At 51.9% G+C, this 43,218-nt stretch carries 30 protein-coding genes and 2 tRNA genes; 15 read left to right on the forward strand and 17 right to left on the reverse strand.

Going from position 1 to position 43,218, the window contains the following annotated elements; all coding sequences use genetic code 11:
- The 4 genes from E1963_RS17395 to E1963_RS17410 form a co-directional block, all read right to left on the reverse strand.
- Positions 1-1,948: hypothetical protein (locus tag E1963_RS17395; RefSeq protein ID WP_132280782.1), on the reverse strand; the 1,948-nt coding region annotated here is incomplete at its 3' end.
- Between the two features lie 62 nt (positions 1,949-2,010).
- A complete protein-coding gene (locus tag E1963_RS17400; RefSeq protein ID WP_132280785.1) occupies positions 2,011-6,612 on the reverse strand; it encodes a methyl-accepting chemotaxis protein in 4,602 nt (1,533 codons plus the stop codon).
- 2 nt (positions 6,613-6,614) lie between these two features.
- A complete protein-coding gene (locus tag E1963_RS17405; RefSeq protein WP_132280788.1) occupies positions 6,615-7,715 on the reverse strand; it encodes a phage tail domain-containing protein in 1,101 nt (366 codons plus the stop codon).
- A 66-nt stretch (positions 7,716-7,781) separates the two neighbouring features.
- Positions 7,782-13,505, reverse strand: a complete 5,724-nt coding sequence (locus E1963_RS17410) for an Ig-like domain-containing protein (protein WP_167482242.1) — start codon at positions 13,503-13,505, stop codon at positions 7,782-7,784.
- Between the two features lie 207 nt (positions 13,506-13,712).
- Here E1963_RS17410 and E1963_RS17415 point away from each other — a divergent pair, with 207 nt between their 5' ends.
- Positions 13,713-14,342: a hypothetical protein gene (locus E1963_RS17415; protein WP_243117790.1), complete on the forward strand. Its 630-nt coding sequence runs from the start codon at positions 13,713-13,715 to the stop codon at positions 14,340-14,342.
- A 179-nt stretch (positions 14,343-14,521) separates the two neighbouring features.
- On the forward strand, positions 14,522-14,851 hold the full coding sequence (locus E1963_RS17420) for an NIPSNAP family protein (protein WP_243117791.1): 330 nt from the start codon (positions 14,522-14,524) through the stop codon (positions 14,849-14,851).
- 619 nt (positions 14,852-15,470) lie between these two features.
- Here E1963_RS17420 and E1963_RS17425 read toward each other — a convergent pair.
- The 10 genes from E1963_RS17425 to E1963_RS19830 all read right to left on the reverse strand — a co-directional run bounded on the left by E1963_RS17425 (position 15,471) and on the right by E1963_RS19830 (position 23,009).
- Positions 15,471-15,758 (reverse strand): hypothetical protein, encoded by a 288-nt coding sequence (locus tag E1963_RS17425; RefSeq protein WP_243117792.1) that lies wholly within the window; start codon positions 15,756-15,758, stop codon positions 15,471-15,473.
- Positions 15,751-15,972, reverse strand: coding sequence for a hypothetical protein (locus E1963_RS17430; protein ID WP_049727663.1), 222 nt, complete (start codon positions 15,970-15,972; stop codon positions 15,751-15,753). Before E1963_RS17430 ends, E1963_RS17425 begins: the two co-directional genes overlap by 8 nt.
- A gap of 28 nt (positions 15,973-16,000) precedes the next feature.
- Entirely contained in the window at positions 16,001-16,573 is a 573-nt protein-coding gene (locus E1963_RS17435) for a hypothetical protein (RefSeq protein WP_132280797.1), read from the reverse strand.
- Positions 16,570-16,872 (reverse strand): hypothetical protein, encoded by a 303-nt coding sequence (locus E1963_RS19480; RefSeq protein WP_145964200.1) that lies wholly within the window; start codon positions 16,870-16,872, stop codon positions 16,570-16,572. The genes E1963_RS17435 and E1963_RS19480 overlap by 4 nt, the downstream gene beginning before the upstream one ends.
- Before the next feature lie 305 nt (positions 16,873-17,177).
- Positions 17,178-17,909 carry a hypothetical protein gene (locus E1963_RS17445; RefSeq protein ID WP_049728309.1) on the reverse strand — a complete coding sequence of 244 codons (732 nt, stop codon included), beginning with the start codon at positions 17,907-17,909 and terminating at the stop codon, positions 17,178-17,180.
- A 45-nt stretch (positions 17,910-17,954) separates the two neighbouring features.
- Positions 17,955-18,746 (reverse strand): hypothetical protein, encoded by a 792-nt coding sequence (locus tag E1963_RS17450; RefSeq protein ID WP_132280800.1) that lies wholly within the window; start codon positions 18,744-18,746, stop codon positions 17,955-17,957.
- Positions 18,743-19,297 (reverse strand): hypothetical protein, encoded by a 555-nt coding sequence (locus tag E1963_RS17455; RefSeq protein ID WP_132280803.1) that lies wholly within the window; start codon positions 19,295-19,297, stop codon positions 18,743-18,745. Before E1963_RS17455 ends, E1963_RS17450 begins: the two co-directional genes overlap by 4 nt.
- A gap of 30 nt (positions 19,298-19,327) precedes the next feature.
- Complete coding sequence (locus E1963_RS17460; RefSeq protein ID WP_132280806.1) at positions 19,328-19,591, reverse strand: phage holin; 264 nt, start codon at positions 19,589-19,591, stop codon at positions 19,328-19,330.
- Positions 19,592-19,846: 255 nt separating this feature from the next.
- The gene (locus E1963_RS17465; RefSeq protein WP_167482243.1) at positions 19,847-22,585 is read right to left on the reverse strand and encodes a zinc ribbon domain-containing protein; all 2,739 of its coding nucleotides are present in this window, start codon (positions 22,583-22,585) and stop codon (positions 19,847-19,849) included.
- Between the two features lie 19 nt (positions 22,586-22,604).
- Positions 22,605-23,009: a hypothetical protein gene (locus tag E1963_RS19830; protein ID WP_167482244.1), complete on the reverse strand. Its 405-nt coding sequence runs from the start codon at positions 23,007-23,009 to the stop codon at positions 22,605-22,607.
- Positions 23,010-23,250: 241 nt separating this feature from the next.
- Here E1963_RS19830 and E1963_RS17470 point away from each other — a divergent pair, with 241 nt between their 5' ends.
- The 3 genes from E1963_RS17470 to E1963_RS17480 are packed head-to-tail and all read left to right on the forward strand — an operon-like array spanning position 23,251 to position 27,755.
- On the forward strand, positions 23,251-24,573 hold the full coding sequence (locus E1963_RS17470; protein WP_132280812.1) for a putative DNA modification/repair radical SAM protein: 1,323 nt from the start codon (positions 23,251-23,253) through the stop codon (positions 24,571-24,573).
- Positions 24,574-24,607: 34 nt separating this feature from the next.
- Positions 24,608-25,375: a TIGR03915 family putative DNA repair protein gene (locus E1963_RS17475; RefSeq protein ID WP_132280815.1), complete on the forward strand. Its 768-nt coding sequence runs from the start codon at positions 24,608-24,610 to the stop codon at positions 25,373-25,375.
- Positions 25,376-25,400: 25 nt separating this feature from the next.
- On the forward strand, positions 25,401-27,755 hold the full coding sequence (locus E1963_RS17480; protein WP_132280818.1) for an ATP-dependent DNA helicase: 2,355 nt from the start codon (positions 25,401-25,403) through the stop codon (positions 27,753-27,755).
- Between the two features lie 7 nt (positions 27,756-27,762).
- Here the strand turns inward: E1963_RS17480 and E1963_RS17485 are convergent, their stop codons facing one another.
- The gene (locus E1963_RS17485) at positions 27,763-28,659 is read right to left on the reverse strand and encodes a LysR family transcriptional regulator (protein WP_132280822.1); all 897 of its coding nucleotides are present in this window, start codon (positions 28,657-28,659) and stop codon (positions 27,763-27,765) included.
- Between the two features lie 97 nt (positions 28,660-28,756).
- Here E1963_RS17485 and E1963_RS17490 point away from each other — a divergent pair, with 97 nt between their 5' ends.
- The 4 genes from E1963_RS17490 to gdhA all read left to right on the forward strand — a co-directional run bounded on the left by E1963_RS17490 (position 28,757) and on the right by gdhA (position 36,683).
- On the forward strand, positions 28,757-29,476 hold the full coding sequence (locus tag E1963_RS17490) for a TIGR01906 family membrane protein (protein ID WP_132280825.1): 720 nt from the start codon (positions 28,757-28,759) through the stop codon (positions 29,474-29,476).
- A 99-nt stretch (positions 29,477-29,575) separates the two neighbouring features.
- The gene (locus tag E1963_RS17495; RefSeq protein WP_132280828.1) at positions 29,576-33,373 is read left to right on the forward strand and encodes a phosphoribosylformylglycinamidine synthase; all 3,798 of its coding nucleotides are present in this window, start codon (positions 29,576-29,578) and stop codon (positions 33,371-33,373) included.
- A 329-nt stretch (positions 33,374-33,702) separates the two neighbouring features.
- Positions 33,703-35,040, forward strand: a complete 1,338-nt coding sequence (locus tag E1963_RS17500; RefSeq protein ID WP_132280831.1) for a hypothetical protein — start codon at positions 33,703-33,705, stop codon at positions 35,038-35,040.
- A 308-nt stretch (positions 35,041-35,348) separates the two neighbouring features.
- Positions 35,349-36,683, forward strand: a complete 1,335-nt coding sequence (gene gdhA / locus E1963_RS17505) for an NADP-specific glutamate dehydrogenase (RefSeq protein ID WP_132280834.1) — start codon at positions 35,349-35,351, stop codon at positions 36,681-36,683.
- Positions 36,684-36,806: 123 nt separating this feature from the next.
- Here the strand turns inward: gdhA and E1963_RS17510 are convergent.
- Both E1963_RS17510 and E1963_RS17515 read right to left on the reverse strand, forming a co-directional pair.
- Positions 36,807-36,880, reverse strand: a tRNA-Met gene (locus E1963_RS17510).
- Between the two features lie 44 nt (positions 36,881-36,924).
- A tRNA-Val gene (locus tag E1963_RS17515) sits at positions 36,925-36,997 on the reverse strand.
- 206 nt (positions 36,998-37,203) lie between these two features.
- Here E1963_RS17515 and E1963_RS17520 point away from each other — a divergent pair.
- The 6 genes from E1963_RS17520 (at position 37,204) to E1963_RS17545 (ending at position 42,914) form a co-directional block, all read left to right on the forward strand.
- Positions 37,204-37,554, forward strand: coding sequence for a hypothetical protein (locus E1963_RS17520; protein WP_132280837.1), 351 nt, complete (start codon positions 37,204-37,206; stop codon positions 37,552-37,554).
- Positions 37,555-37,558: 4 nt separating this feature from the next.
- Positions 37,559-38,107: a 2-C-methyl-D-erythritol 2,4-cyclodiphosphate synthase gene (gene ispF, locus E1963_RS17525; RefSeq protein ID WP_132280839.1), complete on the forward strand. Its 549-nt coding sequence runs from the start codon at positions 37,559-37,561 to the stop codon at positions 38,105-38,107.
- A gap of 133 nt (positions 38,108-38,240) precedes the next feature.
- Entirely contained in the window at positions 38,241-39,239 is a 999-nt protein-coding gene (locus E1963_RS17530) for a GNAT family N-acetyltransferase (RefSeq protein WP_132280842.1), read from the forward strand.
- Between the two features lie 18 nt (positions 39,240-39,257).
- The gene (aroD, locus tag E1963_RS17535) at positions 39,258-40,013 is read left to right on the forward strand and encodes a type I 3-dehydroquinate dehydratase (protein ID WP_132280845.1); all 756 of its coding nucleotides are present in this window, start codon (positions 39,258-39,260) and stop codon (positions 40,011-40,013) included.
- A gap of 164 nt (positions 40,014-40,177) precedes the next feature.
- On the forward strand, positions 40,178-40,885 hold the full coding sequence (locus E1963_RS17540) for a response regulator transcription factor (RefSeq protein WP_132280848.1): 708 nt from the start codon (positions 40,178-40,180) through the stop codon (positions 40,883-40,885).
- Positions 40,857-42,914: a sensor histidine kinase gene (locus E1963_RS17545; protein ID WP_132280851.1), complete on the forward strand. Its 2,058-nt coding sequence runs from the start codon at positions 40,857-40,859 to the stop codon at positions 42,912-42,914. The genes E1963_RS17540 and E1963_RS17545 overlap by 29 nt, the downstream gene beginning before the upstream one ends.
- Positions 42,915-43,218 lie beyond the last annotated feature (304 nt).

Raw genomic sequence — 43,218 nt, forward strand, 5'->3', positions numbered from 1 at the left:
AAAGACCATTGTTATATTTTTTATAATACCCGTTAGAATTGCTGCCATATACAAAACCCAGGTTACGATTTAGCTCATCCAACATATAACTAATATTTGTGTTTGTAACTGACAAATCCGCATTTGTCTTATCTATCTCATCCAATATCAGCCTCTGCGTACCTTTTGAATCTGTAGCCATTATGTCTGTCCCCACCTGAAAATCTGCATTGCTGTCGAAGTCGGGGAGCATCCCGACGGTTACCTTGCCGTTATCGCACGGCATAAATATCGGAATGCCTTTGTCGACCATCGTGGTCTCTGTCGTTGTCGTGATTCGGTCGGAGATTACAAATTCAAAGTTATATGACTTTTCAATGTCTAATGTAATAAATGGGTCGCTGCTCGAGTCTTTTAGCAGGGTGGCTTTAAAGTCTGTGGAGGAGCCGGGAGCATCCAAGCTTTTTATGCCAGTGACTGTGGTGTATGTATTACCATAGGTGGTCCCGACTTCCGCGTATCGGTACTTGACGTTAAACTGGTTGTTTTTGCTTGCAGTGCCAATTTTCAGCTTGGAGTATATCGAGGAAAGGTCGATGGTCACTTCTTTTTCAAATTCGTTGATTCGTCCCAAAGTGATTTTTGTGGCAGGCCGGCTGTAGGGCAGGACATGATAGGTCTTGGTGATGGTGGCGGAAGTATTGCCCCTTGAGTCGAGGGCATGAATATTGATGTTATAGGTGCCATGTTCTGCCATCGTTCCAATGTCTATGAGCACTTCACCGGCAGAATATGGCGTATGCAGCTGCTTTTTGATTTCATTTTTTGCATCTGTAACGGTCGTTATGTACTTGTCGATTATGGCATGATTTTTGGCAGACGCCCGGTTGGCGGTGCTGATCTGTGCCTGCATATTGCCGTAGTTCTGGATGATGTAAGCCGCATTTTGCAGCACCGATGATGTTGCGGTATCCGTGTTCCTGTAAGTATAGGCGGAGAATACAGGATTACTTCCTATAACGCGGGCTGTTCCGTATGAGATGTTTTCATAGAACTTGCCGTTTATTGTAGTGCCGCATGACAGCTTGAACTTCATCTCATTTTTCGTCGTGCAGCAGCTATACAGTGTATCGGCAATGTCCGAGAGCGGAAGAGTGACGCTCTGTACGTTCTTTTCCGAGCTGGCAGTGAGAAGGCCGTCCGTCCAGGTGCCGTCGTCGCGTTCTACATGGAAGCTGAAGGCTGATGCGTTCAAATCATAGTTGATGAGCGTCAGCGGCAGATTCTCGCCTATGTCGAACGCAAGGGCTGTGCTGGAGACAGATGCGATCGGCTTTGTCTTGACCGTGACAGCGCCGGATGTCGTCTCCAGGCCGGAGTCGGAGCGCCTTACTTTCAGCTTGACGGAGTAGGTAGTGTCGGGCGCCAGGCTGGATATGGTAAATGTAGTGTCGGACGTGGCAACCCATGAGCCATTTCCTATCATATAATAGACGGCGCTGCAGGATGCATCTGCACCCCACTGGAACGTGGCGCTCGTCTGCGTCACGGCTGTGTTTTTCCATGTCGTTATGTTAGCGTAGCGGGGGATCTTATCAAGGGCTACGCTATTGGAGGTGCTGGAGCTTCCGAAGGAAGTGCCGCTGATGCCGCCGCTTGCGGCGATGGCAGTAGACTTGCTTCCGTCGTTATTGTGGCCTACGGTTACTGTCCGGGCGCCTACGTTGACCCAGCTGTTATTCGCGCTGAGGGTGATGTATTTGGACACTGCCCCGGAAGAGCCATTTATGCTGATAGCCCCGTTGAATGTACCGTATGTCGCCGCAGTTGAGCTGGATGATTTCATATAGTCCAGATACGCGGTAACCGTCGAGGTATTTGCGTTAGAGCCATTTGATTTGGAGGACCAGCGTATGCGTCCTGTGATATATTGATTGCTTGTACCGAAGTTCCATGAACCACTTGCCATATTTTGTTCTCCTTTCTATGTAAAAAAGGAGGTGCCCGGAGACACCTCCTGCATATATGTGTTTAGCTCGTCCCCCCGGATTTGACGAAGGGAAGGGCATTAAAGGTCACACCGTCTATCGTGTAAGTTTTCGGAACCATCTTGATAGCGGTCGTGTCGATACCGTTACGCACCTCGATGCGCTCAGTTTTCGTGAGGTCCTTTTCCAAACGGAACATTTCGTCGTTGTTATAGTAACCGGCAAATTCTTCCGTCGTCATCACGGTCTTCATGCCGGTGGCAGGATTGGAGACTTCCAGGCCGTTCACTGACATGAGCACGTTCGTGACGATGTCAGGGTAATCATACATGCCTATCTGTGCGAACAGGGCTTTCCAGCCATTGGCGGTAAGCTCCGTCTCCGCGGTCTTCCCCTCTACGGAAGTGACCCTGTTTAGAATGCCTTCCAATGCTACCTGAATCTCGGACTTATTCTTTTGCACGTCATCTGAGAGTGACTCCATGTTCTGGGACAGGTTGTCGAGGGAATCTCCTGTGCCCTCTACGGCGAGGCTGATTTCGTCTATGTTCTGTGTAATGCTGGAAAGCTTAGTGTCTATGGTGCTGTCTGAAATGTAGTAGACGCGCCCTTCTTCCTTCTCGGCATAACCGCCGGAGAAGCGGCTGTCGTACAGCGCGTACCAGTCCTGTCCGTCTGCCGAGACTTCCAGCTTGTGGTTGTAGATCCTTTCATCAAGATAGTAGTGCCATACGGTAATTTTATCTATGTCAGGATAGGCTTCTCCCAGATCCAGCTGCATGCATTTTTGGCCGGAGCCTGTCGTGATAAAGGTGCTGCTTATCGGCACATTGTTATCGTCAAGCGCGATGAGGACGTCATCGGTGTAAGCCTTTAGATTATTGATTTCAATATTATTGCCATTCTGGTCATATGCTTCAGGGGTCAGGCTGAAGGCGATGTTAGAGCCGCCTGCCATTACCCGGCATTCGACCCAGTGGCTTAGGGCATCCACCGAACTCCCGTTCAGCCAGTCCCGGATGTAACGGATCGAAGTGGGAGGAGCGTCCTGCTTCCGGGTAACGGTGGAAGAGAGCTCTTTGGCGGTCTGCACCACTTCTGAGACTTTCCCGTCTACCGTCTCGACGGAGGCGGTGATGCCGTCAACCTTTTCCTTCAAGGTGGCCTTATCTCCTTTGGCATTTCGTATCTCGGTTTCGACACCGTCCGCCTTCGTCTGGACGGAGGTGATGTTGTGTTCCGCGTCCTGCACCCGATGGGTGATTCCGGACATGTCCGCAGTGAGAGTGCTTATATTTCCACTCAGGTCTGTGACGGAAGCCTCTATGGCCCCGGCCCGCTGTGTCAGCTCGGACTTCGTGGTTTCCACCTGGTCTTTCGTGGCATAGGTCTCCGTGACCGTCTGCCGGAAGGAGGAGGCATCCTGCTCGGCCTCGGTGATGCGCTCCGCCAGCGTCCCGGTATCGGTCTGCACTTCTTTCACCGTGTCGGTGATACCGCTTAAGCTGATGTTGTGCTGTACCAGGAGGTCTACGATAGACTTGCTGACCGTATTGCCTGCCTCATCGGTAATCTCCACCAGATCCGTCCGCCACACCTTGTCGGTGATAGTCTTTTCAACAGCATCGATTGCGGCCGATACCCCTTCCATCGTCGAGCCGAGACGGGAGAGGTCATCGATGATGGAAGCAAAGCGGATGTCCAGCCCTTCGCCGTTAACGGTGATCTGTGCGGAATTCCAGACCGGGTTGCCGTTCTGGTCGAGGGAGGCGCCGGCTTCTTTCCAGTTGATCTTATCACTGCCGATCGTGGAAGGCGCTATCATGTCATTCTTTATGAGGCCGTCAGATATGGCGGATGCCCGGATGCCGTCCTGGTCCATGATGACTCCCGACCCGGCTGCGTCGTAGACGATGAAGCTGAAATTGCCGTCGGCATCTTCGCCGAGCTGGAGCCGCACGCGGCCGTCCCTGTCACGGAACGTCTCGGTATTGCCGATGACCGACAGGGAACCGTCTTCCGAGAGGATGTTGATCCGGTTCGTGTTGATGCTGCCGGCCTTCAGGTCATTGACGGAGATATATTGTGCGACGACGTCTTTCAGGAAGGCTTCTTCTATAGAGGCATTATCCGCAGTGAGGTTAATGATGATACCGGTCTCTGTGGAAGAACTTCCGATAAGGGCATTCTTGATGGTGGATACGAGCGTGTCGAGCTGCTTGATGACGGCGCTGTCGGATACGATTTTGTCGGCAGCGATGAGCCGGGACTGCAGATACTGGAAAAATCCGTCTTCCGCATGGATATCGGAAGTCCGTATCAACTCGGCCTGCAGGTTCTTCGCGACAATCATCTGTCCGGTAAGCGCCTGAAAATGCTGGTTGATTGCGTTTGCCACTTTATTGTTAAATAGAGTGGAAGAGAGAATCTTCTGTATGAGCCCTGTCGTGAGCGTAACCCCTTCGTTGGCAGAGGAGCTACCGGCAGAGCCGGAGATCCGGTTCTTGGATGTATTCCCTCCAAGTCCGAGAAGATAGGTCGTGTCGTAACGCTTGGAGCCTGTCTTTACCATATTGGAAAATTCAATCCGCAGGTCGTTGTCCATGGACAGCGGGTTAAAGCTGCAGGAGATGAGGCGGAGCTTCACGACATAATCGTCCTGGGTGCCGAGGTAGAGGAAGTCGCCGAGCTCCAGGTTGTCTGTGTACTGCCTGTACTTGTACATGGACAGGAAGTTCTCAAGGTCTGTGGCGTAGACATACTGCGGCTGGCTGGAGATCTCCAGGTCCTTAACCGCGGCATCGTAGAGCTTGAGCTGTTCGTCTATAGCCGTCACCTGGTCATCGGAGCTTGTAAGGAACATGTTATTGTTCGTGTAATCCGTGTCCCGGTATAGGCGGGACAGCGTGCGCAGCTCCTTTCTCGTAAATGGCTCGGTGCCTTCCATCTTCCAGCTCCTCTTGTCCACGGAGTATGCAAGCTGCGTCCGCTGCTCCTGAAGCGCCTCTGCCAGTGCCTCCGCAGCTTCGTACGCTGCGGTGCGTTCGGCGAGGGCGTTGGCACAGGAGCCTGAGATAGTCTCGTCAAGCTGCATCACGACATCCAGATACTGCGAATGCATCTCCTCGTGCATATCTCTCGTATGGGGTGGATAGGAATCTTCGTCTGCCTCTGTGTTCCGGGCATAATCTTCGTAAGGAATGTCATAATGGGCATCTTCCAGGGACTTCTTCTGTGACCGGTAGAAGTCGATGTTGGTCAGAAGCTCGCTGATGCCGTACAGTTTCCAGTCTGTCTTGTAAGAATCGATATAGGGCAGTTCCCCTTCTGAGGTGGGGAGCTTCCGGTTCTCTGCCTCGATAGCGATGCTCGGGAGGATGACGTCGCGTATCTGATAGTAGTCGTTGGCATCGGGAGAGCCCTTAAGCTTCTCCTCGTCAAAGTCGCCGTTATCGTCTACGTAGTAAGATTCATAGCCTTTGAGCTGCGCTTCGTAATTGTCTCTGGCTTTCAGAAGGTTATCGTCGCTGAACTTGTTCCATTCGGTGGAACAGTCGTCCAGAGGCAGCCGGTCCATCAGCTCCGACATGACATTAAGCTGGCTGTTGTAGCTGCGGCTCAGTTCCATATATTCATACCTTTTGGATTCCGTATCTGAACGCCAGGCGTTGTATTTGGCTATGAGTGGCTCGCCCATGTAGTTTTCATTGAGGAAGCTTGACAGGTTTTCAATCATATTGCTGCCGAAGTTCACATATTCGATGCCGAGCTTGTCGTCCCCCTCCACCCGGTACCGGGTATAGATGCTGTTCTTATCCACGGAGATGTCATTGGCATTCTGAAGATTGCGGAAGCCGACAGTCACGTTCGTATCTTTCCCGAGATTCTCCGGGCGGAAGGCGTTGATTGTCATGGCTTCGATATCAAAGAGGATGAGGCATTCAAAGAACTGTTCCACGTCCTGTGTCAGGAAAGAATAGACGCTTTTGGAGTCCACGTCGAAGGTGCCGATCTCGTCCTTTAGCTGGACGACCTCTTCCACAAGTTCGCCGTCCTTATAGGAACGGTACACTTTCGAAATCTCGTCGATGTGGCCGATGCTCCAGCCTTCGATGCCGGCAAAGGAGAGGACCATGTGCAGCAGGCTCAGCTCTGGATGCTCTTTATCGCAGAATGTCACCTGCTTCTTGGCAAATGGGACGTCCCCGATGTATTCTACATTGTCGGGGACGAGCATTTCGATGGAGTCAGTCGTTCCGCAGTTGACCTTGAAGCCTAGGAGGTCGTTGTTCGTCAGACCGATCTCCGCCGACTGGGCGGAGACTTTCTTATATTCTTCGTCTCCGTCATTAGAGATCTGCGGGGTGGACATGATGAACCATCCGATACGTTCCACATAGATGCACATGAAGTCGTTCAGAAGGTCGTATCCAGACGACATGACCCGTCCCCGGCTGCTTTGGCCCGGGGCAAGAATGTATCTGTCATAGGAAAATGACAGCTCTGCCGTGTCGTTCAGGCTGAGCGTAAGGTTCACCGAGTCGGGGCGTATGCCATTGAGAGGGCAGAGCAGCTCGTGGTCCGGCGTTCCAAGATAGAAATGGGGCGGGTCCGGCTGCTTATTGTTATTAAACAGTATCTTCATGTCTAAGCACCTGCCTTCCGGGTCTCTCTGTAAGTGAGGGTGAAGGTGCAGCCATCCGCCCAGAACAGGAAAGCGTTCTCCCCGCTTATGAGCCTCGGCCAGTACATGTAGTCCGTGTCCGCCACGCCCAGATCTGACAGCTTCACCATGCGGCCGATGTCATCGTAGATGAACAGGCTGTCCGCATCGATGGTAACGGGCAGGTCCCGGTTGACGTCAAAGCAGAGGAAACCTCCCCGGACGATGTAGTATTCATAGGTCGATGATACATAGCACGCAATGCATTTATGTTCCTGCCCATAGGAATCCCGGTAGAGAAAGCAGAGCGCAGTATCGTCTCCGACTGTCAAGATACGCTGCCCATCCTCCGAGAGCTGGAATTCTGCCGCGTATCCGTGGGCGAGTGCGTAATCGGATACTTTTTCTTTCAACTGCACCATGAGCAGGGCGTTGGACTGGGCCGGAGCAAGCGTCCCCTCGTCATAGATGCAGCAGTCGGACAGGTTCAGGAAATAAGCCTGCCCGGTGGCGTCCGGGGCCATGCGTATGACGGGATAGCAATATTCGTCCAGCCGGTCATCCTGGCTCGTGAGGGTATAGCTGGCCGTCTCTTTGGCGCAGGCGACCGTGTGGACGATGTCGTCCGTATACCCATACGGAGAGGAGCAGTCGAACATGAGCCGCAGCCCGTATACATCACCGGCTACGTGGAACGACTGGATATCCGAGAACTGCCCGTAGTAGTAACGGGGCATGCCGTCTCCGTCGCCGTCATACTCAAAGGAGAGCAGTTCGGAAGAGACGGTAGAGGTAAGCCAGCGTGCCAGCTCCCGGATGTCTGCAGGAGTGATGACACGCCCGGACTGGCTTGCACATACGTCCGGGTCCTTGATGATATGGAGCTCGAACTTCAGCTTGTCCCCGGGCTTCGACCGCACGGAGCCGGGCTCGCTGCGGTAACGGTTCGTGTCCCCGTATTCGATATCTCTTGCAAAAGCAAAGTACGAATCCGGGTCCTGGTCGAAATCGACCGCAATATAATGACTGTCCAGGTCGGACAGCCTTTTGTCTAAAAATATAAAGTCTTTAAAAGATTTGGACATACAATTCCTCCTGTTTTCATAGGGGTCAGACCCCGGCTGCGCCAGGGGTCTGACCCCTTTCGAAATTTACTTCAATTTACGGTAATCGTCTGATAATTCTGATGACACGATTTGTGTCAGTTCTTTTCCAAGGGCCGGCAGCGCGGACTTCAGTTCGTCTACGATGTCTTTGTCTGCGTTCCCTTCTATATTGAGCAGCGTACCGAAGCTGAACTGTGCTTGCAGCCCACGCTCCCCGGAAGCCTGGTGTGCCCTGCCAGGGGCCGGAAGGCATAAGCCGGCGCCGGAGAGGAGCTGTGGCGCCCGTTCCGCCAGGTCCCATAGGTTCTCGGTGAGCCCGGAAGGGATGACGCCGTCGCCCCGCTGAAGTGGAACGAGGATGCCCCCGTCGGACTTGCGGATGACGATTTCTCCGGCGTGTACGAAGTCAGGGCCGCTTATCGGTACGGAGCGGCTGCCCTTGCGGTAGCCGGCGGAGCGCATCTTGTTGAGCAGCCAGACGTTCTGGGAGTAGGTGCCGGAGTAATAGCCGCCTCCGCCCCAGTAGTTGTAAAGCTCCCGGCAGGCGGACATGGAAGAATCGAAGTCGTGGGATTTGAGGCGGTCCACGATGGAGCTGTTGACGTTCAGCTTGTTCTTCGGATAGTAGTCCTTCTTATAACGGAACGGAATGCCGCCGTAAGCCGGGCTGTTCTGGGAGGGCGCCGGTTTGGCCGGAGCCCTGGCAACGGAGACAGACACGGTGGCGGAGATGCCGCTTCCGTCGGTGGTTGTACAGGTGATGACGGCGCTTCCTGCCTTGACGCCCTTGATGGTGCCTCCGGACACGGTGGCTGTCTTCGTGTTGGACGAGGTCCAGCGCAGCGTCTTGTTCGCCGCGTCCGTCGGACGGATTCTGGCAGATACGACAGCGGATTTCCCTTCGGTGAGCGAAAGTGAGGTGGTGCTCAGGGTAAGTTCAGCGACAGGACGGTTGTTGAGGTCGGACTCTTTGCTGATGTCCTCGATGATGGCATCGTGGGACGGGTTCTTGTTGATGGCCCCGGTATCCACGCCTGTGGTTGTGCCGGAAGCCTGGACGCTGCCCTGTGACGCGCTACCTGCCTCCATCTGCCCGGCAGCGCCGGACTGGGTGCCGAGGTCCGTGATGTTCTGATGGAACCCGGAGCTTCCCGCGAATCCCGTATTGGCGATTATCTCATTGATCTTGCCGTATGCCTGGCCGTACATGGATACGACCTTGTTCAGCATATCCGCCACGACCTGTTCCTGCTTGCCGGCATTGTATGTCAGCTCGTCCATGGTAGAGTTGAGACTGTCTTTCAGCCCTGTGGAGAGCTTGTCGTAGCCCCGGTCGATCATGTCGTCCGCATGGTCCTTCTTCAGCTCGGCGAGGTCTTCTTCCTTCTCGGCAAGCTCCTGCTGAAGCCGTCTCAGCTCCGCCTGGGCAGAGGCGTTGTTGACGCCCTGGAGCGCAGCTATCTGTGCTTTGAGCTGGTTGACAGACTTGGACCGGTCGTTCAGCTTCTTGGAGAAGTCATAATACTTCTTGTCCAGATCCAGCGCTTTCTGCCGTTTGTCATAGTAGTCATCCATGTAGTCTATCTCGGCCTTCATCTGGTCTTTGTACAGGTCGATAATCTTATCTTTATAGTCCTGCACGTCACCGGCGGCGTCCTGGATGTCCTTGAGCATGTTCTTCTGGCTCTTCTCATAGTCTTCCTGGCTGAGTATCCCGTTCTGGCAGGCTTCATCCAGCTTCTTCAGCGCAGCCGTATATTCGGCTACCTTCTGCTTGGACGCGGCCATCTCCTGGCCGAGCAGCGCCAGGTTGGCGAGGCCGTTGTCGGTGAGGGCGCCGCTCTCATCAAAGAAGGAATCCTTATCGAGCAGAGAGCGGAGATTCTTGGAACTGGAGATCGTTGCATCGAGACCGTCTATGACTTCTTCAAACGGATTGGTAAACCGGGTCTCCCAGATGGACTTCTTCAGCTTTTCGTTATTCTCCATCAGGTCATAGATGTCGGAATCTAATCCGGCAATCTCTTTGGCAAGGCTGTCGTACAGCTTGGAGCCCACATCATAGACGGCCTGCTTCTTTACGAGCTGCTGCCTCAAGTCGTAGCTCTTCTGTATGGAATCGTTGTTCAGGTCAATCTGCTTCTGGTAGTCGGCCTCGGTCAGAGGCTCGCCTTTGGCTTCCTTGAGGCTCAGGAAATCCTTCAGGTTATCGCTTACCCTGTCCATATGGTCGAGGGTGTCCTCGAACTTCTTCCACGTCGCATCGAGTATCTTCTGCGTATAATCGGCAATCTTCTTCTGGGCATCGTACCACTCGTCGGAATACTGCTTGATCGTACCGGAGGATACCTGCTTCGCCAGCTCGTTCTGATACTGGGAAAGGGCGGCATTCAGTTCGGATATCTGGTTGGCATAGCCGAAATCGTCATTGTAGTCGAACCGGTTGCTGAAGTAGGAGTCGATGTTGCTAAGCTTCTTCATGGCAAGGTCGACAAGGTCTTTCTGCAGGTCGGCGATGTCTTTTTGAAGACCGAGCGCCTTCTCATAATATTTCTTGTAGTCGTCTATCTTGTCTTTTAAGCTTTCGTCCGTGATGGTGCTGACATCGTAGCTTCCGTTCTGCACCGCGTTCACCCAGGAACCGGATAAGCCGACGGCATTGGCCTTGCTCATGTAAGTGTCATATGCTTTCTGATAGGAGGAGAGGTTGCTTTTCGCCTTGGCGATGGCGCTGTCCACCTGCTTGTTCTGGGCGGTGAGGTTGTAGGAGAGCGTCTCTATCGAATCGGAGATCCTCTTGAACACAGCTTCCATGCGGTCGATAAGTATCTCGATCTGGTCGAATTCCTGCTTGAATTCCGTACCGCTTGCATACGCCCGCCCGGATAGATGCCCAAGGCTGCCTTCGGCGAAAGAGCTGCCCACGAGGCGCGCATGGGAGCCGGTCACATAGCCGCGGCTCAGCAGAGCCTCCGACTGCTTATGGTTGAAGACGATATCTCCGGCCTTTAAGCTGGCCATAGCAGGGTAGCCGTTGTTCAGCGTAAACCATCTGCCATTGCGGACGATGATTTCGCGGCCAAGCTCGTTGATGAGGGCGCGTTCGCTGTGGGGGAGGCCCCAGCTTCCGCCGCTGTAGGAACGGGAACCAAAATGGCGGTACTGCCAGAGGGCAGTGCCGGCGGAGTGGGCAGTGCCTTGTGCATGTGCTGTTCCATCTGCCCCGCTGCCTCCGGTAAAGAAATCTTTAATACTTTTACCAATTTTCGAGACAGCTACAGTAACCTTTTTAACGGCTGGTATAGACATAATCGAGGTTTTGATAGATGAAAGAATACCTGTAGCGTTGTCTGTAGCTGTTACATCTGTCTTATGAGATGACGATATACCGTCAACCGCTAAATTAACAAGATTGGCAATTCCACTTGCATTATCCTGGGCTAACAATTCTGATATCTTTGACGGAGGAATCCCATATAGCTCGGAAAGTACCTGAGCTATAACGCCAGTTGCCCCATCGTTGGCCTGCATTTCTGTCAGAGTATCTGTAGGAATTCCACTGAGATTTGAGAGTACATTTATGGCCTCAGGGCTGATTTCATCATTAGCGATAAATTCCGCCATGGTTTCTTCTGGTATTCCTGTTATCTGAGAGAGAATAGTTTCCAGGCTGGCATTTGCATCAACTGTATCTAAGTTAAAGGGAATAGTGACGTCTTCTGGATCCATATCTGTCAACTCTGCAAGCTTTTCTTTTGCAGATTCGATAGACAGGTCCATATTATCCAATATGCCTTGCCCTTCACTTTCTTCCAGAAAAGAATTAAGAGCATTCTGCCATTCCTCTGCAGTGCTGTCTGCATCCAGGTTCATTGAAAACTCGGATTCAGCAAATGCGTCTAAAAGCTGATTCTGTACATCAGTTAAATTATCTATCTCAGCTTGAATCTTAATCTTTTCTTCTTCACTGGATCCTGCCATCTGTTTCTGAAGTAGCGATATTGCATTTCCGGCCATGTCATACTGTAAGGGAGCGACAAACCCTTCTTTGTTAAATCCAAGTCCTTCTTCAGCAGTAGCACGATAGGTTTGCTTTTGGGCCAATAATTCCGCCCAATCGCTTGAATCACCCCCGTTTTCTGCAATTGCCTGTGCCTCATCAATGCTCTGCTGTAAAGATGCCAAATCATAGGCAAATTCAATCTTGGCTATTATAGTAGGATCTAACTCTGTAAGATCCGTGTTGGCAAGGGCCTCTTCCCAGTTTGCCAACTTATCCTCCATCCCTTCAGGAGGTTCTTGATCCTTATAGATATCTTTCAGACCGGCAAGAGCCATTTTTGCTGACTCTAACCGTTCTGAGGATTTTACCATATCGCCGAAATCGAAATCGTGATCTTGTGCTCGTCCCATCAGAATCTCAAACTCTTCGGCGGTCATATTCATAGCTTTAGCAGCTTCAGCAGATGTCTTGAACGAACCGTTAACACCTTCTAATTTTGCTTCATATTCATCCATAAAAGTCAATACGCCATCTTCGGTCATATTGCCATTTTCATCGAAAGTGAAGTATTTCATTGCCTGTTGATATTTTTCGGCAAATGTACCCTTAATATTTTCGGTGTCGGCACCTATCATTTTAGCTACAGATTTGACATCATCTGTATTGACTAGACCTTTATCAAATAATTCTTTTGCTTTTTGAAGATAATTACCTGTTTCTTCATAGGCATCGCCTGCGTTTTCTGTTTGAAAGGCCTCGGAGATTCCGGAAAAGGAACCGTCTACGTTATCTACAGAATTTGACGCTTCGTTTGCTGCGTTTGCTATATTTTTAAAATGCTTGGCAACATCATCTAAGGTAGCAGTACCAAAATCTTTAGAGGTTAACCCAAGCCCTTTGATAGCCGCTTTGATATCTTCTGTAGACTTTCCAGCCTTTGCAAGTTCTGTCAAATAATTATTTATACCTGAAGTATTGGAACCAGAAAAAAAGCTTTCAATATCACCTTTAGGAGTACCGCTTTCAAAGTTGAGACGCTCTGTATAGTTCATAGCTTCTTCAAGCTCATGAACCTGCTGCTCAAAACCTGGAAGAGGATTTCCGGTAACATCATTAATCATGGAATTATGCCATTCCGATACATTTGCGTATCTTTTGTTTAAATCTTCAGAGTATTTACTTAGCTTTTCTTGATAATCGTCAATAGTCTTTTGCTTTTTTTTGAAGCTGTCGTCATCCTTATTTAGTCCTTTTTGCTCCTTTTTAAGCTTATTTATCTCGGCTTCGTATTCTTTGATTGCATCGACATCTTCCTTGATGGCCTCTGCATCTGTACGCTTATGCATCTCACGGTCATCATTCCGTCCACCGGCGTAAGATGCCATTAAGGCATCATTTTCATCACTTGTTTCATATAGAATATTGTCATCTTTCTTCTGCATTGCGTTGGCGGCATCTTTGGCTGCAGTATATTTTTGAGCATCGCTGAGCTTGGTCAGAAGAGCCGAGCGTTGTTCTAGAGCTGCATTTTGCTCTTGGAGATTGGCTAATTCACTCTGTTCAGTAAATGATAACTTTCCTTTGGATTGCAATTCTTCTATCCGTGACTGCACGGACGATAGTTCTGTGTTGACTGCTTGTAATTCACCTTTTGTCTGGGCATATTGAGAGGCAGTGTCCTGTGCTTTAGAAACTGCTTCACCATAACTTTCCGTCAGGCTATTTACAAGTGCAAGCCCTCCGATTGTGGCAGTTATAATTCCCAATAATGGGGCGGCTTGCGAGACTACTGAAAATATTTTGGGGAAAGTGGTTGCTAGAGCCTGGGACATAACATCCATTTTTGAGAGATTTTCAGCCCCATTGGCAAAGCCTGACTTGATATTTTTAATTAGTGGCAAGTGTAATTTGAAAAATGATTGTCGTTTCATTTTTTAAAATGTTATAATTGGATAAAAGGATGGTGTAATAATATGAAAGATATCATATGCCCAGGGTGTAAAAGAAAAATCCCTTCATACGAAGTGGAGTGTCTATTTTGCGGTTTTCCGCTCCAGAAATACCTACAAGACAACAGCATAGACGACTTGGATAAAAAAATCTTATGTACAAGATGCGGAACCTCAGGAAACGGCCTAATGGGCCCGGTGACAGTTAAATGTGAATACTGCAATATAGCTATGGTTCAGACCAGGTATGGTATACGTGAGTTTGCAGTCAAGTATAATGAATCACTGGAGGGGGTCCAGGAAAAAATCATGGAAAGCATGGGAATCAATGAGCGGGAGTATAAGAATATGACTCTACAACGAGACCCAAGAATATTAGCGGAAGTGGAAAGAATAAAAGGTGGAAACCCGTATGCCCTGTTCCTGAAGGAACAATTTCCTGATGATTTTGACATGGCCGCATTTGAAGGAAGAGAACTGCAGGCTAAACAAGAGGCTGAGCAAAAGCAAAAAGAAGCCGAGGCCCGGCTGCCACGTTGCCCAAGGTGTGGTAGTACAGATATAAGGAAATGGTATGCTCCTATAAATGTTAATAATGGTGTATATGTAAAGCGACTTAGCTGTAATAAATGTGGAAAGACTTGGATGAGTTGAAATCGATGAATTGCTTCATGCTGATTAGTGTAGGAATTATGAGACGTTACTATTTACTAATAGGAGATATTGCTACATCTTAACATATTTTAATTTAAGTACCATACTTAGGATTTATGTATAACTATATGTACTGGGGGTCATATGAAGGGGACAGAACAAATATTACTGTAAAATAGATGGAAAGGCATATAATCTTTAAAAATCCAGAGCATCCTGATATTGCGAGGATTTATGTTACAGCAGTGGAAGAATATCATTTGCCATCTGATATAATGGTTGATTCTGTTATTACATTTAACAATAATGAAATACCGGCAGATTATAACGAAACATTAAGGAAAATGCAGGAGCATAATATAGCGAAACTGAAGAAGTTGCCGCCGAAACCCCGCTGCCCAAGGTGCGGTAGTACAGATATAGGAAAGTGGACTGCTTCAGTGGGTAGTGTGAATACTTTATATGTACCTTGGAAAAAGTGTAGAAATTGTGGTAACATGTGGATGTAATAATTCAGGAGTTATTTACTGTTTCAACTAGTTTGCTTATTATGTCAGAAGCAAACTCTATAAAGGTACGATGTATTATGATTGGATTTGTGTAAAGTTTAATTTATGATACGTTTAAAATTATTTATTTTAAACTTTGGGACCCTCTTGTGACAAACGTAAACAACAGTGAGAGAGTAGCACCGTTGCTGACGGGTAATGTTTATATGCCTAGCAAGTAGGCATCACACTTAGACTATACTTTAATAGCTGGCAATATAAGGTCATGCCAGCTACAAGGATGGGTAGTCGTTGAATATCCTCACTGTTAAGAATCTTTATCCTGTTTTACCAGATTATATGATTCAACTGACGCCAGATGAGTGTACTGCTGATTGGGACATTTATGTATTGTACATAGTTTGCCATATGAATTTTCAAACCATACCGTATGCTGTCACCAGCTCCGTTTCGGTTTCATATCACTTTCCGTTCCAGCAAAGAGGAATTACCAGGCCTCCAATACTCCTTTGGGTATATTTTACAAGCCCCCATTAACATAACTTGTCAATGACACCATGTTTGTCATTTTCTGTTTATGAAGTGGACTCACTTATAAGTGTAACTCTATGGTTTTGAGTTAATCCAGGCTTGAATGTATAGACTTGCCTATATTTTTTATATACTCAGAGCTTGCTCCAATAGTATTAAATAATATAAGCCCTTCTTCCAGCCCGCTCGTATCCATCTCCACCGGCACCTTCGCGGGCGCCTCGCTCGTGACGCTGTTCACCGCGGACTGAAGCTGTCCGCTTAAGGCGGCGCTGTCAATCTCTACATTTATTTTATATTTCTGTTGATTGAGTTGTTCGTACAGTGCGTCTGTATTCAGTACAGGCTGTACGTTTATGTTATATTGTTCACTCAATGGAATCCTCCCTTCTTTCATTTGGTTTGGAAAAGATTCTACAGATATCGCATCTGCACGGGACGCTTATCCAGATGGCAGTACCGTCGTCATGTTCTGCCGCATACCGCCCAGCGGCTTCTAAATCCTTTACATTGCTGTCGGCGACGACGGTCAGACCTTCCAGCGCGTCGAATCTGACGCCGAGGACTTTTACGTAATCATTGTTGTCCATATATCACACCTCCGTGCATGACGCTGTATCAATCTGTTTCCTTGTTACGGGCTTCCCGCACATGGGCGGCCTGTGCCGGGTTGTACGTTTCTTTTACATATTCCAGAGCTTCCCTGAGGTTCAGCAGCTTCGGGTCCACGGCCTCTATTTTTTTCGTGGCGGCAAGAAGAAGGGCGGTGAGCGCGTCTTCTTTTTCGTGGATGAGCTGCTGCTTTCTGAACTCTACCATCTTTTCCGTGTCCGAGAGGATGCCGTACATCTGGATGACGGCCTCTTTGTACGGGCAGGACGGGATAGTGTCCTTATCCTGTTCAAAGAACTCGTCGTAGAGCTTCATAAGCTCCGCGTCTTTCGTGACGGCTTCGTAGATGTTCTCTGCGATTTCATTCTTTCCGCCCTCGGTCTCTTTGACCTCGAAGGCGATGCCGTCCACGCAGTGCAGGAAGAATACGTTGATGAGCATCATGTCGGCGTAGTAAGGGGTATAGCTTACGCGTCCCTCGCCGTCTGCCGTGAAGTATCCTTCTGCCAGCTCCTGGGGCATGAGTATCCTGTCCTCCATGGACAGGGTTGTCTTGATTGCCGGGTTTTCCTTTTTCATTGATTCTTTTCCTCCTTTTTCGGTTTGCTTTCTTTCCATTTCCTGTATGCGTACTGTGTCTCGGATTTCAAGTACCAGCATACGATCTTCCCTTTCTTGTCGGGCCGCTCGGACTCACAGATGTGGACTGGCTGGCAGCCGGACTTCGCATACATGAGTATCTGAGGCAGCGTGTCGATGGGCACGAGGCTGCCCTCTCCGTAGCATGCAAAGGCTTCTTTTAACGTGTCAAATCTTAATCTGCCTATGATGTTTCCCTTCTTTCTTTTGTTGGTTTCCCTTATTATGAGGACAAACAATGCGTTTCAACATAAAGTGGACAAGTCCACTTCAGCGCCCTAAATACCTCGTTCATGAGGGACTTGTACACTTTGTGCGCCAATGTGCGGCTGCGTAGCAGCCTTCCACTGCACATTGTGTACATCCCCCGGAGGGTTTTTCTTACATAGGAAATAACTTTCCCATGTAAAAAAAAGGGCAGAAAATACCCGTATTGTATTTTCTGCCCTTATAAGGATGCCGCAGGAGACCCTTCGCCCCCTGCGGACGGTCTCACGCTGCGCTGCGGCGGTGAGGCCTAACTACAATACTGATAAAACTGGAATTATGCTTCTTCCTCTACGATCAGGTCGAGGATGTTGTTGTCCTTGTCTGCCAGAAGGTCGCAGGTGATTGTGACAGCGCCCGGATCTCCGTTGTTGGCAAATGCAAGTGACATCGTAGACTGAGGCACGCATTTGTAGGCGATCATCCTTGCCGGAAGGATGTCGTCGTCCTCTGTCTTCATGTATGTCTCGCCTTCCACGATAAATGCTTTCGGGAAGCTGGTAGACTTGATGTTGATTCTTTCTACCTTATCTGTGACTTCTTTCACATAGTAGGCAACTACAGATGTGATACCGTCTGCATCTGCCAGAGTGGCAATCGCACCGGCCATCGTAGCGCTGAGCTCTTTGCCGCAGTCGTCGTCTTCTGCATAGAAGTCAGGAGCGAAGCCTTCAGCCGGAGCCTCAGGAAGCGTCACCTTGCCTTCTGCTACCGGAAGGACAACCCGCTTCGTGTATTTTGCTGATTTGGATACGTCGCCGCCGGTGATGAGCTCCCACAGCTTGACAGACTGCATCTGTGTCTCGATGGTGAGCGTGCCGCCCTTTTCTCCTGCGAAGGACACTCTCTTAGGATGTCCCTGTCCGCCGTAAGCGAACATCGTCTCGCCTGTAAGCTCTGTTGTAGATGTGTTTGCGAAGTCGAGGTTCAGGAAAGGCTTCTTTGTCGTGTAATCCTTGAAAATCAGTTTCTGAACTTCTCTGTTCGCCATTTTTGAATTTAATCCCATAATATAATCCTCCTGTTTTTTCTGCCGGTCCGTCAAGGGGCCGGGTCAGTTTGTAGTTGTAATGTTCTTGAACCATAAGTTGTAGTCGAACTTATTCTCCTTGTCTCCCCATACGGAGACAGAAGTTCTGCCGGATGCGTAGATCTCATTGTTGCGCAGCCGGGCAAATGTATCCCAGAGTTGGTAGACGGTCATATCCCACACGTTTGTATAATTAATGCTGCTGTGCATGGCACAGACGGCAGAGATGATGTTGGCAAGCTCAAGGTCGGCATTGGCCTTGGGCCTGATACGGTTCTTTTTCTTGCGCTTCTGCATTTCCTGATACCGGGCCAGACCCTTTTTGTTTTTTACCCTGGCAGGGTCTACGGTATCTTTCGTATCTATGTGTCCGAACTGCAGGATGATATCACAGACCTCCAGGTAGTTGCCCTTGTGGATGGTTCCTGTGATATGGATGCTGTCTCTGCCTTCCTCATCTTTGACGGGGCGGAAGACGACGAAGGCATCCTTTGACGTGTCATAAAGGACACGCTCCTCGAAGAAGAAGTCGAAGATGGCGGAAAAGGACTGCTGCAGAGCAGTGCTGCTGGCGGCGATATCGTACATGGTCAGACACGACAGCTGTTCCTCGTTCAGGTGGTCGTACCAGGGTTTCAGGCTTTCATTCACTTCTGTACAGTATTTTTCCGGGGATATGTTAAGAAGTGCGAGATAAGTGGAGTAGACCCGCCCGGTCACTTTGGAGACGTCTCTGAGCTTAAGCGGCCGGATGCTGCCCACGCCTTGTATGGCAAATGGCGCGGGGCTGATCAGGTCATAATAATCGAGCTTCATCGCGCCACCTGCCCCTTCGGACTGATTGGCATCTGGCAGATGGTGTAGCTCAGAGACTTTCCATAGAAGCGCTCGTCCTGCCACAGCGAAGTGACCGGCTTCTCTTCCGCGAGCTGCATCATACCGGTGCCGAACGTGCGAAGAAGTGTCTCATCTGCAGTGACGGCGCGGTGGATGGCTGCCAGAGCCATGTCGATCCGGTTGCCGGACAGTCCGTAGGCCGATGCGTATTCCTGCTTCATGGCCTCTGTCATGCGAAGCATGCTGCCGCGGGCGTATGCATGTATGGTGATACGCACCTGCAGGGCAGCGCCGGCAGTGAGCGGGGCCTCTGTCTCAAGGCAGAGGAATGCCTGGTCTTCCTTAACAGAAGCAGGCGGCACTGCGGTGTCGAAGCAGTGGCAGGACGTCCAGTTCTCTTTTGGCGAGAGCTGGCTGTCGTCAGGTACAGGCATGATCAGCTTCTGTACGAGTTCGTCTTCAAAGAACAGGTCCGAAAGGGTGTCCTTTATCTTTCCGAGCGTTTCCAGCGGGTTCTTGCTTCTTTCCATTCTTTCACCTCCTTATAGTGTGTGCAGGTTTCATGGCTGTTCTTTCTGCTTTGGCTGATCATAAGTCAGGGCTTTCTGGCTGTCCGAGACGCCTTCTGTCGTCGGGTCCGTGACGATGCCGAGCAATACGAGCAGATTGATTACCATTCCTGCGGTCTCTACCAACTGGGATTCAGAGACGGGGGGAACGATACTGGCCATACCGAGAAGCTGGTAGACGAGTGAGAGGAGCGCCATGATGATGGCAGTCAGCGTCACCTTGTTGCCAAGACGCAGTTTCCAGTTGATGTGCATAGACATCCACCTCCTTTTATAATTGTCCAGATGCATCTGTATTCTTGACAGAAGGAAAGAGAGCCGGCTTCTGATAAGCCGGCCCTCCTTCCGGAGAAAAGAATATGAAAAGAAGTGTGTGGGTATGTTCCCTTGTAGGCGAATTGGGAAAATATGGTTCCAGCCCTCGCTGCTTCGGTGGTTCCGGCACGTCCGAACAAGAACATGTGTTCTGATAGAGCTGGAGAAAGCTAGATTTTACAAGGGGTCTGGGCATTATGAAACGGAAATTGCTGCCTGCTGATTCTGCCGGCGCCTCTCATAAGCCCGCCGGTTCTGCTCCTGCCGGAGCTTCTTCTGGTGCTCCTGCCGGTGGAGGGGGCAGCGGCACGTCTTCGTATCTTTCGCGTCCACTTCCACCGGGCAGCCGCAGTCGATGCACACTATCGTCTTCGTCCCTGCCGGGCGGTACGTGCCGCAGCCGGTACAGTACTTCTGGTTCGGCGACGTGGGGACGAAGCGGGTGCCGCAACGCTCGCACTGGATGCTGCCCTCCGGCAGATTGCGTTGCAGGTTGCTGACGATGACAGAGCCGAAGCACTGCCAGAGCAGCTCCTTGTGGGGCGTCTTCTTCCGGTACAGGTGCTTGACGAGCATGTCGCAGATCTCTGCCTCGCTGTAGCTGAAGCCGAGCAGCTCCTTGCGGACCGCCGCAATGACGTAATCTACGTTGTCTGCGCTGCCCGGGTTCAGCCGGAAGTGGTACTTCCGGTTCAGCCGGTCATACGCCTCGATAACCTGGTCGTCAATCTCGATGCGGGGTCGGGACATCAGCTTCGTATAAGAGAATTTACCAAAGTTCTTACCTCCGAGCCGGATAGGGCGGTAGCGGATCTGTTCTTCCAGCCGGTCTACAAAGCCTGTGCCGGCCGGCTCTACCTGGCCTTCCGTCTTGTCCTTCGCATACAGGAAGAAGTGGGGCAGCCTGCCCTTCGTATAGGTGCGGATTAGGGCATCGGTCTCCTTCGGGCGGTACGGCATGTACTGGGTCTTGGCCATATCGATGCAGAAGTTGTTCTCCATGCAGAGCAGCTTGATGACGCGGAGCGCCTCCTCCTTCTCCTCCTCCGTCACATGGGCCCAGTCCACGCTGTTGAATATCTTGGAGATGCTGTTGCTGTAGCGTCCGATATTGCCCCCTCTGTAGGCGGCGCTGATGCCTTCGTACAGGACTTCCCGGGACAGGGGCACAGGCCGGGCCTTCTTCATCTCATAATAGAGGGGGACGATGTCGTCCATAGCCATATTGCGCTCCGCAATCTCCACGAATACGGGGTCGCCTACCACGAGGGAACGGTCGCCGTCCACGTCGAACTGCAGGATCTTCGATATCGGGTCATGGGTGCTCGTGTAGAGGGCGTTTGTCGTAAACCAGCGGGCGGTGGCTTCATCTTTTATATTCCTGCGGACCGCGTGCTCCCGGTACAGGTGGGGGCTTCGCAGGCAGTCCACCTTTTTGCCGGCGTAATACAGGCGGCAGCTCACTTCCCCGTCCGCCAGCAGCCCTTCCGGTTCGGGGATGCCGAGGAACAGGCGCTCGCAGAAGGCGTACAGGTCCGGTACGATAAACGTATACTTGCCCGAGATCTCCAGCTTGCCGGAACGGTATTCTTTTACAAGGCTTTTCTTAATCTCCCTGAGCCTTGCCCGGATATACTCGTCGGCAATCATCTCCGGATAGAGGAGGAGCGCCTGCTGGAGCCATGTCTTGTCCGGGTTGCCGGGGACCGCTCCGAAGACGCGCAGTATCGTCCTCTTGTCGGAAGAGAGCTTCTCCAGCGTGTAAAGAGAAGGCCGGATGAGATAGGCGGCCTCTTCTTCCGTAATGTCGGTGAGCGTCTGCAGCATCTGGTAATTGAGGGTGGCATCGGGAACATAATCTTCTTCCATGTTGCAGATGCCGGCCTGGCATCCATAGTCCTCGAAGTACGTCTGGTACTGTTCCCATGAGGTGTAGAAGCGGCTCATCTTGAACTGGCTCTCGGTGAAGATGATCTGGATGCGGTCGGCGAGGATATCCCACCGTTTCCCGTAGATATCCGTGACGACAGGGGAAGCGCCGTGTTCGCGGATGAACCTGACGAAGTTGAAGGAGGCGAGCAGCCCCTTCACCCAGGGGAGGCGGACCATGAAGTTCTTCCGGGACAGCCGGGGAAGTATCATGCCGCAGCCGTCCGTGTGGGGGATGGGGACATCCGTCTCTTTCCGCTCGATCGTATAAGTGTCGTCATGGATGAAGTCCACCCTGCAGCGCACGGAAGTCTCGAAGTCGGGCACGACGATGCATCTTCTGATGTCGAAGCCGGTCCACGGCTCTGTGGCAGAGTTGGACAGGGCGAGATAGGCAAGGAACTTGTTGGCGTTCATACCTCCCCGCTCGTTGATTGCCGGAACGGTGAGTCCGCACATAAGCGGCTTTTCTATCTTCTTCCAGAGGCTCTCCTTTATGAAGACGGTCTTCTTCGTCCGGATCTGCCCGGCCGATGAGGTAAAGTAGATATATTTTTCCCGCTTATAATAGAAGCCGTTGACGATAAGCTGACGGATGACGTCGTAGAAATAAGTCTGGACGACGATGATACCGGTCGTGAGCTCGCCGGCTTTCATTCCGGCCGTGCGTGTGAGGGCAGATTCAAAGACAGAGATGATCCTCGTATCTGTCAGCTTTTCTTCCGGGAGCGTGCGTACGATACCGGGGTCGGAGACGAGCTCCTCTGCCAGAAGTGCTTTATAGCTCTTGATCTTACTGTTTACATGGGTGCGCAGTGCCTCATACTTCTGCATCGTATCATCATCATAGCCGTCTGTGGAGGCAGACTTAAGCGCAGCCTTATGCTTCATGTAACGCGCCATTGCGCGATGCAGCCGTTCTTCCTTCTCTGTATAGAAGCAGCCGGTCTCTAACGAATAGATATGTATCTGTCCAGACAGCGCGCGGTTTCGTTTCTTTTTCATCACTATTCCTCCCTTACCTTTATGATTGACGGGGTCTGTCCTCCAGCCAGAGGACCCACATACGGTCCTGGGGACAGTAGCGGGAGCAGAGCCTGTCGTGCTCGTACGACAGCAGGTCCCGGATCTGGTACGTGAACCAGGCGTAAGCCGTCTCCTTGGCCCGAAGCTGCGAAAGCGTGTCATTGATATACAGGGCGTATGTCTGCCAGTTCGTGGCGCCATCGTACGTGCCATACCGGCTGCCGCCGTAAGCCGGCCCGGATGTATAGCTGCCGGACATGCGCTTCTGTCCGGAAGGGCGCACCGTCTGCTTCATGAGCCGGAACTTCTGCTGCCACTGTGCGTCTGTCATATGGACGGACGGGGCGGCAGAGCCGGGGCTTGTGTATACGTACATCGTGTCTTTCAGTTCCTGGATTGTCACAGGTATCACCTCCTTCGTAGAAAAAAGTATGTATAGTGCGAAATTCCAATCATACAGTCGATTCTGTTTGGACTAATATAACATCGAACATAAGTTCGTGTCAAGCGGTAAAAACATGATGGAAAATGAAAGCAGTTAAATGCAAAAAAGTATTGACAAAGAGAACGTATGTTTGTAAAATGAAAACAAACACATGTTCTCTATGCTTTTGGGGAAGATAAGGATGATACGGAGGCGCATTATGAGAATTCAGGAAACGATGTCCATGTATGACAAGCTGAATATCCTGTCCGACGCGGCCAAATATGACGTGGCCTGCACGTCAAGCGGAACTTCGAGAAGCGGCGACGGGACCGGAATGGGGAGCTGCGAGCAGACGGGCATCTGCCACAGCTTTGGTGCGGACGGCAGATGCATCTCGCTGCTCAAGATACTTTTTACGAATGAATGCATCTATGACTGCAAATACTGCATCAACCGGAGGAACAACGATGTGCCGCGGACCTCCTTCACCCCGGAGGAGATCTGTACGCTGACGATGGAATTCTACAGGCGCAATTACATCGAAGGGCTGTTCTTGAGCTCGGGCATCCTGAAGAGCCCGGACTATACGATGGAGCTGATCTATGCCACGCTGTTCAAGCTCCGGAAGGAATGCAACTTCCAGGGCTACATCCATGTCAAGGCGATTCCGGGAGCGAGCCAGGAGCTTGTAAGGAGGGTTGGCTTTCTGGCGGACAGGATGAGCGTGAACCTGGAGCTTCCGACGGCAGAGAGCCTTAAGCTGCTCGCACCCCATAAGACGAGGAAGAACATACTGGCTCCGATGCGGCTCGTGCAGAACGGCATGGCGGAGAACAAGTACGAGATACAGGCGTACCGGAATGCGCCGCGGTTCGTCCCTGCGGGGCAGAGCACGCAGATGATCATCGGCGCCACGCCGGAGAGCGATTACCAGATTATGCAGGTGGCGGAGTCGCTGTATCAGAAGTTCGGTCTGAAACGGGTATTTTATTCCGCGTTTATCCATGTCAATGAAGACGCCACCCTTCCGGCCCGGACGGACGAGGGCCCTCCGCTGCTCAGGGAGCACAGGCTCTATCAGGCGGACTGGCTGCTGCGGTATTACCAGTTTGAAGCGGCAGAGCTTCTGTCGGAGGAGCATCCGAACTTCAACGTGCTGCTGGATCCGAAGTGCAACTGGGCGCTGAAGCATCTGGAACAGTTCCCGGTGGAAGTCAACCGGGCGGACTACAAGATGCTGCTCCGCGTGCCGGGCATCGGCTACAAGTCTGCCGTGCGCATCGTGAAGGCGAGGCGGCTCGGGACGCTGGGCTTCCAGGACCTGAAGAAGATAGGGGTCGTCCTGAAGCGGGCGCTCTATTTCATCACGTGCAGCGGCAGGATGATGTATCCGACGAAGATAGAGGAAGATTATATCACGCGGAACCTCCTGGATACGAAGGAAAAGCTTCCGGACGGGGTCACGGGGATGACATACCGCCAGCTTTCCCTTTTCGACGATATGAGGTTCGGCTCGGCAGGCGCGGTGAGCCTGCGCTGAGACAGGTTAGAATGAAGATACGGGGAGAGAGGACATGAAGACGATCTATATCTGCACCGATACGGTTACCGGCATATTTTCCGGCATATACGACGCGTGGAAGGCGGAAGGGGAAGAGGACACGTGCGGGATAGCGCTGCGGGGGGCGCTGGAGCAGCAGCTCTTCTGCGACTATGTGGAGACGGTGGAGACGGAGCATAAGGCGGTGGTCGTGGAGGCGATGATCAAGAAGAACCTGGGGCGTCCTGCCTACTGGGATATCTACCATGCCGCGCTTGCGGCGGACGGGGGCAAGGGGGACGCCATACTCGGCACGATGCTGGCGGCCAGAAGGCTCAGGGACAGCAGGAGGATTATGGAGCATCTGAGCCACCCGGCAGTGGAGAAGGTGTTCGAGCTGAGCCGGACGGTGGGCGGCGAGGCGCATGCGTTCAAGGGGTTCCTGCGTTTCCGGGAACTGGTGAACGGGGTGCTCTTTGCAGAGATTACGCCGAAGAACCAGGTGCTCACCTGCCTTGCGCCTCATTTTGCGGACCGGCTGCCGCAGGAGAACTGGATGATATACGACAATGCGCACAAGACCTTCGTCGTCCATGAGGCGGGCAAGAAATGGGTGCTCGGGCTGAACGAGCAGCTTGACATAGACGCGGTCCGTAACATATCGGACAGGGAACGGGAGTATGCCCGCCTCTGGAAAGGCTTCTTCCATACGATTTCCATAGAGTCAAGAGAGAGCCGCAGCAGGCAGTTACAGCATTTGCCATTGCGGTTTCAGAAAAATATGGTAGAATTTAATCATTGACTATGTTCAGGAAAGAAGAGATTGTATGGAACAGCCATTGATTCGAATATCCGTACGCAGGCTTGTGGAGTTCATCCTGCAAAGCGGCGATATAGACAACCGGATGGCAGGCGCGGACAAAGACGCCATGCTGCTCGGCGGGAAGATACACCGGAAGATACAGCGCCAGATGGGAGCGGATTACCATGCGGAAGTGGCACTTAAGCATGTCATCGGCTGCCGGGGGTTCGACCTGCAGATAGAAGGCAGGGCGGACGGCATCATCGATACGCCGGAGGGGACTGTCGTAGATGAGATCAAGGGGGTGTTCAAGGAGCTGCACCTTCTGGCCGAGCCGGTGGAAGTGCATCTTGCCCAGGCAAAGTGTTATGCGTTTATGTACGCAGAGCAGAACGGACTGGACAGGATCGGCGTACAGATGACCTACTGCAACATGGAGACAGAAGAGCTCAAGCGGTTCCAGTCCGTCTATGGGGCAAAAGAGCTTAAGGACTGGTTTTTTGAAGTGGCAGGCAAGTATGAGAAATGGGCCAGATATGAGATTACATGGAAGGAAAAGCGCAACGCTTCGATCAAAGGCGTGGAATTTCCCTTTGCATACAGGGACGGACAGAAGGATCTCGTCTCCTCCGTCTACCGGACGATTCTGAGGAAGAAGAAGCTGTTCATACAGGCGCCCACCGGTGTCGGCAAGACGATGGCATCCGTGTTTCCCGCTGTGAAGGCAGTAGGGGAGGGGCTTGGGGAGAAGATCTTCTACCTCACGGCCAAGACGATTACGAGGACCGTGGCGCAGCAGGCATTTGAGACGCTGAAGGAGCAGGCGCTCCGGTTCAAGGTGATTACGCTCACCGCAAAGGAGAAGATCTGCTTCTGCGAGGAGGCCAACTGCAACCCGGATTACTGCCCGTATGCAAAAGGGCACTATGACAGGGTGAACGATGCGGTGTATGAGCTTATCACCACCTCCGATGACATGAGCAGGGAAGTGATAGAGGAGCAGGCGCGCAGATGGAACGTCTGTCCGTTCGAGATGGGGCTTGACGTGTCGCTCTGGGTGGACGGCGTCATCTGCGACTACAACTATGTATTTGACCCGAATGCACATCTGAAGCGCTTCTTCGGCGACGGCATGAGCGGCGAGTACCTCTTCCTTATCGACGAGGCCCACAACCTTGTGGAGCGGGGAAGGGAGATGTACAGCGCCGCCCTGTACAAAGAGGATTTCCTGGAGATAAGAAGGCTCGTGAAGCAGGAGGATCCGAAGCTCGCCGGACGGCTGGACGAGTGCAACAAGCAGATGCTCGCCCTGAAGCGGGAATGTGAGACGTATCAGGTGCTGGACAGCGTATCCCACATCTACCTGAAGCTGATGAATCTCATGGCGGAGCTGGAGCGGTATCTGGAGGAATGCACGGAGGAAGAGAAGCGCAAGAAAGTGCTCGACCTATACTTCGACGTGCGCATGTTCCTCGGCATCTATGACAGGCTGGATGAGAATTATCTCATCTACTCGGAGCTTGAGGATTCCGGCAGGTTCAAAGTCCGCCTTTTCTGCGTGAACCCGGCGGCGAACCTAAAAGAGTTCCTTGAGAAAGGGAACAGTGCCATATTCTTCTCTGCCACGCTTCTGCCGATGCACTATTATAAGGAGCTTTTAAGCACCGAGAAGGACGACTACGCCATCTATGCATTATCACCTTTCGAGGAAGAGCACCGGCTGCTTCTGCTCGGGACGGACGTGAGCACCAAGTATACGAGGCGGAGCGAGGACATGTACCGTCGTTATGCAGAGTATCTGAAGCAGGTGGCGGAGACGAAGAAGGGGAACTACATTGCCTTCTTTCCGTCCTATCAGTTTATGGAGCAGGTATATGTACAGTTCCTCTCTTTGACGGAAGACTGTGGAGATATCGAATATGTCATGCAGTCGCAGTATATGTCAGAGGAGGCAAGGGAGATATTTCTCGAGAATTTTGAGGAGGAGCGGGAGAAGAGCCTCATGGGCTTCTGCGTCATGGGCGGCATCTTCTCCGAGGGCATCGACCTGGTAGAGGACAAGCTGATCGGCGCGGCCATCATCGGAACCGGGCTTCCTCAGGTGTGCCGTGAGCGGGAGCTTCTGAAGACGTATTTTGACGGGAAAGGATACCGGGGCTTTGATTACGCCTACCTGTACCCGGGTATGAACAAGGTGCTGCAGTCGGCGGGACGCGTCATAAGGACGGATGAGGACCGGGGCGTCATCCTCCTGCTGGACGAACGGTTTGGCGACGTAAGGTACCGGGAGATATTTCCCCGGGAGTGGAAGACGGTGTGGTACTGCAGCCTGAGGAATGTAAAGGAGCAGATGCACCGGTTCTGGGAACCGGAAGGATGATGCAGCCTCACTTGCGTGCGCCGTCCGTTCCGGTCAGGCAGTGCAGGAATTCTCCCACGGCTTTTGACACCGGCATATGCTCGTTGTATGCCACGGCAAGCTCCCGCTGCGGCAGCTTTTCTTTCGTCTCTACGGTGAACAGGCCTGTGGACTTGTGCGGGATGCAGTAGTCCGGGATGAAGGCGATTCCAAGGCCGATGCTTGCCAGGTCGATGAGCAGGTCGTTGCTGCTCAGCTCGATCTCCGGGACGAGGTCGAGCTGGTGCTGCTGGAACAGGGCGTGGAGGAATTCGCTCGTCGTGCTCTTCTTATCGAGCATGAGGATCGGATATTCGAGCAGCTCCCGGAAGGACAGGACCCGGCCCTTCAGGGAAGAAAAGGCTTCATTCGCTATGAAGACGTCCCGGAAGGTCTTGATTGTCTTCACCGAGGCCACGTTGCCGAGATAAGAGTTCGGGTAGTTGACGACGATCAGATCTACCTGGCCGCTCTCTAAAAGCTCCGCACAGCGGATGGAAGTGGCATTCGTCACTTTGATATGCGCGCCCGGGAAGGACTTGTGGAACTGTTCGAGATAGGGGACGAGAAAGTAGCGGCATATCGTGTCGCTGGCGCCGATGCGGATCTGGCCGCCGTGGGAGGCGGCGTCCATGATCTGCGTCTCTCCCCGCCTGATCAGGTTGATGGCAGGTTCGATGTGGCGCAGCAGTATCTCCCCCTCCGGCGTGAGCCGGACTTTTTTTGTGCTCCTTATGAACAACGTCTCATCCAGCTTCTTCTCCAGAGCCTTAATGGACTGGCTCACCGCGGACTGGGAGATGTAGAGCTGTTTGGAAGCCTCGGAGAAGCTTAAGCTCACTGCCACATGATAGAACACTTTGTACAGTTCATAATTGATATCCATATATAAGTCCTCCTTATAAATCTGTCCTTTATTATAAGTCAAAAAAGGGTGAATTACAATATGCAGTATGGTAAGATGGAGACGGAGGAGATACGACATGAAGAAATCACATACTATTATAGCGGTAGCGGCAATGCTGTTCCTTATCACGGCCATCCTGATCACGAGCTTCCAGCTTGCGGCATACGGGGACCCGGAGTATAAGTTCTATGAGAAGGAGTATGCCAAATATAACGTGACAGAAGACCTGGGCATGGAGATGCCGGAAGTCATGGATGTGACGGAGCACATGATGGCTTATCTGATCGGGGAAGAGGAGGAGCTGTCCGTCATCACGGATGTGGACGGCAAGAACCAGGACTTTTTCAATGAGCAGGACCGGGCGCATATGGCGGACGTGAAGAACCTCTTTCTTGGAGGGCTTGACGTGCGGACAGCCTGTCTCGTCATATTCCTGCTTCTGACAGCGCTGCTTGCGTTCAGGAAGGCAGATCTGAAAAGGCTCATTCCGAAGGCTTATTCGGCGGGGGTGGGGCTGTTCCTCGTAATCGTCGTCCTGCTCGGACTTCTGTTCGCGTCCGACTTTACGAAATACTTCACCATATTCCATGAGATATTCTTTACAAATGACCTATGGCTCTTCGACCCGGCCACGGATTATATGATACGGATGCTGCCGGAAGGATTCTTCTATGACATGACGATGCGGATCGGGGCGGTGTTTATCGGAAGCCTCGCTGCCGTCTGGATCGTCTTAAGAGTCTGGCGGACCGTCACGGCCAAGAGGGATGCGAAGAAGGACAAGGATGATAAGTGATGCTTATAAATGTGTTAAGTTATATTAATTTCACTAATAATATCAAGTATGTTATGATGGAGCAAGATAACCATACAATTCATGAACGGAGGAAGATCAATGAGCAGTGTAAAACGAGTATATGTAGAGAAGAAGCCGGGCTTTGCCGTACAGGCCAAGGACCTGAAGCATGAGGTGAAGAGCTATCTCGGCATCGGCGGCATAGAGGACGTGCGCGTGCTGATCCGCTATGACGTAGAGAACATATCGGAAGATATATTTGAGAAGGCGCTAAACGGAATCTTCTCTGAACCGCCGGTAGATATGCTGTACAGAGAAGAGTTCCCGGTGAAGGAAGGCAGCAGGATCTTTTCCGTCGAGTTCCTGCCCGGCCAGTTCGACCAGCGAGCAGACTCGGCCGTACAATGCGTACAATTTATCAAGGCGGACGAGCAGCCGGTCATCCGTACGGCCACGACCTATGTCATAGAGGGAACGATTACGGAGGAAGAGTTCGAGGCGGTCAAGGCGCACTGCATCAATCCGGTCGATTCGAGAGAGACGGGGATGGACAAGCCGCAGACGCTCGTGACGGAATTTGAAGAGCCGGACGATGTCATCGTATTTGACGGGTTCAAAGAGATGGACGAGGGGAAGCTTGAGGAGCTGTACGGCTCCCTCGGCCTTGCCATGACGTTTAAAGACTTCCTGCATATCCAGAATTACTTTAAGGCAGAAGAGAGCAGGGATCCGTCCATGACGGAGATCCGCGTGCTTGACACGTACTGGTCCGACCACTGCCGCCACACGACCTTTTCCACCGAACTTAAGGACGTGACGTTCAAAGACGGCGATTACAGGGAGCCGATCGAGGAGACGTACAGGCAGTACATCGCGGACCACAGCGAGATATTCAAAGGCCGGGAAGACAAGTTCGTCTGCCTGATGGACCTGGCGCTCATGGCCATGAGGAAGCTGAAGAAGGAAGGGAAGCTTGAAGACCAGGAAGAGTCGGACGAGATCAACGCATGCAGCATCGTCGTACCGGTGACGGTAGACGGGGCGGAAGAAGAGTGGCTCGTCAACTTCAAGAATGAGACGCATAACCATCCGACCGAGATAGAGCCTTTCGGCGGCGCGGCTACCTGTCTTGGCGGTGCAATCCGGGATCCATTGTCCGGCCGTACTTATGTATATCAGGCGATGCGCGTGACAGGGGCGGCAGACCCGACCGTGTCCGTGAAAGATACGATGAAAGGGAAGCTGCCGCAGAAGAAGCTCGTGCGGGAGGCGGCCCACGGCTACAGCTCTTACGGCAACCAGATCGGGCTTGCCACGGGAGCGGTCAAGGAGATATACCATCCGAATTACGTGGCGAAGCGTATGGAGATCGGGGCGGTGCTCGGCGCTGCGCCGAGGCGCGCGGTCATCCGTGAGACATCCGACCCCGGCGACATCATCGTCCTGCTTGGAGGCCGCACGGGCCGGGACGGCTGCGGCGGCGCCACCGGTTCGTCCAAAGTGCACACGGAAGAGTCGATAGAGACATGCGGCGCGGAAGTACAGAAAGGGAACCCGCCGACGGAACGGAAGATCCAGCGCCTGTTCCGCAGGGAAGAGGTGAGCAGGCTCATCAAGAAGTGCAACGACTTCGGCGCAGGCGGCGTGTCTGTCGCAATCGGAGAGCTTGCGGACGGCCTGCGGGTAGACCTTGACAAGGTGCCGAAGAAATATGCCGGCCTGGACGGCACGGAGATCGCCATATCGGAATCACAGGAGCGTATGGCGGTCGTCGTGGACCCGAAGGATGTGGATGCCTTCCTGGCATATGCCAAAGAAGAGAACCTGGAGGCCACGAAGGTGGCGGTCGTGACCGAAGAGCCGAGGCTTGTGCTCTCCTGGAGAGGCAGGGAGATCGTCAACCTGTCCCGTGCGTTCCTTGACACGAACGGCGCCCATCAGGAGACGTCGGTGAGGGTCGATATCCCGAACCGTGCAGATACGATTCTCAGCCGCGAGGAAGTGGCGGATGTGAGGACAAAATGGATCGATACGTTGAAAGACCTGAACGTCTGCTCCCAGAAAGGGCTTGTGGAGATGTTCGACGGCTCCATCGGCGCAGCCTCCGTATTCATGCCTCACGGCGGCAAGTACCAGATGACGGAGACGCAGGCGATGGCTGCAAGGCTTCCGGTGCTTACGGGTGACTGCGATACGGTGACGATGATGAGCTATGGGTTCGACCCGTATCTGTCCACATGGAGCCCGTACCATGGAGCCATCTATGCGGTGACGGAATCTGTCGCCAAGATCGTGGCGGCAGGCGGGGACTACAGTAAGATCCGCTTCACGTTCCAGGAGTATTTCCGTCGTATGACAGAAGACCCGGAAAGATGGAGCCAGCCGTTTGCGGCCCTTCTCGGCGCGTACAACGCACAGCTTGGATTCGGCCTTCCGTCTATCGGGGGCAAGGACAGCATGTCCGGCACCTTTGAGGACATCGACGTGCCGCCGACCCTCGTGTCCTTTGCGGTCGACATCGCCACAGAGAAGGACATCATCACGCCGGAGCTTAAGAAGGCGGGCAATAAGCTCGTATGGCTCCGCATAGAGACGGATGCGTATGACGTGCCGGTCTACAGCCAGGTGATGGAGCAGTACGGCAAGTTTACAGACGACATCCGCAGCGGCAGGGTCGTATCCGCCTATGCGCTTGACCGTCACGGCATCGCAGCCGCGGTGAGCAAGATGGCATTCGGCAATGGAATGGGTGTGAAGATAGAGCACAACGTAGATGCAAGAGACCTGTTCGCCCCTGCGTTTGGAGATATCGTCGCAGAAGTTCCGGCGGATAAGGTCGGGGAGCTTGGCATCACCTATACCGTCATCGGTGAGGTGACGGACGATGCCACGCTTTCCTACAGAGATATGAGCATCGGCCTGTGCGAGGCAGAAGCCGCCTGGACAGAGCCGCTGGAGAAGGTGTTCCCGACCAGATCTGAGGCAGAAGGAGGCCCGACAGCGTTCTTCGTGGCCGGCAAAGAGACGGAGGCCGGCCGGCTCGGGGAAGACGGGTGCTTCCATGCCACCGGCGTCCATGTGTGCACGCACAAGATTGCGCAGCCTACGGTATTTATCCCGGTATTCCCGGGAACGAACTGCGAGTACGACAGCGCGAAGGCGTTCGAGCGCGCGGGAGCCAAAGTCATCACGAAGGTATTCCGCAATATGGACGCCGCGGACATCACCGATTCCGTGAGCGTGTTCGAGAAGGCCATCGGACAGTCCCAGATCATCATGTTCCCGGGCGGATTCAGCGCGGGAGACGAACCGGACGGTTCCGCCAAGTTCTTCGCCACTGCATTCCAGAACGAGAAGATGAAGGAGGCGGTGCGGAAGCTTTTGAATGAACGGGACGGCCTCGTGCTCGGCGTGTGCAACGGATTCCAGACGCTTATCAAGCTCGGCCTCGTGCCGGAAGGAGATATCGTCGGACAGAACGCAGATTCCCCGACGCTCACGTACAATACGATCGGACGCCACATATCCAAGATGGTCTACACGAAGGTCGTGACAGATAAGTCGCCATGGCTTGCCAAAGCCACCCTTGGAGGAGTATACACGAATCCGGCGTCCCACGGCGAGGGCCGCTTCGTGGCGGATGATGAGACGATTGCCCGCCTGTTTGCAAACGGACAGGTGGCAACCCGGTATTGTGACCCGGACGGCAATATAGGCATGGACGAGGAGTGGAACGTGAACGGCTCCTACTATGCCATCGAAGGTATCACAAGCCCTGACGGACGGGTGCTCGGCAAGATGGCCCACTCCGAGAGGAGGGGCCGCTCTGTGGCGGTGAATATCTACGGAGAGCAGGATCTGAAGATCTTTGAATCCGGCGTGGAATATTTCAAATAACAGTGATAAGCTGACTGCAAGACAGGAAACGTATCAAACAAGAATAGCAAGCTGCTGCCCGGCGTTGTGCCGGGCAGTTTTTTGTACCATAGGATACTTCGTTCCCTATGATACAAAAACCCTCCGGGGGATGCGCACTCGCTTCCGCGGAAGAAATCCCCCCAAAGGTCGGATGCGCTCGGGGCAAAGAGTCCGCTTGCGGACTCTTTGTTCTGAAATATGAAGGATAGGCGCAAAGTATGAAAATACACGGATAAACGGGCCGCGGCCTGCTATAATGGTGCAAACGGGCGGAGACGTTCATTAAGATAAGGGCAGGTGATTCCAGGATGTATACCTATGAAGAAAAGAAAAGGCCGCGTTCAAAAGTGAAAGCGTTTCCGAGCCATTCTCCTGTAATTCAGGCGAAGCTGGCAGGCGGACTGACGCAATTAAGCAGTGAGGACATATTAGCAAAGCTGGAAGAAGACTATACGTATCCTCCGGGAAACAGAGCATTATACTTAAGCATTATAGAGGCATGTATAAACACACCGAACAAAGAATACACCGAGCTGAGGCAGATTGCGGACGTGCTGCATCTGACTCCTGTTTATAATGATACGGAGCTGGAAAGCATCATCGCGCCCTTATACGAGAAGGAACGGCTGCCAGGGCGCACGGACATTGTCCGCACTATATTGGAACATTATTCTGAGCGCTTCAGCTTGAAAAGCATAGACCGATTAATGGCTCTTTCCGAATTCTCCATAGACCTGCAGGAGATAATACATAACAATCTATTCCTGTATTACGGGCGGACAGCTGAACGGATGCAAAGCGATCTGGCCAGGGCACAGACTGCTTATGAACAAGCAGAGGAGGCGTATCATAAGCATACTGCGGAAAAAGCACCGTCAAAGGAATCTTCATCCACCTCTCCGGCTTCTTCCCCCGCTGCACCACCTCCGCCTCCGATTGGGGATTTTCGGCTCGTTGAATTGGGGAATGCAAAGAATAGAGCCCGCCTGCAAATAAGAACTCTGGAAAAAAGCATCGAGGATATAACGGCTGAGAACCAACTGCTGAGACGTATATTTACCTTCAGCCCATTCCGGCAGAATACAGAGATTCCTCCGGCTCTGGACATCGGGGCCTTTACCGTGCGACATTACACAACCGTTGAAGAGCCGACCTTTACCTCTATCCGGTCTGCGCTTTCTCTGGGAGTGGCGGAGGCCGGGAGCATGAAAAAATCTTCCGGACATACGACGGACAGGGACTGGAATACCTTCGGTAATATTGGCAATACTTTTTTTCTCTTATTTGTTGGAGGTCATCCCGTATGCAGGCAGCCTTTCTTAAACGGTACGAAGCATTATGTTGAGTTTCCCCTCGGACATTTTGACATGATGTGGGTCTCCAGCGACTGGCTGGACACGCGGGCGGTAAAGGGCGATTCCTTCTTAGGCACGGGTCCGAAGATTCACAGGCAGCTCCTGGCGGTGGTGAAGAATTACTGTGACCAGTGTAAGGCGGTTTCTCCTTCGGCTCCTGACTTCTTACGGCTTACCCCTGCCGGATTTGCGGAAATCCTCGGGAGCTTATACAATAACTTTGAGGTAAAGGTGCCGGGCTGCGTTCCGATAGGGCAAAACAAGTGGGTCCCTTCAGACTTCAGGCGATAGCTATAGTGCACGGTCCACTGGAATGTAGCATACGGCTCCCGGGGGACAGGGAGAAAAATAAGTACAATATGAAAATGCAAAAGTGGTAAAATGCAAATTGTTAACAAAAACTCATAAAAATTGCATAAAAAAGCGGAGATTTGCAAGAACCAAATGGAAAAGTTGCAAAAAAGTGAAAAAACCTGAAAAAAATTCTTGTCATTTCCATAGGAATACTTTAAGATGGTAAATGGACAGAGACGTCAGAGGGATAGTCCGATACACGATCTGCCCGCCTGATTAATATAAAAACCAAGGAGGAGTTTAGTATGTCTTATGTTGATGAAGTGCTGGAAAAAGTAGTTGCCAAGAACCCGGCGGAACCGGAGTTCCACCAGGCTGTGAAGGAAGTGCTGGAATCTCTCAGAGTAGTGGTGGAAGCAAATGAGGAAAAGTACAGAAAAGACGCGCTGTTAGAGAGGCTTGTGGAGCCGGAGCGGCAGTTCAAGTTCCGTGTGCCGTGGGTAGATGACAAAGGCCAGGTACAGGTGAATACAGGATACCGTGTACAGTTCAACAGTGCAATCGGCCCTTACAAAGGAGGCCTTCGCCTTCATCCGTCTGTCAATCTTGGGATTATCAAGTTCCTAGGGTTTGAGCAGATCTTCAAAAACTCTCTGACCGGCCTGCCGATCGGCGGCGGAAAAGGAGGATCTGACTTCGACCCTAAAGGAAAATCAGACAGGGAAGTCATGGCATTCTGCCAGAGCTTCATGACAGAGCTGTGCAAATACATCGGTGCGGACACGGATGTACCGGCCGGAGACATAGGAACCGGGGCAAGAGAGATTGGTTATATGTTCGGACAGTATAAAAGGATCCGCGGCGTATACGAAGGGGTACTTACCGGCAAGGGCCTGAGCTACGGCGGCTCCCTCGCAAGAACGGAAGCGACAGGCTACGGCCTGCTCTACCTTACGAAGGAGATGCTGAAGATTAACGGCCATGACATCGCTGGCAAGACGGTGGCGGTATCCGGTTCCGGAAATGTTGCGATCTACGCGACGCAGAAGGCGCAGCAGCTGGGAGCGAAAGTCGTGACGGTGAGCGACTCCAACGGATGGGTATATGACCCGGACGGAATCGATGTATCCGCGCTCAAGGAAATCAAAGAAATAAACCGTGCAAGGCTGACAGAATATAAGAACTACCGTCCGAACTCCGAATATCATGAAGGGCGCGGCGTATGGTCCGTAAAAGCAGATATCGCGCTGCCATGCGCGACGCAGAACGAACTTCTGATCGATGACGCGAAGCTGCTGGTTGAAAATGGCTGTATCGCGGTGGCTGAAGGAGCCAACATGCCTACCACGCTCGAGGCGACGGAATACCTGCAGAGCCATGGCGTGCTCTTTGCCCCGGGCAAGGCAGCCAATGCAGGTGGAGTTGCCACATCTGCTCTTGAGATGTCACAGAACAGCGAACGGCTGAGCTGGTCATTCGACGAAGTAGATTCCAAGCTCCAGGGCATCATGATAAATATCTGCCACAACATGGCGGATGCGGCAAAACGCTACGAAGCCGAAGGCAATTATGTCGTTGGTGCCAACATAGCAGGATTTGAAAAAGTAGTAGAGGCGATGACCGCACAGGGCATCGTGTAGAGGAAGCATGGGGTCAGGCCCCTATGGAATAAAACTTATACATGTGTAAGTTTCAGATTCCATAGGGGCCTGACCCCATCCCAGCCCATCAAAAAAATCCATCGTGACCGATGGATTTTCAAGTAGCGGGAACTGGATTTGAACCAGCGACACTACGGGTATGAACCGTATGCTCTAGCCAACTGAGCTATCCCGCCATATGTGTAATTGTTACAGGAAAAGACAAATCTTTTCTTGCAAATGGGACCAATAGGGCTCGAACCTATGACCCTCTGCTTGTAAGGCAGATGCTCTCCCAGCTGAGCTATGATCCCATCTTATAGGTTGTCTTCCCGCAACCCGCTTTGCTATTATACTATTGAAATCAGGAATATGTCAACACTTTTTTTGAGGAAATTTGTAATTTTTTTCCGATGTGCATTTTCCGCCGTTATTGCATTCAATATAAGTTTATGATATAGTTTTTTTAATCGGCCAAAGCGAGGATAAATGTACAAAAAACAGGAGGTTACAGATAAATATGCCAAAAGGACGTTTCGTATTCCGGCTTATTACGGGAGGCTATCTTGCGTATCTTGGAATCGGGCTCATAAAAGATGCCCTGACAGAGATGCCGGAGAATTATGTGTGGTATACGGTGGCAGGAGCGGCATTCGCCGTGATTGGGCTTGGATGGCTCTTGACGGGTGTCAGGATATTACTGAAAGAAGGGTTTCAGGAGTCGGACGCAGATAAGGAGGAAGAGGAAGTGGAAGAACTGCCGGAGGAAGGACATGACGATGCCCTTCCCGGGGATAAGGAAGAAAACATGGTAGAAACTGCAGAAGGTGGAAATAATATAGAAAAGGCTGGCGAAGAGGAAGAGGAGTAATGATATGCGGGTAGGAATGGGCTATGATGTTCATAAGCTTGTGGAAGGAAGAGATCTGGTAATCGGCGGGGTAACGATTCCTTATGAAAAAGGGCTGCTCGGCCACTCGGATGCGGACGTGCTCTTACACGCTATTATGGATGCGCTGCTTGGAGCCGCCGCTCTTGGGGATATCGGGACGCATTTCCCCGATACGGCTCCTGAATATGAGGGGGTGTCAAGCCTGAAGCTGCTGGAGCGTGTCGGAGAGCTCATAGAAGAGGAGCTGTACGTCATCGGCAACATCGATGCGACGATAATCGCACAGCGCCCGAAGATGGCTCCCCATATAGAGGACATGCGGGAACATGTCGCTGCCGCGCTCCATCTGGAGACAGGGCAGGTGAATATAAAGGCCACCACAGAGGAAGGTCTTGGATTTACAGGAAACGGGGAAGGAATATCAGCACAGGCGATAGCAGGCCTTGAGACGATAGCGAATGCAAGTTATGCGGTAGGACCGGCAGAAAGCGGCTGCGGAGGGTGTTCCGGCTGCCCGCGCAACAGAATGTGACGACAGGGAAGATAGATTGCGCAGCGCGCAGTCTATTTTCATACACAGGAACCTCACAGGATGAGCGGAACCGGTTCCTGTGACAGGATAACGTGCCGGCGCTGGCCGGCATCCGAAAAAGGAGGGGACATGCATGAATATGAGAAAACTGCCGGCAGAAGAGCATATACGGACAAGGCGGCTATATGAAGAGGTGTTTCCCGATGACAGCCGGGAATTCGTAGATTACTATTATGCCGAGAAGATAAAAGACAATGAGATATATGTGATAGAAGAAGACGGGGATATCCAGGCGATGCTCCATCTCAATCCATATAAGATGTATGTAAATGGCCGGGAGCAGACGGCCCACTATATCGTAGCGGTCGCCACGAGGGCGGCCTACCGGAAGAAGGGGCATATGAGGGAGCTGCTGACCGGCGCCCTCCGGGACATGTACCGGTCCGGAGAGACATTCACGTACCTGATGCCCGCCGCGGAATCCATATATCTGCCCTATGATTTCCGCACCGTATATGAGCAGGAGAGACGCTTCTATACAGAGGCAGACGAGGGGCAGAAAGATACGACCATCCGCGCACTCCAGGACGAAGAATGCGGGGAGCTTGCGGCTGCGGCGAACAGGCATCTGGCACAGCATTATGATGTGTTCGCCTTACGAAGCGCAGCTTATTATGAGAGGCTGAAAAGAGAATACGCAGCGGACGGCGGAACGCTTATGCTGTACCGGAAGGAAGGCATGATAACCGGCTGCCGCCCTTATGTTCCGGAGCAGGACACGGACAGACCGTTGATCATGATACGCATCGTGGATGCAGGGCGGATGCTCATGAGCCTGAGCCTTAAGAGCCTGGCGGCGGTATGCTTTCGCATCACGGATCCGGTCATCGAGGCGAACAACCGGTGCGTCGTCCTCACAGGGACAGAGTATTCCGGCGTAATGCTGATGGAAGGAAAGGAAGAGAACAGCGAAGGGACGGTTGATATCTCTACGCTGGGCGAGATTGTCTTTGGCGCGTGTACGGCGGAGGAAGCGTGCCGCAGAGAAGGCGTAGAGATGACGGAGCGCATGAAGGCTGAGCTTGATAAGATCTTACCTCTGTCACATATATATATCAATGAAGTCGTTTAGAAGGGAAAGGAGAACAAGATGAGACCGGTAACCGTCAGAAATATCAAAATCGGCGAAGGGCGTCCGAAGATATGCGTCCCGATCGTGGAGAAAGAAAAGGAGGGAATCTTGGCACAGGCGTCGGCTATCGCGGGACTTCCGCTGGATATGGCAGAGTGGAGGGCCGACTGGTACGAGGATGTACAGGACAGCGGCAAGGTGCTGGATACGGTGCGGGAACTCAGGAAGGTGCTCGGAGAGATTCCCCTTCTTTTTACGTTCCGTACGGCGGCGGAAGGTGGCGCCGCCGATATAGCCGCAGAGGCGTACGCAGAGTTATGCGCGGCTGCTGCGCGGTCAGGATATGCGGACCTTATCGATGTGGAAGTGTTCACGGCCGGAGTGCTGGCACAAGACATTGTGAGAGACGTACATCGTGCAGGCGTCAAGGTGGTGGCTTCAAACCATGACTTCCATAAGACGCCTCCGAAAGAAGAGCTGCTCAGAAGATTCCGGCATATGAAGGCATTGGGAGCAGATATATGGAAGATAGCAGTCATGCCACAGTCCGGCCGGGACGTCCTGACGCTTCTTGACGCCACGCTCACCGTGACGGAAGCAGAGGACAGCAGTCCGGTCATTTCGATGTCCATGGCGGCACTTGGTGCGGTGAGCCGGCTGTCGGGAGAAGCGTTCGGTTCATCCGTTACATTCGCGGCAGCAGGCAAGGCATCCGCCCCGGGGCAGATAAGCGTAGAAAAGATGTCTGAAATGCTGGATATCCTGCGTATATGAGGCCGGCCGGTGCAGTCAACTTTAGAAATTCTTTCGTTTTTTATAAAGCCTCCCTTTAGAATACGGTCGTAAAGTAATATTACGGGGACCAAAGGGAGGTGTTATTTATGAATATCAATCTGGCTGAGGCCATGAAGAACATATGAGATGAGGAGCGGACGACGATGGAGATGAATCATGTATTGATAGTGGAAGATGACAAGGAAATCAGGGAAGGTGTAGAGATATACCTGAAAAGCCAGGGATATGAGGTGTACCAGGCGGCTGACGGCAAAGAAGGGCTGGAAGTCATCGAAAGGGAGGACATACATCTGGCGATCGTGGATGTGATGATGCCCAGGATGGACGGCATCACCATGGTAGTAAGGCTGAGGGAAAAGCATGACTTTCCCGTCATCATGCTGTCGGCCAAATCAGAAGAGGTGGATAAGATCATGGGGCTTAACATCGGTGCGGATGACTATGTCACAAAGCCATTTACTCCGATGGAGCTGCTGGCGCGGGTGAATTCCCAGCTCAGAAGATACCGGAAATTTGCAGAGAAGCTGAACGCAAAAGAGGACTCTTCTAACATCCACGTAATCGGGGGCCTGGAAATAAATGAAGATACGGTAGAAGCAGCGGTGGACGGGGAGCCGGTAAAGCTGACGCCAATCGAGTATAAGATACTGCTGCTGCTCATGAAAAGCCCCGGAAGAGTATTCTCAGCAGAAGAGATCTATGAACGCGTATGGAACGAACGGGCCATAACGACGGATACGATCATGGTCCATATCCGTAATATCCGTGAGAAGATAGAGATCAATCCAAAAGAACCAAAATATTTGAAGGTGGTGTGGGGCGTTGGATACAAAATTGAAAAACAGGCATAAACTTGCCGTAGCATTAATTATCATCATCATATTACTCTCCTCCTGCATCATGATCGGCCAGTACGGCCAGTCGTACGATGAAAGCCGCAAGACGGAGGAGAGGGTAAAGGAAGAATATCTCCAGTCCGAGGATTTCCTGAACCTGTTCTTAAAGAGCAGCTATGTCCTCTACAACATAGAGGAGGCGGGAAATTTCCAGGACAGCAGTCTGGATGAAGACTACCCGTCGCTGACGGAGTATTTTAAAGAGATATATCCGTATACGGAATATCAGGTCCAGGACGGCAGCGGGAAGGTAATCGGCAAGAGCCTGACCGGCACCTCCGAAGAACTGAAAGAGGCGGATCTGGATAAATACGCGATCGGAATCGTAATCTCATATGACAAGAATGGCACAGCCACTGTAAAGACGGTAACAGGCGACTACAGGGACGGCCAGATGACGGAACTGAAAAGGCTCATCAGCAGCCCCGACAGCGATAACATGTATTCCGACTATGCGATGGAATACAATGTCGAGGAGCTGAGCAGACCTGCAGACAGGACCTATACTTATGTGATGACGAAGCAGAATGTCAACGACTACCTGGAAGAATCGCTCAGCTATTACGGCTTTGCCCCTGATGCAATCGTATATGGCATATCTGTACTCATCCTGCTCATGTGCCTGGCTGCCGTGTATTTTCCAAGCCGCCCGTCCTTCCATACTGGGGACGAGATGATATTCCACGCGCCGCTCGAGGCGGCAGTCGGAGTACCGCTCGTGGCGTTCTGTGCGATCATGGCCAATGTAGACGCGATTCTGGGCAGGAGGAAAGGTATACCGGATATGCGGGACTTCATGCTTTGGGCAATGTTCTTCGCATCGGTCTATTGGGGTGCATGCTGCCTGCGGCAGATAAAAAAGATGGGCATCCGGGAGTATGTGAAGGAGAAAGTCCTCGTGCTGCAGCTCTGGCATGGGGCGAAAGGGCTGCTGGAACGCGCATGGGGCTGGTGCAAAGAGAAGATAAACAAGCTGTACCGTTCCATGGATGAGATTGACTTCAACGACAGGAACAACAAGATCATCATCAAGATCGTGGTTGCCAACTTTATCATCCTGCTCGTGCTCTGTTCGCTCTGGCTGTTCGGAATCATCGGCCTTATCGTATATTCCATCCTGCTTTTCGTCGTGCTCAGGAAGTATTTTAACGATCTGAAGGATAAGTATGCACTTCTTCTGGAAGCCACGAATAAGATTGCGGAGGGGAATCTGGATACGGAGATTGAAGGGGACCTTGGAGTGTTCAGCCCGTTCCGGACAGAGATCGAGAAGATACAGAACGGTTTTAAGATGGCTGTAAACGAGGAGGTCAAAAGCCAGAAGATGAAGACGGAGCTTATCACGAACGTCTCACATGATCTCAAGACGCCGCTGACTGCGATCATCACCTATGTGAACCTTCTGAAGGAAGAGGAGGACGAAGATAAGCGCAAGTCCTATATCCAGGTGCTGGAGCAGAAGTCGAACCGGCTGAAGGTGCTCATTGAAGACCTGTTCGAGATAAGCAAGGCGAGCAGCGAGAATGTGACGCTGGATCTGGTCAATGTAGATATCGTCAATCTGTTCAAACAGGTCAAGCTCGAACTGGAAGATAAGAGTGAAGAGGCGGGCCTGGAATTCCGCTGCAGCTATCCGGAAGAGAAGCTCGTTCTGAGGCTGGACAGTCAGAAGACCTACCGGATATTTGAGAATCTTCTAGTGAATATCGTCAAGTACGCCCTGCCTCATACGAGAGTGTATATCGAGCTCGTACAGGAGGGAGAGGATGCGGTAGTCCGGATGAAAAACATATCGGCTGCAGAGCTTGATTTCAATCCGGAAGAGATTACCGACCGTTTCGTGCGGGGAGACGCGTCCAGGAACACGGAAGGTTCCGGCCTGGGGCTTGCCATCGCGAAGAGCTTTACGGAACTGCAGGGCGGCAGGCTCAGGATAGAGACGGAGGCAGACCTTTATAAAGCAGAGATACGCTGGAAGATGTAAGCTGCCGGATGATAAGAGTATCTTATGAAAAAAAATATTATAATTTATACGAATCGTTATCTGGGGCTATACTATATACGAAAGTCTAACTATTAAAAGTCAAGACCTAAATTGAATTTTTTGAAAGATTTGCAGAAATGCATTTCAGATAAATCAGTACCCTGAAAACTGCATGATAAACAGAGCATCTTTAAAGATGCTCAAAAAAAGGAGATATGGGTTAGAAAGGCTTATGTAGCTGTGATATATGCCTGCCCGGATTTTTCCAACTGATAGATAACTCGCACCAGTTTCTTTGCAGCAT

The organism is Extibacter muris (assembly GCF_004345005.1).
GTDB classification, from domain to species: domain Bacteria; phylum Bacillota; class Clostridia; order Lachnospirales; family Lachnospiraceae; genus Extibacter; species Extibacter muris.

What these genes read in the sequence shown, in the direction of transcription:
- E1963_RS17405 (WP_132280788.1), bottom strand. Translation starts at nt 7,715, where the DNA reads ATGTCCAAATCTTTTAAAGACTTTATATTTTTAGACAAAAGGCTGTCC.
- E1963_RS17415 (WP_243117790.1), top strand. Translation starts at nt 13,713, where the DNA reads ATGAAAGATATCATATGCCCAGGGTGTAAAAGAAAAATCCCTTCATAC.
- E1963_RS17455 (WP_132280803.1), bottom strand. Translation starts at nt 19,297, where the DNA reads ATGGAAAGAAGCAAGAACCCGCTGGAAACGCTCGGAAAGATAAAGGAC.
- E1963_RS17475 (WP_132280815.1), top strand. Translation starts at nt 24,608, where the DNA reads ATGAAGACGATCTATATCTGCACCGATACGGTTACCGGCATATTTTCC.
- gdhA (WP_132280834.1), top strand. Translation starts at nt 35,349, where the DNA reads ATGTCTTATGTTGATGAAGTGCTGGAAAAAGTAGTTGCCAAGAACCCG.
- E1963_RS17520 (WP_132280837.1), top strand. Translation starts at nt 37,204, where the DNA reads ATGCCAAAAGGACGTTTCGTATTCCGGCTTATTACGGGAGGCTATCTT.
- E1963_RS17450 (WP_132280800.1), bottom strand. Translation starts at nt 18,746, where the DNA reads ATGAAGCTCGATTATTATGACCTGATCAGCCCCGCGCCATTTGCCATA.
- E1963_RS17430 (WP_049727663.1), bottom strand. Translation starts at nt 15,972, where the DNA reads ATGGACAACAATGATTACGTAAAAGTCCTCGGCGTCAGATTCGACGCG.
- E1963_RS17470 (WP_132280812.1), top strand. Translation starts at nt 23,251, where the DNA reads ATGAGAATTCAGGAAACGATGTCCATGTATGACAAGCTGAATATCCTG.
- E1963_RS17530 (WP_132280842.1), top strand. Translation starts at nt 38,241, where the DNA reads ATGAATATGAGAAAACTGCCGGCAGAAGAGCATATACGGACAAGGCGG.
- E1963_RS17420 (WP_243117791.1), top strand. Translation starts at nt 14,522, where the DNA reads ATGGAAAGGCATATAATCTTTAAAAATCCAGAGCATCCTGATATTGCG.
- E1963_RS17485 (WP_132280822.1), bottom strand. Translation starts at nt 28,659, where the DNA reads ATGGATATCAATTATGAACTGTACAAAGTGTTCTATCATGTGGCAGTG.
- E1963_RS17400 (WP_132280785.1), bottom strand. Translation starts at nt 6,612, where the DNA reads ATGAAGATACTGTTTAATAACAATAAGCAGCCGGACCCGCCCCATTTC.
- aroD (WP_132280845.1), top strand. Translation starts at nt 39,258, where the DNA reads ATGAGACCGGTAACCGTCAGAAATATCAAAATCGGCGAAGGGCGTCCG.
- E1963_RS17445 (WP_049728309.1), bottom strand. Translation starts at nt 17,909, where the DNA reads ATGGGATTAAATTCAAAAATGGCGAACAGAGAAGTTCAGAAACTGATT.
- E1963_RS17435 (WP_132280797.1), bottom strand. Translation starts at nt 16,573, where the DNA reads ATGAAAAAGGAAAACCCGGCAATCAAGACAACCCTGTCCATGGAGGAC.
- ispF (WP_132280839.1), top strand. Translation starts at nt 37,559, where the DNA reads ATGCGGGTAGGAATGGGCTATGATGTTCATAAGCTTGTGGAAGGAAGA.
- E1963_RS17495 (WP_132280828.1), top strand. Translation starts at nt 29,576, where the DNA reads ATGAGCAGTGTAAAACGAGTATATGTAGAGAAGAAGCCGGGCTTTGCC.
- E1963_RS17540 (WP_132280848.1), top strand. Translation starts at nt 40,178, where the DNA reads ATGGAGATGAATCATGTATTGATAGTGGAAGATGACAAGGAAATCAGG.
- E1963_RS17465 (WP_167482243.1), bottom strand. Translation starts at nt 22,585, where the DNA reads ATGAAAAAGAAACGAAACCGCGCGCTGTCTGGACAGATACATATCTAT.
- E1963_RS17500 (WP_132280831.1), top strand. Translation starts at nt 33,703, where the DNA reads ATGTATACCTATGAAGAAAAGAAAAGGCCGCGTTCAAAAGTGAAAGCG.
- E1963_RS17490 (WP_132280825.1), top strand. Translation starts at nt 28,757, where the DNA reads ATGAAGAAATCACATACTATTATAGCGGTAGCGGCAATGCTGTTCCTT.
- E1963_RS17480 (WP_132280818.1), top strand. Translation starts at nt 25,401, where the DNA reads ATGGAACAGCCATTGATTCGAATATCCGTACGCAGGCTTGTGGAGTTC.
- E1963_RS17460 (WP_132280806.1), bottom strand. Translation starts at nt 19,591, where the DNA reads ATGCACATCAACTGGAAACTGCGTCTTGGCAACAAGGTGACGCTGACT.